The sequence below is a fragment of the Sphingomonas sp. PAMC 26605 genome, assembly GCF_000241485.1.
Taxonomy (GTDB): domain Bacteria; phylum Pseudomonadota; class Alphaproteobacteria; order Sphingomonadales; family Sphingomonadaceae; genus Sphingomonas.
Window position 1 is genome coordinate 3,472,413 of record NZ_JH584241.1, and the last position, 44,969, is coordinate 3,517,381.

Annotated in this window: 43 protein-coding genes and 1 tRNA gene; 26 read left to right on the forward strand and 18 right to left on the reverse strand. The window is 67.3% G+C overall.

The window, feature by feature from the left end; translation table 11 throughout:
* Positions 1-117: 117 nt before the first annotated feature.
* Both RH90_RS16105 and RH90_RS16110 read right to left on the reverse strand, forming a co-directional pair.
* The gene (locus RH90_RS16105; protein ID WP_010187039.1) at positions 118-432 is read right to left on the reverse strand and encodes a DUF2218 domain-containing protein; all 315 of its coding nucleotides are present in this window, start codon (positions 430-432) and stop codon (positions 118-120) included.
* 74 nt (positions 433-506) lie between these two features.
* A complete protein-coding gene (locus RH90_RS16110) occupies positions 507-1,085 on the reverse strand; it encodes a PadR family transcriptional regulator (protein WP_010187040.1) in 579 nt (192 codons plus the stop codon).
* 211 nt (positions 1,086-1,296) lie between these two features.
* On the opposite strand from RH90_RS16110, the gene RH90_RS16115 reads away from it, so the two are divergent.
* The 6 genes from RH90_RS16115 to htpG all read left to right on the forward strand — a co-directional run bounded on the left by RH90_RS16115 (position 1,297) and on the right by htpG (position 9,019).
* Positions 1,297-2,607 (forward strand): replication-associated recombination protein A, encoded by a 1,311-nt coding sequence (locus tag RH90_RS16115; RefSeq protein WP_010187042.1) that lies wholly within the window; start codon positions 1,297-1,299, stop codon positions 2,605-2,607.
* Complete coding sequence (locus RH90_RS16120; protein WP_010187044.1) at positions 2,604-2,948, forward strand: hypothetical protein; 345 nt, start codon at positions 2,604-2,606, stop codon at positions 2,946-2,948. Before RH90_RS16115 ends, RH90_RS16120 begins: the two co-directional genes overlap by 4 nt.
* On the forward strand, positions 2,945-3,805 hold the full coding sequence (locus RH90_RS16125) for a hypothetical protein (protein WP_010187046.1): 861 nt from the start codon (positions 2,945-2,947) through the stop codon (positions 3,803-3,805). Before RH90_RS16120 ends, RH90_RS16125 begins: the two co-directional genes overlap by 4 nt.
* 18 nt (positions 3,806-3,823) lie before the next feature.
* Positions 3,824-3,899: transfer RNA gene (locus tag RH90_RS16130), tRNA-Thr, on the forward strand.
* A gap of 193 nt (positions 3,900-4,092) precedes the next feature.
* Positions 4,093-7,050: a PAS domain-containing protein gene (locus tag RH90_RS16135; RefSeq protein WP_332306572.1), complete on the forward strand. Its 2,958-nt coding sequence runs from the start codon at positions 4,093-4,095 to the stop codon at positions 7,048-7,050.
* A 94-nt stretch (positions 7,051-7,144) separates the two neighbouring features.
* Positions 7,145-9,019: a molecular chaperone HtpG gene (htpG, locus tag RH90_RS16140; RefSeq protein WP_010187050.1), complete on the forward strand. Its 1,875-nt coding sequence runs from the start codon at positions 7,145-7,147 to the stop codon at positions 9,017-9,019.
* 13 nt (positions 9,020-9,032) lie between these two features.
* On the opposite strand, the gene RH90_RS16145 is transcribed toward htpG, so the two are convergent.
* Positions 9,033-9,563 (reverse strand): phosphoribosyltransferase, encoded by a 531-nt coding sequence (locus RH90_RS16145; RefSeq protein WP_010187051.1) that lies wholly within the window; start codon positions 9,561-9,563, stop codon positions 9,033-9,035.
* Between the two features lie 158 nt (positions 9,564-9,721).
* On the opposite strand from RH90_RS16145, the gene RH90_RS16150 reads away from it, so the two are divergent.
* The 7 genes from RH90_RS16150 (at position 9,722) to RH90_RS16180 (ending at position 16,922) form a co-directional block, all read left to right on the forward strand.
* Positions 9,722-10,699 (forward strand): alpha/beta hydrolase, encoded by a 978-nt coding sequence (locus RH90_RS16150; RefSeq protein ID WP_010187053.1) that lies wholly within the window; start codon positions 9,722-9,724, stop codon positions 10,697-10,699.
* A 126-nt stretch (positions 10,700-10,825) separates the two neighbouring features.
* Positions 10,826-11,626, forward strand: coding sequence for an SGNH/GDSL hydrolase family protein (locus tag RH90_RS16155; protein ID WP_010187054.1), 801 nt, complete (start codon positions 10,826-10,828; stop codon positions 11,624-11,626).
* Positions 11,623-13,251: an alpha-L-fucosidase gene (locus RH90_RS16160; RefSeq protein WP_010187056.1), complete on the forward strand. Its 1,629-nt coding sequence runs from the start codon at positions 11,623-11,625 to the stop codon at positions 13,249-13,251. Before RH90_RS16155 ends, RH90_RS16160 begins: the two co-directional genes overlap by 4 nt.
* Positions 13,248-14,471: an L-fucose:H+ symporter permease gene (gene fucP / locus RH90_RS16165; RefSeq protein ID WP_010187058.1), complete on the forward strand. Its 1,224-nt coding sequence runs from the start codon at positions 13,248-13,250 to the stop codon at positions 14,469-14,471. The genes RH90_RS16160 and fucP overlap by 4 nt, the downstream gene beginning before the upstream one ends.
* Positions 14,468-15,430 (forward strand): aldo/keto reductase, encoded by a 963-nt coding sequence (locus RH90_RS16170; protein WP_010187060.1) that lies wholly within the window; start codon positions 14,468-14,470, stop codon positions 15,428-15,430. Before fucP ends, RH90_RS16170 begins: the two co-directional genes overlap by 4 nt.
* A complete protein-coding gene (locus tag RH90_RS16175) occupies positions 15,427-15,723 on the forward strand; it encodes a UxaA family hydrolase (protein ID WP_010187061.1) in 297 nt (98 codons plus the stop codon). The genes RH90_RS16170 and RH90_RS16175 overlap by 4 nt, the downstream gene beginning before the upstream one ends.
* Positions 15,720-16,922, forward strand: a complete 1,203-nt coding sequence (locus RH90_RS16180; RefSeq protein WP_010187063.1) for a UxaA family hydrolase — start codon at positions 15,720-15,722, stop codon at positions 16,920-16,922. The genes RH90_RS16175 and RH90_RS16180 overlap by 4 nt, the downstream gene beginning before the upstream one ends.
* Before the next feature lie 84 nt (positions 16,923-17,006).
* Here RH90_RS16180 and dnaJ read toward each other — a convergent pair whose 3' ends face one another.
* Together dnaJ and dnaK are read right to left on the reverse strand one after the other, a co-directional pair.
* Positions 17,007-18,122, reverse strand: coding sequence for a molecular chaperone DnaJ (gene dnaJ / locus RH90_RS16185; RefSeq protein WP_010187064.1), 1,116 nt, complete (start codon positions 18,120-18,122; stop codon positions 17,007-17,009).
* Positions 18,123-18,253: 131 nt separating this feature from the next.
* The gene (dnaK, locus tag RH90_RS16190) at positions 18,254-20,152 is read right to left on the reverse strand and encodes a molecular chaperone DnaK (RefSeq protein ID WP_010187065.1); all 1,899 of its coding nucleotides are present in this window, start codon (positions 20,150-20,152) and stop codon (positions 18,254-18,256) included.
* Between the two features lie 163 nt (positions 20,153-20,315).
* On the opposite strand from dnaK, the gene RH90_RS16195 reads away from it, so the two are divergent.
* A complete protein-coding gene (locus tag RH90_RS16195) occupies positions 20,316-20,756 on the forward strand; it encodes a copper chaperone PCu(A)C (RefSeq protein ID WP_010187066.1) in 441 nt (146 codons plus the stop codon).
* Positions 20,757-20,763: 7 nt separating this feature from the next.
* Here the strand turns inward: RH90_RS16195 and RH90_RS16200 are convergent, their stop codons facing one another.
* The 7 genes from RH90_RS16200 to glmU form a co-directional block, all read right to left on the reverse strand.
* Positions 20,764-22,572, reverse strand: coding sequence for a CHASE4 domain-containing protein (locus RH90_RS16200; protein WP_010187067.1), 1,809 nt, complete (start codon positions 22,570-22,572; stop codon positions 20,764-20,766).
* Positions 22,573-22,613: 41 nt separating this feature from the next.
* Positions 22,614-24,515 carry a two-component system response regulator gene (locus RH90_RS16205; protein WP_010187071.1) on the reverse strand — a complete coding sequence of 634 codons (1,902 nt, stop codon included), beginning with the start codon at positions 24,513-24,515 and terminating at the stop codon, positions 22,614-22,616.
* 92 nt (positions 24,516-24,607) lie between these two features.
* On the reverse strand, positions 24,608-25,498 hold the full coding sequence (locus RH90_RS16210) for an ROK family protein (protein WP_010187074.1): 891 nt from the start codon (positions 25,496-25,498) through the stop codon (positions 24,608-24,610).
* Entirely contained in the window at positions 25,495-27,318 is a 1,824-nt protein-coding gene (glmS, locus tag RH90_RS16215) for a glutamine--fructose-6-phosphate transaminase (isomerizing) (RefSeq protein WP_010187076.1), read from the reverse strand. The genes RH90_RS16210 and glmS overlap by 4 nt, the downstream gene beginning before the upstream one ends.
* Positions 27,319-27,332: 14 nt before the next feature.
* Positions 27,333-27,698 carry a type II toxin-antitoxin system VapC family toxin gene (locus RH90_RS16220; protein ID WP_010187078.1) on the reverse strand — a complete coding sequence of 122 codons (366 nt, stop codon included), beginning with the start codon at positions 27,696-27,698 and terminating at the stop codon, positions 27,333-27,335.
* The gene (locus RH90_RS16225; protein WP_157134610.1) at positions 27,695-28,075 is read right to left on the reverse strand and encodes a ribbon-helix-helix protein, CopG family; all 381 of its coding nucleotides are present in this window, start codon (positions 28,073-28,075) and stop codon (positions 27,695-27,697) included. Before RH90_RS16225 ends, RH90_RS16220 begins: the two co-directional genes overlap by 4 nt.
* Positions 28,076-28,100: 25 nt before the next feature.
* Positions 28,101-29,462 (reverse strand): bifunctional UDP-N-acetylglucosamine diphosphorylase/glucosamine-1-phosphate N-acetyltransferase GlmU, encoded by a 1,362-nt coding sequence (gene glmU, locus RH90_RS16230; RefSeq protein ID WP_010187082.1) that lies wholly within the window; start codon positions 29,460-29,462, stop codon positions 28,101-28,103.
* A 61-nt stretch (positions 29,463-29,523) separates the two neighbouring features.
* On the opposite strand from glmU, the gene RH90_RS16235 reads away from it, so the two are divergent.
* Positions 29,524-30,198, forward strand: a complete 675-nt coding sequence (locus tag RH90_RS16235) for an HAD-IA family hydrolase (RefSeq protein WP_010187084.1) — start codon at positions 29,524-29,526, stop codon at positions 30,196-30,198.
* Here the strand turns inward: RH90_RS16235 and RH90_RS16240 are convergent.
* The 4 genes from RH90_RS16240 to RH90_RS16255 are packed head-to-tail and all read right to left on the reverse strand — an operon-like array spanning position 30,190 to position 32,792.
* Positions 30,190-31,266 (reverse strand): nucleotidyltransferase family protein, encoded by a 1,077-nt coding sequence (locus tag RH90_RS16240; RefSeq protein ID WP_010187086.1) that lies wholly within the window; start codon positions 31,264-31,266, stop codon positions 30,190-30,192. The genes RH90_RS16235 and RH90_RS16240 overlap by 9 nt on opposite strands.
* Positions 31,251-32,111, reverse strand: coding sequence for an HprK-related kinase A (locus RH90_RS16245; RefSeq protein ID WP_010187088.1), 861 nt, complete (start codon positions 32,109-32,111; stop codon positions 31,251-31,253). Before RH90_RS16245 ends, RH90_RS16240 begins: the two co-directional genes overlap by 16 nt.
* Positions 32,108-32,395, reverse strand: a complete 288-nt coding sequence (locus RH90_RS16250; protein WP_232280373.1) for an HPr-rel-A system PqqD family peptide chaperone — start codon at positions 32,393-32,395, stop codon at positions 32,108-32,110. The genes RH90_RS16245 and RH90_RS16250 overlap by 4 nt, the downstream gene beginning before the upstream one ends.
* 4 nt (positions 32,396-32,399) lie before the next feature.
* The gene (locus RH90_RS16255; RefSeq protein WP_010187092.1) at positions 32,400-32,792 is read right to left on the reverse strand and encodes a hypothetical protein; all 393 of its coding nucleotides are present in this window, start codon (positions 32,790-32,792) and stop codon (positions 32,400-32,402) included.
* A 79-nt stretch (positions 32,793-32,871) separates the two neighbouring features.
* Between RH90_RS16255 and RH90_RS16260 the strand changes: the two genes are divergently transcribed.
* From RH90_RS16260 to RH90_RS22155, 10 genes are all read left to right on the forward strand, one after another.
* Positions 32,872-34,107, forward strand: coding sequence for an ATP-binding protein (locus RH90_RS16260; protein WP_010187094.1), 1,236 nt, complete (start codon positions 32,872-32,874; stop codon positions 34,105-34,107).
* A gap of 74 nt (positions 34,108-34,181) precedes the next feature.
* A complete protein-coding gene (locus tag RH90_RS16265; RefSeq protein ID WP_010187095.1) occupies positions 34,182-35,246 on the forward strand; it encodes a substrate-binding domain-containing protein in 1,065 nt (354 codons plus the stop codon).
* A 42-nt stretch (positions 35,247-35,288) separates the two neighbouring features.
* Positions 35,289-36,665, forward strand: coding sequence for a phosphate ABC transporter permease subunit PstC (gene pstC, locus RH90_RS16270; protein ID WP_010187097.1), 1,377 nt, complete (start codon positions 35,289-35,291; stop codon positions 36,663-36,665).
* Positions 36,658-37,971, forward strand: a complete 1,314-nt coding sequence (pstA, locus tag RH90_RS16275; RefSeq protein ID WP_010187099.1) for a phosphate ABC transporter permease PstA — start codon at positions 36,658-36,660, stop codon at positions 37,969-37,971. The genes pstC and pstA overlap by 8 nt, the downstream gene beginning before the upstream one ends.
* The gene (pstB, locus tag RH90_RS16280; RefSeq protein WP_010187101.1) at positions 37,968-38,738 is read left to right on the forward strand and encodes a phosphate ABC transporter ATP-binding protein PstB; all 771 of its coding nucleotides are present in this window, start codon (positions 37,968-37,970) and stop codon (positions 38,736-38,738) included. The genes pstA and pstB overlap by 4 nt, the downstream gene beginning before the upstream one ends.
* A 7-nt stretch (positions 38,739-38,745) precedes the next feature.
* Positions 38,746-39,444 (forward strand): phosphate signaling complex protein PhoU, encoded by a 699-nt coding sequence (phoU, locus tag RH90_RS16285; protein WP_037492858.1) that lies wholly within the window; start codon positions 38,746-38,748, stop codon positions 39,442-39,444.
* A 5-nt stretch (positions 39,445-39,449) separates the two neighbouring features.
* Entirely contained in the window at positions 39,450-40,142 is a 693-nt protein-coding gene (gene phoB, locus RH90_RS16290; RefSeq protein WP_010187105.1) for a phosphate regulon transcriptional regulator PhoB, read from the forward strand.
* An 83-nt stretch (positions 40,143-40,225) separates the two neighbouring features.
* Entirely contained in the window at positions 40,226-40,588 is a 363-nt protein-coding gene (locus RH90_RS16295; protein WP_010187107.1) for a hypothetical protein, read from the forward strand.
* Between the two features lie 166 nt (positions 40,589-40,754).
* Positions 40,755-41,654, forward strand: coding sequence for an SDR family NAD(P)-dependent oxidoreductase (locus tag RH90_RS16300; RefSeq protein ID WP_010187109.1), 900 nt, complete (start codon positions 40,755-40,757; stop codon positions 41,652-41,654).
* 184 nt (positions 41,655-41,838) lie between these two features.
* Positions 41,839-42,969, forward strand: coding sequence for a sensor histidine kinase (locus RH90_RS22155; protein ID WP_010187110.1), 1,131 nt, complete (start codon positions 41,839-41,841; stop codon positions 42,967-42,969).
* A gap of 25 nt (positions 42,970-42,994) precedes the next feature.
* On the opposite strand, the gene RH90_RS16310 is transcribed toward RH90_RS22155, so the two are convergent.
* Together RH90_RS16310 and epsC are read right to left on the reverse strand one after the other, a co-directional pair.
* On the reverse strand, positions 42,995-43,336 hold the full coding sequence (locus RH90_RS16310; protein WP_010187111.1) for a DUF2794 domain-containing protein: 342 nt from the start codon (positions 43,334-43,336) through the stop codon (positions 42,995-42,997).
* The gene (gene epsC / locus RH90_RS16315; RefSeq protein WP_029625378.1) at positions 43,336-44,016 is read right to left on the reverse strand and encodes a serine O-acetyltransferase EpsC; all 681 of its coding nucleotides are present in this window, start codon (positions 44,014-44,016) and stop codon (positions 43,336-43,338) included. Before epsC ends, RH90_RS16310 begins: the two co-directional genes overlap by 1 nt.
* Positions 44,017-44,149: 133 nt before the next feature.
* Between epsC and RH90_RS16320 the strand changes: the two genes are divergently transcribed.
* Positions 44,150-44,932 (forward strand): sulfite exporter TauE/SafE family protein, encoded by a 783-nt coding sequence (locus RH90_RS16320; protein WP_029625379.1) that lies wholly within the window; start codon positions 44,150-44,152, stop codon positions 44,930-44,932.
* The last annotated feature ends 37 nt before the right edge of the window (positions 44,933-44,969 follow it).

The following is a 44,969-nucleotide window of genomic DNA, read 5'->3' on the forward strand; positions in this document are numbered from 1 at the left end:
TGACCGCTTTAAGAGTCTACGACCTGGCAGGGTCGCTCCCGGCTGCTCATCCCGAAATGAAAAGAGGGAGGCGATACATTCCTCCCTCCATCCCGCACCCGCTGGTGATCGCCGCAATCAGCACCAGTCGTAGACCAGCGGTGCCTCGCGAAACGCGAAGCGATCGACATGGCGCGCGACCGCGCCCTTCAGCCCCTCGAGTTGCGCCTCGGACGTGGCATCGATCCGCACCTCGAGCATATCGGGATGGGCATCGAAGGTGACCGTCGCATCGCCGGGATGATCGGCGCCGCGCGCGTCCTTGGGAAAGACGATCGTCCCGTGCTCCGGAGTGAACGTCACCGCCAGATTGTGCTCCGAATGCTTGCACGTCTGCTGGAGGTATTTGCTGGCGCTCGCGGTGGGGACGCGGGCGGTTGCACTATGGCTCATCGTAAGTCTCCCGATAGGGGCTCCGGCTTCGTCGGCGATCGCCAGGCGTCGGCGCAGAAGCTGGAGCCGTGTCATTACAGCCGCTCGATCTTCTGCGCGGCTTCGTCGATCAGCGCGACGAGCTGGTGGAGCGTTTCCTTTTCCACCTCCTCGGCGCGCAGCTTGTGCATCAGCACTTCCTTGAGGTTGCCCATCGCGCGACGAACCGACGCGCTGTCGGTCCGCGCGCGCTCGGCGCCGACTTCGGCCAGACGTGCGAACAGCGCCTCGACCAGCTCAGCATTCTCGGCGAGATGCGCAGTCCCTCCGGCGGTGATCGCGAAGCGCTTCTTGGCGCCCTCCGCTTCGCGGGCCTCGATCAGCTCCATTTCGTCGAGCAGCGTGAGCGTGGGATAGACCACCCCCGGGCTCGGCGCATAGGCGCCCCCCGTCAGCTCCTCGATCGAGCGGATCAGGTCGTAGCCGTGGCGCGGCTCGTCGGCGATCAGCTTGAGCAGGACGAGCCGCAGTTCGCCGCCGTCGAACATCCGCCGTCCGCGCGGGGACCCGCGGCCCTCGCCTTCGCCCCGGCCTTGGCCGCGCCCGCCGCCGAAACCGCCGTGCATGCCCATGTGATGATGCCCGCCCATGCGCTGGCCGGCGCGTTTATGCATTCCAAACATATCGTTCCTTTCTGAGACTCGATAGCGCTAAGATATATCTTCCATAGCGGAGTTCAAGATATATCTTGGAACAAACTTCGTGGCCCCGGCGCAGGCCGGGGCAGCTGCGTTTCGTGGCGCTGCCTGCGCAAAGGCATCAAGCGGCCCCGGCCTCCGCCGCGGCGACGCGTGACTTCCGCTCGCCGCACCCTATCTTCAGCGCATGCCCGATCTCTTTGCCGCCTTCGATCCGCCCGCCGCCGAGGCGGTGAGCGCGACCGCCCCGCTCGCCGATCGGCTCCGCCCGACCACGCTAGCCGAAGTCGTCGGCCAGGAGCATATCACCGGCCCCGAAGGCGCGATCGGGCGGATGGTCGCCGCCGGCCGGCTGTCCTCGATGATCCTGTGGGGGCCGCCCGGCACCGGCAAGACGACGATCGCGCGGCTGCTCGCCGATGCGGTCGGCTTGCGCTTCGTCGCGATCTCGGCGGTCTTCTCGGGCGTCGCCGATCTGAAGAAGGCGTTCGCCGAAGCGCGCGACCATGCCCGGATCGGCAAGCGCACCTTGCTGTTCGTCGACGAGATCCATCGCTTCAATCGCGCGCAGCAGGACGGCTTCCTGCCCTATGTCGAGGATGGCACCGTCACGCTGGTCGGCGCGACGACCGAGAACCCGTCGTTCGAGCTCAACGCCGCCGTGCTCAGCCGCGCGCAGGTGCTGATCCTCCACCGCCTCGACCACGCCGCGCTCGGCAAATTGCTCGACCGCGCCGAGCAGATCGAGGAGCAGCCGCTCACGCTCACGCCCGAAGCGCGCGATGCAATGATCGCCAGCGCCGATGGCGACGGCCGCTTCTTGCTCAACCAGGCCGAGACGCTGTTCGCGGTAAACCTGCCCGAGCCGCTCGACCCCGCCGGCCTCTCCGCCTTCCTCCAGCGGCGCGTCGCGGTCTATGACAAGGATCGCGAGGGGCATTACAACCTCATCTCCGCGCTCCACAAAGCGGTGCGCGGGTCGGACCCACAGGCAGCGCTTTACTATCTCGCGCGGATGCTCACCGCGGGCGAGGAACCGCTCTACCTGTTGCGGCGGATGGTGCGCATGGCGGTCGAGGATATCGGCCTCGCCGACCCGAACGCGCTGACGCAGTGCCTCGCCGCCAAGGACGCCTATGATTTCCTCGGCAGCCCGGAGGGCGAGCTCGCGATCGCACAGGCGTGCCTGTATCTCGCGACCGCCCCCAAATCGAACGCCGCATACAAGGCGCAGAAGGCCGCCTGGGCCTCGGCGCGCGAGACCGGGTCGCTGATGCCGCCCGAGAATATCCTCAACGCGCCGACCAAGCTGATGAAGGAGATCGGCTACGGCAAGGGCTATGCCTATGACCATGACAGCGCCGACGGCTTTTCGGGCGCGAACTATTGGCCCGCCGAAATGGCGCCGCAGACCTTCTACGTGCCGACCGACCGCGGGGTGGAAAAGCGCATCGCTGAGCGGATGGCATGGTGGGCGAGCTTGAAGGGGGAGAGATGAACGACTGGGACGCGCTCGCCGCCTTCGCGCTGACCCTGCCCGACACGATTGCTGCGCCTTATTATGGCGCCCCGGCGGTCAAGGTCGCATCGAACGGCCGCGCCTTCGTGTCGTTCGGCAAAGCGGCGGGTTCGTTCGTGCTTTCGATCGACGCGGATACGAAGGCGATGCTGCTCGAAACCGATCCCGCTACCTTCTGGCAAACGCCGCATTACGAAGGCTGGCCGGCGGTGCTCGTGCGCTACGCCAGCGCCGATCCGCCCCGCGTGCAGGCGATGATCGCGCGCGCGCGCGACCAGGCCGCCGCGCGCAAGCCCGGCAGACCACGCAAACGACCGTGACCCCCGCCCATTTCACCCGCTTCGCCGCGATCGACTGGTCGGGCGCGAAGGGCGCGCGCCATCCCGGAATCGCCGTCGCTGTGTGCGAGCGCGGGAGCGAAGCGCCGGCGCTCGTTGCGCCGCCGCGCGGCGCCTGGTCGCGGACCGACATTCTCCACTGGCTCCGAGCACAAGGCGATACGCCATTACTGGTCGGCTTCGACTTCAGCTTCGCCCCGCCATTCGTGCTGCGCGGCGCCTATCTTCCGGGCGAAGACGCCCCGACGACCGCGCGCGCCTTCTGGGGCCATGTCGATGCGCACGCCCCAGACGGCGATCTCGGGGCCGCGTCGTTTCTCGAATCGCGCCGCGGCACGCATTTCTATCTCGGCGCGGCCGACGGGACGAAGGCCGATTTCCTCCACTTCCGCCGCTGCGAGGCGCATCACAACGCCGCTGGATTCGGCAAGCCCTCGACCGTCTATGACGCGATCGGCGCGGCGCAGGTCGCCAAGGCGAGCTTCGCCGGAATGCGGCTGCTCCACCATCTCGGCCGCGCCCTCCCCGTCTGGCCGATCGACCCCGCACCGCAGCGCGGTGCGTGCGTCGTCGAGATCTACACGACGATCGCCGCGCGCGCCGCCGGGCTGCGCAAGGGCCTGAGCAAGCTGCGCGACGCCGCCGCGCTCGACGCGGGCCTCGCCGCGCTCGGCAGTTGCGCGCATACGCCGCTCGCGCGCTACACCGACCATGCCACCGATGCGATTCTCACCGCGGCCTGGCTCCGCGCGAACGCCACGCGCGACGATTTGTGGCACCCGCCCGCGCTGACCCGCGAAATTGCGCGCACCGAGGGCTGGACCTTCGGCATCAGCTGACGCATTGGGGGTTACCGTGCCGGCTTAGCTCAGTTGGTAGAGCGCCAGTTTTGTAAACTGGATGTCGCGGGTTCGATTCCTGCAGCCGGCACCACCGCACCGTCCTCGGCGAGCCCGCAGACGAGAGGCACGACGCACCCACCGGGCGAACGCCGCTTCACAGATGGCCGCATCTGTTTAAGAGATTGGCAACCGGCGCTCGGGCACCGGGAACGGCTAAGGATTTCGGCGTGCGGACTGCGGGTTCATTGGCGTTCCTCAATGGCGGCGGACACCTTGGCGAGTTGATGCGAGGCTTTGACTGGGCGCAGACCCCGCTCGGCCCCGCCGACGCCTGGCCGCACAGCCTGCGCACCGCGACCGCGCTGCTGCTGCGCTCCGCGGTGCCGATCGCGATGCTGTGGGGCCCCGACGGCATCATGCTCTACAACGACGCCTATTCGGTCATTGCCGGCACGCGGCATCCGCAGCTGCTCGGATCGAAGGTCCGCGAGGGCTGGGCCGAAGTCGCCGACTTCAACGACCATGTGATGCGGACCGTACTCGCGGGCGGGACGCTCGCCTATCGCGATCTGGAGCTGACGCTGCACCGTCATGGCCACCCCGAACAGGTGTTCATGAACCTCGATTATTCTCCGGTGATCGACGAAGCGGGCAACCCGGCCGGGGTGCTCGCGATCGTCATCGAGACGACCGAACGGGTCGCGGCGGAGCGGCGCCAGGCCGCTGCCGAAGCCGCGCTGCGCGCCGAACGCGACCGCGCGCAGGACGTGCTCGCCAATATGGGCGAGGCCTTCCTGCTGCTCGACCGCGACTTTCGCATCATCGACATCAACGACGAGGCGATGCGGCTCGAAACGCGTCCGCGTGCCGAGATCGTCGGGCGTACGCATTGGGAGGCGCATCCCGACGCGGCACCGGCACTGCAGGACCTCTACCGCAAGGCGATGACAGAGCGCGTCGCGGTCGCGCTCGAGCATCGCTACGTCTGGCCCGACGGACGCTCGGCCAGGCTCGACATGCGCGCCTATCCCGTGTCCGACGGGCTCGCGGTCTTCTATCGTGACGTCACCGAACAGCGCCGCGACGAAGCCGAGCGGATCGTCGAGGCCGCCGAACGCGGCGCGATCCTCGCGCAACTGACCGAGGGCGTGATCGTCACCGATGCGACCGGCGCGATCACCTTCGTCAACGACGCCGCCGAACGGCTCCACGGCACGCGCCAGCTCGGCGTCTCGCCCCACGGCTATGCCGCCGCGTACAGCCTGTGGACGGTCGCGGGCGATCCCTACCCCCCACTCGAGCTCCCGCTGGCGCGCGCCGCGTTGCATGGCGAGACCGTGCTCGACGCGAGCTGGCGGATCCGGCGCAGCGATGGCCGCGAACTCCTCGCGCGCGGCGCAGCGCGTCCGATCGTAATGTCCGACGGCCGCCGCGTCGGTGCCGTACTGACCTTCCGCGACGATACCGAGCGCGCCCGCGTCGAACAGTCGTTGCGCCAGGAGACGCAGGCGCTCGGCACGCTCAACCGCGCCGGCGCGGCGCTCGCCGCCGAGCTCGACCTCGAGCGGATCGTGCAGATGGTCAGCGAGGCCGGGGTCGAGCTGACCGGCGCGCGGTTCGGCGCCTATTTCCACAACGTGATGGATGCGAGCGGCGAACGGCTGCACCTCTACACCCTCGCCGGGGCCGACCGGGCCGACTTCGCCAAACTGGGATTGCCGCGCGCGACCGCGGTGTTCGGCCCGACCTTCCGCAACGACGGCGTGATCCGCTCGGACGATATCCTCGCCGATCCCCGCTACGGCCAGTCAGCGCCGCACTACGGAATGCCTCCTGGGCACCTGCCGGTGCGCAGCTATCTCGCGGTGTCGGTGGTGTCGCGCTCGGGCGACGTGCTTGGTGGCCTGCTGTTCGGCCATCCCGAGCCCGGGCGCTTCACCGAACGGCATGAGGGGCTGATCCAGGGGCTCGCCGGCCAGGCGTCGGTCGCGATCGACAATGCCCGGCTGTTCCAGCAGGTGCAGGATGCTAACGCCACGCTCGAACAGCGCGTGGCCGAGCGCACGGCGGAACTCGAGGACGCGCAGGAGGCGCTGCGCCAGGCACAGAAGATGGAAGCCGTAGGCCAGCTCACCGGCGGCATCGCGCACGATTTCAACAATCTGCTGACCGGCGTGATCGGGTCGCTCGACATGATCCAGCGGCAGATCGCGAAGGGCGAAACGAGCAAGATCGAGCGCTATGCGACGACCGCGATCACCTCGGCGAACCGCGCTGCGGCACTCACCCACCGCCTGCTCGCTTTCTCGCGCCGCCAGCCGCTCGATCCAAAGCCGGTCAACGCCAACCGCTTGGTCTCGGGGATGGAGGAGCTGATCTGCCGCACGATTGGCGAGACGATCGCGCTCGAGATCGTCACCGCGGGCGGGCTGTGGCAGACGCTGTGCGACCCGCACCAGCTCGAAAGCGCGATCCTCAATCTTGCGATCAACGCGCGCGACGCGATGCCCGACGGCGGCGTGCTGACGATCGAGACCGCCAACGCCCATCTCGACAGCGCGTATGCCGCCCGCCAGCGCGACGTGAAGCCCGGCCAATATGTCTGCATCTGCGTCACCGACACCGGCAGCGGGATGAGCAAGGCCACGATCGAGAAGGCGTTCGAGCCGTTCTTCACGACCAAGCCGATCGGCCAGGGCACCGGGCTCGGCCTGTCGATGATCTATGGCTTCGCCCGCCAGTCCGAAGGCTATGCGCGGATCTATTCCGAGCTCGACCAGGGGACGACGGTCAAGCTCTACCTCCCGCGCTATTATGGCGAGGCCAATGCCGACGAGCCGGATCAAGCTGCGCTAAGTGACGCGCACCGTGCCGAGGGCGAAACCGTACTGGTGATCGAGGACGAAACCGCGGTGCGCGATCTGGTCGTCGATGTGCTCGAGGAGCTCGGCTATCGCACGCTGCAGGCGTCGGACGGCCCTTCCGGACTGAAGCTGCTGCAGAGCGACGTCCCCCTCGACCTGCTCGTCACCGATATCGGCCTGCCCGGGCTCAACGGCCGCCAGCTGGTCGATGCCGCGCGCGTGACGCGCCCCGCGCTGAAGGTGCTGTTCATGACCGGCTATGCCGAGAATGCGACGATCGCCAACGGCTTTCTCGAACCCGGCATGGCGATGATTACCAAGCCCTTCGCGGTCGAGGCACTGGCGACCCGCATCCGCGACATTCTCGAGAAGCCCTGACGCCCCCTGCAGGCGCTGCGGCGCGACAAGCTTGAAACCAACCGATGCGACGTCCATGTCGCAGGTCCCATCAACCGGAGAGATCGTGGAAACCATGACGACGACCACCGCCGCCCCCCGCTCGTTCGAAGCCGATGTCGCCAAGCTGCTGCATCTGATGGTGCACTCGGTCTATTCGGACAAGGATGTGTTCCTGCGCGAGCTGATCTCGAACGCCGCCGATGCGTGCGAGAAATTGCGCTACGAAGGGCTCAGCAACGCAAGCTTGCTCGGCGACGACGGCCAGCCGCGCATCACCGTCACGCTCGACCCCGAGGCGCGTCGCCTGACGATCGAGGATAACGGCATCGGCATGAGCGAGGACGAACTGGGCGAAGCGCTCGGCACGATCGCGCGCTCGGGCACCAAGGCGTTCATGGACAAGATCGCGGGCGCCAAGGACGCCGAAGGCAGCCAGTTGATCGGACAGTTCGGCGTTGGTTTCTATTCCGCCTTCATGGTCGCCGATCAGGTGGAGGTGACGTCGCGCCGCGCCGGCGTCGACACTGCGGCGCTGTGGTCGTCGGACGGCCAGGGCACCTACACGATCGAACCAGTGGACGTTGCCGCCGCTCCCGCGCGTGGCACCCGCGTGCTGCTCCACCTAAAGGAAGACGCCACCGGCTATACCGACGCCTTCACGATCGAGCGGACGATCAAGGCGCAATCGGGCCATGTGCCCGTGCCGATCTTCCTCAGGGACACGCCCGACGCCGAGCCCAAGCAGATCGCCGACGGCGCTGCGCTGTGGACCAAGCCAAAGTCCGAGATCAGCGGGGAGGACTATACCGATTTCTACCGCAGCGTGGCGGGTCAGTTCGACGCGCCCGCGCTGACGCTGCATTACCGCGCCGAGGGCGTGCACGAATATACGGTGCTCGCCTTCATTCCCGAAACCAAGCCGTTCGACCTGTTCGATCCCGATCGCGCCGGGCGGATGAAGCTCTATGTCCGCCGCGTGTTCATCACCGACGAGGCCGAGATCCTGCCGCGCTATCTGCGCTTCGTGCGTGGCCTCGTCGATTCGAGCGACCTGCCGCTCAACGTCTCGCGCGAGATGATCCAGGACAGCCCGGTGCTCGCCGCGATCCAGAAGGGCGTGTCGAACCGCGTGCTGAGCGAACTCGACAAGCTGTCGAGCAACGACGCCGAGCGCTATCTCAAGCTGTGGGACACGTTCGGCGCGGTGCTCAAGGAGGGCCTGTACGAGGATTATGCGCGGCGCGACACGCTGCTCGGCCTCGCGCGCTTCAAGACCACCAATTCGGGCGGGGAATGGCGCTCGCTCAAGGAGTATGCCGCCGACCTCAAGGACAACCAGACCGCAGTCTATTACGCGCTCGGGCCCGATCTCGACCGGCTTGCCTCGTCGCCGCAGCTCGAGGGCTTCCGTGCGCGCGGGATCGAGGTGCTGCTGCTGAGCGACCATGTCGACAGCTTCTGGGCGGCGGCCGGCATGGATTTCGACGGCAAGCCGTTCAAGTCGGTGACGCAGGGTCTGGCCGATCTCAGCCTGATCCCGCTGCCCGAAGGCACCGAACCGACGCCCCCCGCGTCGGAGACGGTCAACGACTTCATCGCCTTCGTGAAGACGACGCTCGGCGATGCCGTGTCGGACGTGCGCGTGTCCGAACGCCTGACCGAAAGCGCGGTCTGCTTGGTCGCGCCCGACCACGGCATGGACCGTCAGCTCGAGAAGCTGCTCGCCGGCGCGGGCCGGCTCGACACGACCGCCAAGCCGGTGCTCGAGATCAACCCGCGTCACCCGCTGATCGAGAAGCTCGGTGCCGAGGGCTCCGATGCGGGGCTGCGCGAGGACGCGGCGCATTTGCTGTTCGACGAAGCGCGGATCGCCGATGGCGAACTGCCGGTCGACCCGCGCGCCTTCTCGGCGCGGCTGACGCGGGTGCTGGGCCGCGGGCTCGGCTGAGCCGCGCGGCGTCTCAGGCGAGGCGTTCGGGAACCGAAAGCGCCTCGGCGACGATCGTCGCCGGGGCGCCGACCGCTTCCCACGGGAAGACGAACCACCTTTTGTCGCTCGCCCGGTCGATCGTCCGCGCGCGATAGTCGACCCGATCCTGCGATCCCAGATTGTCGATCAACACCGCGAAGCGCACTGCAGCGCGCTCGCTTCCGGCCTCTGCCAGACGCCGTCGGATTTCCGCGATCGTCGCCCCGCTGTCGTTGATGTCGTCGACGAACAGCAGCCGCGCGCCCGCAGCGCTTTTCGCCGCGAGCTTAGCGAGCAGATCGCCCGCGAAATCGGGCAGTTGCGCCGAGACGTCGATCGACAGCATCGGCACGTCGAGCGCGTGCGAGAGGAAAACCGCCGGCACCAACCCGCCGCGCCCGATGCCGATCACGAAATCCGGGGTCCAGCCTTCGCGCAGCACGGCCTCGGCGACCGCCTGCGTGTCGGCGACGAAATCCTCGTGCGCGATCGGGTGGAGCTGCGGGGCGGCAGCGTTGCTCATGGCGGACCCTCCAGGGCGCGGCGCGACCGGCGCCGTCGCAGGCAGGCGCGGTTAGCCGAGTGCGAAGCGGAGCACAACCAGCGCAACGCGCGGGGTTTGCTGATGCCATCGCGCGATGATCGGTTATGTTGTGAGTCGAACGCTGTGAAGGACCAAGCATGCTCGACGAAATCACGACCCGCCGCACCCTGCTGCTCGGTGCGACGACGTTGGCGGCCCTCGCCCCAACGATGCTGCACGCGCAGACCAAGCCCGCCGACGAGATCGTCCCGTTATGGCCAGGCGCGATCCCCGGCGACCGCCACGCCGCGATCACGCGCAAGGTGGCGGACCAGTCGCACGACCCACAGCGTCCCGATCGCTGGATCACGGGGATCGCGCAGCCTGCGCTCGTCGTGCGGCGCGCGGCGCAGCCTAATGGCGCCGCGGTGCTGCTGATGCCGGGCGGCGGCTATGGTTTCCTGTCGTACGACAATGAAGGCGAGGAGCAGGCCGCGTGGCTCAACGCGCGCGGGATCACCGCCTTCATCCTGTTGTATCGGCTCCCCAGCGAAGGCTGGTCGAATCAGGCGCTCGTGCCGCTGCAGGATGCGCAGCGCGCGCTGCGGCTGATCCGTACCGAGGCGGCGCGCTTCAAGGTGGATCCGGGCAAAATCGCCGCGCTCGGCTTTTCGGCGGGCGGGCATCTCGCCGGGTCGCTCGCGACGCGCTTCGCCGAGCCGACCTATGCCCCGGTCGATCGCATCGACGCGGTATCGGCGCGACCCGATCTGGTCGGGCTGCTCTATCCCGTGGTGAGCCTCGAGGCGTCCTTCACGCATGGCGGATCGCGCGACAATCTGCTCGGGCGCGACGCACCCGCCGCGCTGCGCCATGCCGGATCGGTCGAAACGCGCGTCACCGCCGACACCCCGCCGGCCTTCCTCGTCCATGCCGCCGACGACGGGCTCGTTCCCGTCGCGAACAGTATCACCTTGTTCAGCGCGCTGATCGCAAAGAAGCGGCCAAGCGAACTTCACGTGTTCGACGCCGGCGGACACGGCTTCGGCGCGCGCTTGGCGTCGACCATGCCGGGATCGGCTTGGCCCGGCCTGTTCCACGCCTTCGGCGCGAGCAAGGGCATCTTCCCCCGCTGACCAAATACCAAAATTCGTTCATATGTGGAATTGAACTTTATCCATGAACACCATAAAGCGATGCGGCCCCGAGCCGGGCGCGCGGCAACGCGCCCGCCGCTTGGAAGGCATTGGAGAGGATTATCGATGCGTCACACCGTGTGGATGCTGCCGCTGCTCGCGGCGTTAGCGCCGGCCGCCCAGGCCCAGACCAATGTCCCGGGCGATGCCTATGCGAGCGACCCGGTCGGCATCGTCGCCGACCCCTGCCCGCAGCATTCCGACCCGAGCGACGACCCCGGCCGGGAACGTTGGAAGCTCCACATGCTGACGCGCGACTTCGGCCAATTGTGCCGCTATGCCGCCGCCAATCAGGTGCTGACCGAGAGCCGCACGCCGGTCCGTATCGTCTTCATGGGCGATTCGATCACCGACAATTGGATCCACGCCGACGCCGCGCTGTTTAGCAACGGCGTGGTCGATCGCGGGATCAGCGGCCAGACGACGCCGCAGATGCTCGCGCGTTTCCGCGCCGACGTGATCGCGCTCAAGCCGCAGGCGGTGCACATCATGGCGGGCACCAACGATGTCGCGGGCAATACCGGCGCGGCGACGATGGAGACGGTCGAGGGCAATATCGCGAGCATGGCCGAACTCGCCCGCGCGCACGGCATCAAGGTGATCCTCGCTTCGGTCCCGCCTGCCGCGGCCTTCCCGTGGAGCCCGTCGAAACAGCCCGTGCCGCAGATCGCAGCGCTCAACGCCTGGCTGCGCAGCTACGCCAAGGCGCAAGGCTTCGTGTACGTCGATTATTTCGCCGCCTTGGCGACGCCCGAGGGCGCGATGAAGCCCGGCCTTGCGAGCGACGGCGTCCATCCGACCGCGCAAGGCTATGCCGTGATGCGCCCGCTCGCGCTCGGCGCGATCGCGCGAACGCTCGGCAAGTGAGTCTCACCCGCCGCGCGATCCTCGCCGGCATGGCGGCGCTGCCGATGGCACGCGGCGCGCTCGCGCAGAGCCCGATGGGGCTGGCAAAGGGGCCGGTCGAGCCCAACTGGCCGTCGCTCGTCTCCAACTATCGCTACCCCGACTGGTTTCGCGATGCGAAGCTCGGCATCTGGTCGCACTGGGGGCCGCAATCGGTGCCCGAGCAGGGCGATTGGTACGGCCGCTTCATGTACATGCAGGGTCACCCGATGTACGCGCACCACCTCGAGACCTACGGCCATCCCTCTGTCGCGGGGATGAAGGACATCCAGAACCGCTGGACCGCCGATCGCTGGGACCCCGACGCGCTGATCGCGCGCTACAAGAAGGTCGGCGCGCGCTATTTCATGGCGCTCGCCAATCATCACGACAATCTCGACTGCTTCGACAGCCGCTATCACGCGTGGGATTCGCTGCGTGTCGGCCCGAAGCGCGACGTCGTCGGCACGTGGGAGAAAGCCGCGCGCAAGGCCGGGCTCAAGTTCGGCGTGTCGAACCATTCGGCGCACAGCTGGCACTGGTATCAAACCGCTTATGGCTATGACCCGACCGGTCCCAGAAAGGGCGAGCGCTACGATGCCTTCCGCCTGCGCAAGGCGGACGGCGCCGGACAATGGTGGGACGGGCTCGACCCGCAGGAGTTATATACCGGCGGCCATGCCGTCATGCCGAACGGGATCGACACGATCCCCGGCATGGAAGCCTGGCACGACAAGCACGACGGCCAGTGGATCGAGACCGGCCCGACCGACAACCCAGCCTACGTCACCAAATGGCTGTTGCGGCAGACCGACCTGGTCGAGAAATACAAGCCCGACTTGGTCTATTTCGACGATTACGGGCTGCCGTTCGGGTCGATCGGGCTCGAGGCGGCGGCGGATTATTACAACCGTTCGATCGGCTGGTCGGGCAAGATCGACGTCGCGCTGTTCGCAAAACAGTTGAAGCCGAACGAGCGTTTCGGCGTGGTGCAGGATGTCGAGCGCGGCTTTACCGATCACCTGTGGGACGAGCCGTGGCAGACCGACACCTGCATCGGCGACTGGTTCTACAACGTCGCGCGGCTGAACGACAAAAGCTACAAGACCGCCGAGCAGGTCGTGCAACGCCTGGCCGACGTCGTCTCGAAGAACGGCAATCTGCTGCTCTCGATCCCGCAACCGGGGCATGGCGCGATCGACAGCGAGGAGGAGAAGATTCTCGACCGCCTCGGCGGCTGGACCGCGATCAACGACGAAGCGATCTTCGGCTCGCGGCCATGGCGCCTGTATGGCGAGGGGCCGACCCGACTGACGCCGGGGATGCAGAACGAAGCCGGCGCGGGAAGCTTCACGGCGCGCGACGTGCGCTTCACGACCAACAAGGGCGCGCTCTACGTGCTGTTCCTCGGTTGGCCGGTCGGCACCGCGACGGTCGGGTCGCTTGCGCATGGGCGGCTTACGGGGGTGATCGAACGCGCGACGCTGCTCGGCGGCGGGCCCGTCGCGCACCGTCAGGATGCGACCGGGTTGCATTTCGAGATGCCGCGCAAACCTGCGGGTGGCTTCGTGCCCGTAATCCGCCTCGATGGAAAAGGGTTGATATGACGCCGAGCCAATCGCCTGCGACACGCATCGTGCCGATCGTTCTGATCGTCGCGCTCTTCTTCCTGTGGGGCGCTGCCAACAATCTCAACGACGTGCTGATCGCGCACTTCAAAGGGCTGTTCAGCCTCGGCGATTTCGGCGCGGGGCTGGTGCAATCGGCTTTCTATCTCGGCTATTTCTGCCTCGCCATCCCGGCCGCTCTGTTCATGCGCGCGTATGGCTATCGCGCCGCGGTGCTGCTCGGGCTCGGCCTTTACGGCGCGGGCGCGCTGCTGTTCTGGCCCGCTGCGGCGGCGCTGAGCTATCCCTTCTTCCTGATCGCTTTGTTCGTCATCGCCAGCGGCCTGGCGTTCCTCGAAACCTCCGCCAATCCGCTGATCGCGCGGCTCGGCAGCCCCGAGACGGCGTCGCGGCGACTCAACTTCGCGCAGGCGTTCAATCCGCTCGGCTCGATCACCGGCGTGCTGATCGGGCGCGCCTTCATCCTGTCGGACGCGCCGCATACGCTCGACCGCGCGACGCAGGCGGCGGCGGTGCAAATCCCCTATCTCGTGATCGGGCTCGGCGTATTGGTCTGGGCGGTGCTGATCCGGCTCGCCCCCTTCCCGGCGATCGCGACCCAGCCCGAGCCCGACGAAGGCGTCGGCGCCGCCGCCGATTTCGCCGCGCTCGCGCGCGCGCCGCGCTTCTTGTTCGGGGTGCTCGCGCAATTCTTCTATGTCGGCGCGCAGGTCGGGGTGTGGAGCTTCATGATCCGCTACAGCGAAGTCGCGGTGCCGGGCACGCGCGCGACCGAGGCGGCGGGCTATCTCACCGCGTCGCTCGTGGTGTTCATGGTCGGCCGCTTCATCGGCGCCGCGCTGATGGGGCGGATCCGGCCGCTGCCGCTGCTCGCGGGGTTCGCCGCCGCTGCGGCGGCGTGCTGCGCCTTCGCGGGGCTGGTCGGCGGCATGCCGGGGGTGCTGGCGCTCGTTGCGAGCAGCTTCTTCATGTCGATCCTGTATCCGACGATCTTCGCCGAGACGGTCGACGGGCTGGGGACGCGCACCAAGGCGGGGTCGGCGCTGCTCGTCATGGCGATCATCGGCGGGGCGATCTTTCCCGCGGTGATGGGGCTGGTCTCGGATGCGAGCGGATCGATCGTGCCCGCGATGCTGGTGCCCGCCGGATGCTTCCTGGTGGTCTTGCTGTTCGGCCTGACCGCGCGGGGGGCACGATGATCGCGCTGCCACAGCTCGGCATGGGCTGCGCCGGGATCGGCAACCTCTATCGCGCGGTCGACGACCAAGTCGCGAGCGATACCGTCGCCGCCGCGCTCGCCGCGGGGATCGGCTATTTCGACGTCGCGCCGCATTACGGCTTCGGGCTCGCCGAGACGCGCCTCGGCGCGGCGCTCGCCGAGCATGACCCGGGCGCGACCGCGATCGTCTCGACCAAGGTCGGCCGCTTGCTCGAGCCGACCGACTCGGCCGCCGCCGAACGCCACGGCTTCGTCGATGCGCCTGCGCTCGAGCCGGTGTTCGATTATTCGTACGACGCGGTGCTGCGCAGCGTCGCGGAGAGCCGCACGCGGCTGCGGCGCGAGCGGATCGACTTACTGTTCGCGCATGATCTCGGTGCGATGACGCATGGCGAGGACGCGCCGCGCCATATGGCCGATTTCCTCGACGGCGGCTATCGCGCGCTGCGCAGCTTGCGCGATGGCGGCGAGGTCGGCGCGATCGGCGTCGGCGTCAACGAAGTCGCGGTGTGCCTCGAGCTGCTCGAGCGCGTCGAGCTCGACGTCATCCTGCTCGCCGGGCGCTATACTTTGCTCGAACAGGCCGATGCGCTGCCGCTGATCGACCGGTGCCGCGCGAGCGGTACGCGGCTCGTCGTCGGCGGCCCGTACAATAGCGGCATCCTCGTCGAGGGTAGCCGCAGCGCCAGCCACTTCAACTACGCGGCCCCGCCCCCGGAAATCGTCGCGCGGGTCGCCGAACTCGAACGGATTTGCGCGGCGTTCGATGTTCCGCTGCCGGCTGCGGCGCTGCAATTTCCGACGCGCGAGCCGGCCGTCGCTGGGGTCATCCCCGGGCTGGTCGGCAGGGAACAGGTCGAAGCGACGTTGCGCTACGCCGATTGGCCGATCCCAGCGACGTTGTGGGACGCGGTACGCTCCATCGAGGCGACGCGATGAGCGCGATCCTGCTGCACCCGGACGACACGATTCTCGTCGTCACCGCGCCGCTCGCCATTGGCGACACCGTGCTGATCGACGGCGCACCGAGCGTGGTGCACTCCGAGATCGGCGTCGGCCACAAGATCGCCCGCCACGTGCTCGCCGCGGGCGAGACGGTGATCAAATACGGCGCGCCGATCGGATCGATGACCGCGTCGGCCGGCCGCGCGGAGCATGTCCACCTGCACAATATGAAGAGCGACTATATCGCCTCGCACCTGCGCGATACGCTCGAACGGAGCCCGTCATGATTTCCGCTTGGTTGCGCAACGATGGCCGCAAGGGCATCCGTAACGTCATCGCCGTCGCTTATCTCGTCGAATGCGCGCACCATGTCGCGCGCCGAATCGTCGACAAGAGCGACGACCCCGACGTGCATCTGATCGGTTTTCCCGGCTGCTACCCCAACAGCTATGCCGACAAGGTGATGAAGGCGGTCGCGACACATCCCAATGTCGGCGGCGTGGTGATCGTCTCGCTCGGCTGCGAGAGCTTCAATCGCGAAGGCCTCGCCGCCGTGGTCGCGGCGAGCGGTCGACCAGTCGAGACGCTGGTGATCCAGCAGAATGGCGGAACCGCCGCGACGATCGCTGCCGGACTCGCTGCCGTCGCGCGGATCAAGGCGATCGCGGATGCGGGCCCGCGCGCTGCGATGGCGCCGAGCGAGCTCGTCATCGGCACGATCTGCGGCGGGTCGGACGGGACCAGCGGGATCACCGCCAACCCCGCGGTCGGCCGCGCGTTCGATCGCTTCGTCGCCGAGGGCGCGACCTGCATCTTCGAGGAAACCGGCGAGCTGGTCGGCTGCGAGAACATCATGGCCGATCGCGCGCTGACCCCCGCACTGGGGGAGGCGCTAGTCGCGAGCGTCGCCAAGGCCGAGCGGTATTACACCGTGCTCGGCTTCGGCAGCTTCGCGCCGGGCAATGCCGAGGGCGGCCTCACCACGCAGGAAGAGAAATCGATGGGCGCCTATTCCAAGTCGGGCAGCTCGCTGATCTCGGGGATCGTCAAACCCGGCGACATCCCGCCTTCCCCCGGCCTGTATCTGCTCGACGTCGTTCCGGATGGCGAACCGCGCTTCGGCTTCCCCAACATCTCGGACAATGCCGAGATCGTCGAATTGATCGCGTGCGGCGCGCATGTCACGCTGTTCACCACCGGCCGCGGTTCGGTCGTCGGGTCGGCGATCTCGCCCGTCATCAAGATCTGCGCCAATCCCGAAACCGCGCGCAAGCTTGCCGGCGACATGGATATAAACGCCGGCCGCATTCTCGAAGGGGCCACGACGATCGAGGAGGTCGGCACGGAAATTTACGACCGTACGCTCGCGGTCGCGCAGGGGGCGCGGACGCTGTCCGAAGAGCTCGGCCACCGCGAATTCATCCTGACCTACAAGAGCTTCGAACCGGTCGGCCCGGCCTGCCTTCCGCGTCGGGCAGGAGCGTAACCGGCAAGCGCGCCTGCGAGACCGGCCAGCCCCGCTGACCGCGGCACGATGGCAACCATCGTACCTCGGTCAGCGTCTGGGGGATCAGCCCCAGGCGCTCTTCATCTTGGCGAAGAACCCCGAGGTCTGCGGGCATTCCTTGCCCGTTTCGGTCGCGCGAAATTCCTCGAGCAATTCGCGCTGGCGCGCGCTCAGATGGGTCGGCGTCTCGACCTCGATCTGGATGACGAGATCGCCGCGGCCGCGCCCCTGGAGCACGGGCATGCCCGCACCGCGCTGGCGCAGCTCGCGCCCGCTCTGGGTGCCCGCTGGAATCTTGATCTGATGGTCGACGCCATCGGGCCCGGCGATATGCACCTCGCCGCCGAGCGCCGCGGTGGTGAAGCTGATCGGCGTGCGCGCGAACAGCGTCGTGCCCTCGCGCTCGAACAGCGGATGCCGCGCGACGTGGAGGAAGATGTAGAGATCCCCCGCCGGCGCGCCGCGCAAGCCCGCCTCGCCCTCGCCGGTCAGGCGAACGCGCGTGCCCTCGTCGACGCCCGGCGGGATGTTGACGGTGCGCGTCTTGGTCTTCTCGACCCGGCCCTCGCCGTGGCAGTTGCCGCACGGGTCGGCGATCGTCTGGCCGGCACCGTGGCAAGTCGGGCAGGTCCGCTCGACGACGAAGAAGCCCTGCTGCGCGCGGACCTTGCCATGGCCCTTGCACATCTGGCAGGTCTTGGCGGCGGTGCCCTTGGTCGCGCCCGAGCCGTCGCACACGTCGCACACGCCCGAGACATCGATCGTGATGTCGCTCGCCTTGCCGTGGAAGGCTTCCTCAAGCGTGATTTCCATGTCGTAGCGCAGGTCTGCGCCGCGCTGGGGCCCACGCGATCCGCCGCGCTGTCCGCCCATGAATTCGCCGAAGATGTTTTCGAAGATATCGGAGAAGCCGCTGAAATCCTGCGCGCCGCCGCCACCAGAACCCTGCTGCTTGAACGCGGCATGACCGTAGCGGTCATACGCCGCGCGCTTCTGCGGGTCCTTGAGGCAGTCATACGCCTCGCTGATCGCCTTGAAGCGTTCCTCCGAATCGCCGCAGCCCGGATTCTTGTCGGGGTGATAGCGCATCGCGAGGCGGCGATAGGCGGATTTGAGCGTGCCGTCGTCGGCAGTGCGCTCGCATTCCAGCAGTTCGTAGAAATCGATGTCGGTGGTCACGTTTCAGCCCCCGCCTCACCGCCGTCACCCCCGCGAAGGCGGGGGTCCCGCTTCTCCCCCGAACCGCACAGGCCGGCCGAAGAAGCGGGATTCCCGCGTGCGCGGGAATGACGGGCTGGGCTCATTCCAGTTTACGCCTTGTGGTCGTCGACCTCGGAGAATTCCGCGTCGACCACGTCTTCCTTGGGCGCTTCGCCCTCGGCGGCAGGAGAAGCGTCGGCCTGCGCCTGCTTCTCGTAGATCGCCTGGCCGAGCTTCATCGCGACCTGCGCGAGCGCCTCCGACTTGGTCTTCATCGCCTCGGGATCGCCACCTTCGACCGCGGTCTTGGTCTCGGCAATCGCGGCTTCGATCTCGCCCTTGAGCGATGCATCGACCTTGTCGGCATTGTCGGCAAGCTGGCGCTCGGTCGTGTGGATCAGCGATTCGGCGTTGTTCTTCGCCTCGGCCGCTGCACGGCGCGCCTTGTCGTCCTCGGCGAACTGCTCGGCGTCGCGCACCATCTGCTCGATGTCGCGATCCGACAGGCCACCCGAGGCCTGGATGCGGATCTGCTGCTCCTTGCCGGTGCCCTTGTCCTTGGCCGACACGTTGACCAGGCCGTTGGCGTCGATGTCGAAGGTGACCTCGATCTGCGGCACGCCACGCGGTGCCGACGGAATGCCGACCAGGTCGAACTGGCCAAGCATCTTGTTGTCCGCCGCCATTTCGCGCTCGCCCTGGAAGACGCGGATGGTGACGGCCTGCTGGTTGTCGTCCGCGGTCGAATAGGTCTGCGACTTCTTGGTCGGGATCGTGGTGTTGCGATCGATCATCCGGGTGAACACGCCACCCAGCGTCTCGATGCCGAGCGACAGCGGGGTCACGTCGAGCAGCAGCACGTCCTTGACGTCGCCCTGGAGCACGCCGGCCTGGATCGCCGCACCCATCGCGACGACTTCATCGGGGTTGACGCCCGAATGCGGCTCCTTGCCGAAGAAGTCCTTCACGACCTGACGGACCTTGGGCATCCGCGTCATGCCGCCGACGAGGACGACTTCGCTGATGTCGCTCGCCTGGACGCCGGCGTCCTTCATCGCCTTCTTGCACGGCTCGAGCGTGCGCTGGATGAGATCCTCGACCAGACGCTCGAGATCGGCGCGCGAGATCGCCTTGACGAGATGCTTCGGACCCGTCGCATCGGCCGTGATGAACGGCAAATTGACTTCGGTCGTGGCAGCCGACGACAGCTCGATCTTCGCCTTCTCGGCCGCTTCCTTCAGACGCTGGAGCGCCAGCTTGTCCTTGGTGAGGTCGATGCCCTCGGCCTTCTTGAAGTCGTCCGACAGGAAGTTGAGCAGCTTGTTGTCGAAATCTTCGCCGCCGAGGAAGGTGTCGCCGTTGGTCGCCTTCACCTCGAACACGCCGTCGCCGATCTCGAGGATCGAGATGTCGAAGGTGCCGCCGCCGAGGTCATAGACCGCGATCGTCTTGTTGGTGTCCTTGTCGAGGCCATACGCAAGCGCAGCAGCCGTCGGCTCGTTGATGATGCGGAGCACTTCGAGACCGGCGATCTGCCCGGCGTCCTTGGTCGCCTGGCGCTGCGCGTCGTTGAAGTATGCGGGAACGGTGATGACCGCCTGCGTGACCGTCTCGCCGAGATAGGCCTCGGCGGTTTCCTTCATCTTCTGGAGCGTAAAGGCGCTGATCTGCGACGGGCTGTATTCCTTGCCGCCGGCGCCGACCCAGGCGTCGCCATTGTTGCCGCGCACGATCTGGTACGGGACCAGCTCGGTGTCCTTCTTGGTGATCGGATCGTCGAAACGACGGCCGATCAGGCGCTTCACCGCGAAGATCGTGTTCTCGGGGTTGGTCACCGCCTGGCGCTTGGCCGGCTGGCCGACGAGACGCTCGCCATCCTTGGCGAACGCGACGATCGACGGCGTGGTGCGCGCGCCCTCGGCATTCTCGATGACCTTGGGCTTGCCGCCCTCCATCACCGAGACGCAGCTGTTGGTCGTGCCGAGATCGATTCCGATTACTTTTGCCATTGGTCCTCTGGGGCCCCCATCGCTAAAAAATTGCCATTCCGCCGCGCCCTTAGAATAAGCAGCGCGACACTTCACTCCGGCGATATAGGGGGGCTTTCGCTTGTCGCAAGATTGCTCCGCACGTATGGCGCCACAAGTTGTTCCCGAAGCGGGAGAGTTTCGCATGCGCACGTCTTTGGTTCTGGTTGCCGCGCTTGCGCTGGGCGCTTGCGGCAGCGGTCCGCCGACGCTTTCGGTCGACAAGGGGTATATCCGGCTCGCCGCGGTGCCGAGTCGGCCTGCGGTCGCCTATTTCACGATTCATGGCGGCACCGCCGACACGACGCTGATCGCGGTGAGCAGTGAGGTCTCGATCAAGAACGAGTTGCATCAGTCGATGCAGTCGGGCGGGATGGAAGCGATGAAGCCGCTCGGCGACGTGCCGATCCCCGCGGGCTCGACCGTCACGTTCGCGCCCGGCGGCAAGCATCTGATGATGTTCGACATGAACCCGGGGATAAAGCCGGGCCGCGCCGTCACGCTGACCTTCACCTTCGCCAACAATCAGCGAATCCTGTTCGACGCGCCGACGATCGCCGCGGGAGCGCCGCCGCCCGCGCCGTGATCGCCGCTCACGCCGCCAGCGTCTGCTCGACCTTGGGCGCGAGTTCGAGCGTGAGCAGCGCATAGGCGCCCTTCCCCGGCCCCTCGCTTTCGAGCCGCAGCGAACCGTGCATCGCCGCCATCGAATTGGCGCACCAGTGCAACCCCAGACCGCCCGACTTGTGCTTGCGCGTCGAGAAACCGCGCTGGAACAGCGTCGGGGCATTCTCGGCGGCGAAACCCTCGCCATCGTCGCGGATCGCGATCACCGAGCGGCCGTCGGTCTCGGTGATCGTCACCGTGATCGATCCGCTGTCGGTGCCGGTCGCGGCGATCGCGTCGGCGGCGTTCGAGAAGAGATTGCCGATCACCTGGCTCAGGATGATCCGGCTCGCCATCACGTAACACGCGTGCGCGGGGAAGCTGAAGGCGATCGACACGCTGCCTGAATAGCGCGCGATCGTCGCATTCTTGGCGAGGATCTCGGTCACGTCGCACGGCGCGACTTCTGGCCGCTCGTGCGCCGCGCTCTGCTGCGCGCCGATGATCTCGAGCACATGGCTCATCGCCTCGCGCCCGATCTGCAGCTCGCGGTGCCGGTCGGCGCGGTCCTTCGCCTCGGCCTCGACCGCCGCCGCGACGAAGGCGAGCAGTTTCGCGCGCCGCGCGACGGGCAGATCGTCCTTGCCGAGCTCGGCGATCGCACGGTCGAGCACGCTGCGCTCGACCGGGGCTCCTTGCGCGATCCCCTTGCTCAGGATCGTGCTGATCGGGTTGAGCGCGTTGCGGACATTGTGCATCACCGCGACCGCGCTCTCGCTCTTGCCGAGCGCGAAGCTCTGCACTTCGACCTGTTCGCGCAAATCCTTCAATTGCTCGAGCATCGCGTTGAAACTGTTGCGCAAGGAACCGATTTCGTCCTTGCGCGGCTCGTCCGGCAAGAGGCCGAGCGACCCAGAAGTGCGCACCATCTGCATATGGCTCTCGACGCGCGCCAGCGGGCGCAGCACGAGCATCGCGATCATCCGCCGCAGCGTCGCCAGCACGAGCAGCAACAGCAGTGTCGATCCGACCACCGCGAGCAACAGCATGCGCTGCCCGAGCAACGACAGATCACGCGTCACGCTGAACGCGGCGCTGGCGACGGCATGGCCGTCGGCGCCGCGGATCGGGACCGCGATCCGCAGCGTCGAGCGCGCCGAGACGATCGCATCGGTATCGGGACGGTTGCTGAAATCGATCGCGGCGGGCAATTGAAGCACATCCGACAGCGTCTTGGAGGTGATCCGCCGCGCCATCAGCACATAGCCGCGCGGATCGCCGGTGCCGTCGCTGCGCCGCACTTCGGCGACGCCAACCGCAACGAGCTCGTTGCCGAGCCGCAGATAATAATGCCCCGAGCTCTGGCGGCCGAGCACGTGGCTGAAATCGGTCTGGCCGAGCGAGGCAACGAACTCGGTCCGCCCCGGTGGATTGCGCCAGCGAGCGATGACGATGCGACCGTCCTTGCCGACATAGGCCATGCCGTCGACGTTGAGATTGACCATCGCGAGCGTCGAGAAGCTCTCCTTCTCGAACTCGGGCGTCGGATGCTCCATGTAATCGTAGCTCGCGGTCCAGTCGCCATAGTCGCGCACCGCGCCCTCGACCTTGGCGGCGAAATCACCGAGCGCGGCGCGCGTCCGCTCGATATGCGCGGCGACCGATTTGTCCTCGAGCTGGTTGAAGCTCGGCACGATCAGCGCGGCGAGCAGGGCGGTCAGCGCGACCGAGCCGATCAAGCCGATCCCCATCAGGATCAGGACGAGCTTGGCGCCGAGCGAACTCGGTTCGCGCAACGCCTCGATCCGGCCCCGTGCGGAGCGTCGGGACCCAGGCATCAGCCGTGCGTCCCGTTACCCGGTTCGATCGCTTCGTCCATCACGGGCTCGACCACGGGATCGAGCATGTAGCGCCTTTGGGCGATCTCACGGGCATGATCCTGCGCGACCGGCCGCGAGAAGAAATAGCCCTGCATGTGGCTGCAACCGGCGACGCGCAGCGCCTGCAACTGCGCGTCGGTCTCGACCCCTTCGGCGATCACGCCGAGCCCGAGCGCGTGGCCAAGATGGATGATCGAATGGACGATCGCCGCGCTCTCGCGTTCGCGGCCCATGCCGTCGATGAAGCTGCGGTCGATCTTGAGGCAATCGAGCGCGAACTTGCGGATATTGTAGAGCGAGGAATAGCCCGTGCCGAAATCGTCGAGCGCGATGCGGAAGCCCATCTGGCGGAGTTTGTAGAGCGTGTCGGCGGCGCGATCGGCATCGTCGAAGATCGCGGTCTCGGTGATCTCGATCTGGACGCGGCGCGGGTCGATCCCGGCGCGCTGGACGGTCTCGACCAGCCGCGCGACGAAATTGTGGCGGCGGAACTGGCGCGGCGAGAAATTGACCGACACGTACTGCCCCGGCCATTCGCCGAGCACCTTCAGCGACTCAGCGAGCACCCAGTCGCCGAGTTCGTGGATCAGGTTGGTCTCCTCGGCGATCGGGATGAACACCGCCGGGCTGATCGGCCCATGCTCGTTGGTGTTCCAGCGCAGCAGCGCCTCGAAGCCAACGACTTCCAGTTCCTCGCGCGCCACGATCGGCTGATAGACGAGGCTGAGCTCGCCCTTGGCGATCGCCTGCGACAGGCCACCCTCGATCGCGCGGCGCAGCCGGATATTCTCATCCATGCCTTCGTCGAACAGCCGCACGACGCCGCGGCCCTCGCGCTTAGCGTCGTTGAGCGCGAGATCGGCGCGGCGCATCAGGTCGGTCGGGTCGCGCGATTCGCCCGGCTCGGTCACGATGAGACCGAACGACGCGCCCCCCTGGACCGAATTGCCGAGCACCTTGAAAGTGCCGGTGCAGGCCTTGAGGATCCGCTGGCATTCCATTTCGGCGGCTTCGGCGCCCGGCGTGTCGAACAGGAGCCCGAACTCGTCGCCGCCCAGCCGCGCGACGAGACCGCCGGCGGGGATCGAGGTCTGCAGGATGTCGCAGATCGTGCGGATCAGTTCGTCGCCGGCGAGATGGCCGAGCGTGTCGTTGACCAGCTTGAAACGATCGAGATCGACCATCGCCACCGCGAACTGCCCCGGATGCTGTGCACGCTCGGTCAGCGCGCGGCGGAAGGCGAGCCGGTTGGGCGCCTCGGTCAGCGAATCGTGGTTCGCCATGTGGATCGCGCGGCTTTCGTTCGCGGCGAGTTCGTGGCCCTGTTCCTGGAGCTGGACGACCTGCGCGGCGAGCGTCTCGCGTGCTTCCGCCAGTTCGCGGTCGCCGCGCCAGCGATGCGCGAGCGCGGTCGCCATCTGCGTCACCTCGGCGACTTCGAACGGCTTTGCGATGTAGAAGATCTTGTCGGCGGGACCCGCCGCCTTGGCGATCTCGATCGGCGAGAAATCCGAATAGCCGGTAACGATGACGAGGTTGATATTGGGATCGAGCTTGCGGATCCGCGTCGCGGTCTCCTTGCCGTCGATGCCGGGCGGCATCCGCACGTCGATGAAGGCGACGGCATAGGGGTCGCCGGCCTTCAACGCGGCTTCGACCGCCGCCACGCCATCGAGCCCCTGCAGCGCATGGGTGAGATCGAAGGCGATCGTGTCGTCGGCGGTCGCTTCGGTGGTATCGTCGCCGAACAATTCGGCTGCCATCGCGCCGAGCGCGCCGCCATCGCCTGCCGCCGGCGCGAAGCTGCGCCGATAGCTGTCGTGCATGGCCGGTTCGTCGTCGACGATAAGAATTCGCATAGCCACCCCGCCTGCAAGAGAGTGGGCATTAAAGCCCGTTACCGACTGGTATGCCAAGGCGGTTAACGCGTCGTAAACGACGATCGCGAAACTCAGCCGCGGTCGAGCGCGAGCACCCCCAATTGCACTGCGCCGAGCGGCCCCGCCATGTCGCCGAGCGCAGCGGGGACGACGAAGCGGTCGATCGGCAACAGCCCGGGCGCGGCGACATAGCCGCCGAGGCTCGCCACCAGACGCGTGCGAATTTGCGGCAACAGATGCGGTACGCCGACCATCACGCCACCGCCCATCACGATCCGACGCGGAATGCCCGTCAGCACCACCGTATGGCAAAGTTGCGCAAGGGTATGCGCAACGGTGTCCCAAGCCGGATCGGTCGCGGCCAGATCCTGCGCGGCCGTTCCGGTGCGCGCCCGGATCGCGGTCCCGGACACCAGCCCTTCGACGCAGTCGCCATGAAAGGCGCAGCTGCCACCCCAGGCGTCGCCCGCCATCCGCAGCGGGCGGACATGGCCCAGCTCGGCGTGCGTCATCCCTGCGACCGGGGCACCGTGGAGGACAAGCCCGACGCCGACCCCCGTCCCCACGGTGATATAGGCATGATCATTGACATCGTGCGACGCGCCCCAGCGGCCTTCGCCGAGCGCGGCACCGTTGACGTCGCTGTCGAAGCCGAACGGCACCCCCGCGACCTTCGCCAGCCGCAGCCCGACATCGGTGTCGGACCAACCCGGCTTGGTGGTGGCGGTGATGTAGCCGTACGTCGCAGCGCTGCGGTCGAGCGACACCGGACCGAAGCTGGCGATGCCTAGCGCGGCATAGCCCGACCAGCGCCGCAACACCTCCTCGACCGCAGTCAGCGTTTCGTCAGGCGTGGTCGTCGGGATCTGAACGCGCTCGCGCACGTCGTCGGGGCCGCTCGCCAGGACGCAGATCACCTTGGTCCCGCCGAGCTCGACGCCCGCGATCAGCGGTGCGCTCACTCGACCGTCACCGACTTGGCAAGGTTGCGCGGCTGATCGACATCGGTGCCCTTGATCACCGCGACATGATACGCCAGCAGCTGGACGGGCACGGCATAGACGAGCGGTGCGATCAGCGGATGGACCTTGGGCATGGTGATCGTCGCCATGCAGCCGTCGCCCGCCGCCTGGATGCCGTCATAATCCGAGATCAAAACGACCTTGCCGCCGCGCGCCTGGACTTCCTGCATGTTGCTGACGGTCTTGTCGAACAGTGGCCCCGACGGCGCGATGACGATGACGGGGACGTTCTCGTCGATCAGCGCGATCGGCCCGTGCTTCATCTCGCCCGCGGCATAGCCCTCGGCGTGGATGTAGCTGATTTCCTTGAGCTTCAGCGCGCCTTCGAGCGCCAGCGGATAGTCGGTACCGCGACCGAGATAGAGCACGTCGCGCGCGATTGCGATGTGATGCGCCATCGCCTCGATCGCCTCGTCATAGGCAAGCGCGCCGTTGATCGCGGCGGGGGCTTCGGCGAGATGCTTGACGATCATCTTCTCCTCTGCCGGGCTGAGCTTGCCCTTGGCGCGCGCGAGGTTCGCGGCGAGCGCCGCCAGCACCGCGAGCTGGCAGGTGAAGGCCTTGGTCGAGGCGACGCCGATCTCCGGCCCGGCGTGCGTCGGCAGCAGAATGTCGGCTTCGCGCGCCATCGAGCTGGTCGGCACGTTGACGACGACCGCGATCGTCTGCCCCTCGCTGCGCGCGTGGCGAAGGGCCGCGAGCGTGTCGGCGGTTTCGCCCGACTGGCTGATGAAGAGCGCGAGCCCCCCCTCCTCCATCACCGGCGCGCGGTAACGGAATTCGGAGGCGACATCGAGATCGACCGGCACGCGCGCGAACTGCTCGAACCAGTATTTGGCGACCATGCCGGCGTAGAAGCTGGTGCCGCAGGCGACGATCGTGACGCGCTTGATCGTCGAGAGGTCGAACTCGGGGATCGGCAGCGTGACACGTTCCTCCATGCGCTGGAGGTACGAGCGCAGCGTCTGCGCGACGACGATCGGCTGCTCGTAGATCTCCTTGAGCATGTAATGCTTGTGGTTGCCCTTCGACACCACGTCGCCGGTGACGCCCGACAGCGTGACCGCGCGTTCTACGGCCGTGTTGTCGCGGTCATAGACCTGTGCGCCCTCGCGCGTCAGCACGACCCAGTCGCCTTCGTCGAGATAGGCGATGCGCTGCGTCAGCGGCGCGAGCGCGAGCGCGTCGGAGCCGAGATACATCTCGCCCTCGCCGTATCCGACGACCAGCGGCGAGCCGAGCCGCGCGCCGATCAGCAGATCGGGATGCTGGCGGAATAGAATGGCGAGCGCGAACGCGCCGTGGAGCCGCGGCAGGACCTCGCGGACCGCATCCTCGGGGGCGAGGCCGGCCTCGACCTTCTCGCTGATGAGATGCGCGACGACTTCGGTGTCGGTCTCGCTGGTGAAGGTGCGGCCGCGGGCGATGAGTTCGTCGCGCAGCGGCTTGAAATTCTCGATGATGCCGTTGTGGACGACCGCGACCTCGCCGGTCGCATGGGGGTGCGCGTTATTGGTGGTCGGGCCGCCATGCGTTGCCCAGCGCGTGTGGGCGATGCCGGTCTTGCCGGGGAGCGGATGCGCCGCGAGTTCGCGCGCGAGGTTGATCAGCTTGCCCGGCGCGCGCCGCCGCTCGATCGCGCCGTCGAAATCGGTGGCGATGCCGGCCGAATCATAGCCGCGATATTCGAGCCGCTTGAGGCCGTCGAGCAGACGATCGGCGACGTTTTCGGTGCTCAGGATGCCAACGATGCCACACATGGAATGTCTCGAAACTAGAGGGTGTAGGGGATGCGGATGCCCGGCAAGCTCGCCGGGAAGTCCTTGGTGTTGCGGGTCACTAGAATGCGTCCGTGAACCTGTGCTGACGCGAGGATGACCGAGTCGGCAAGCTTCAGCCGGCGTTCGTTGCGCAGTTCCGCCGCGCGCGTCGCGATCGGAATATCGAGCTCATCGATCAGGAACCCCTCCAACAGCGATTTCGTCCGCGGTATCGTGATCTGGTCAACGCGGGACATGACCTCGATCCACGTCACCCGACTGATCCAGCGATCGTCGACCGACTCGAGCTCGAGCTGCGCTGACACGTTGCCGTTAAGGGCATCGATCAGGATATTGCCGTCGAACGACGCGGCGCTCACGACTTCGGCGACGGCTGCACGCCCCGCAGCAGATCAAGATAGATTGCGCGCTGACGATCATCCTCCGCGTCGAAGAGATCGGGAAACTCGGCTTTGACGTCTTCGTAATCGTCGTCCCAGGGACGGGTCCAGCTCGCGCGTTCGCGCCGCTGCCATTCGACGGCGTCGCCAATGTCGGTGCGATCCTTCCAGGCCCCGAAGCCGGCGCGCAAAGCCGCCAGTCGCCGTTGCCGATCCCCCTCTTCCGCGTCGCTCGCGATCAGCCGATCGACCGCGTCACGAATCACGGCCGCGCGCGACTGGCCGTGCTCGGCCGCGATCTGATCGAGCCGCGCAATGCGATCGTCGCCGAGCGAAACCAGGGTCCTGCTAGCCATCATCGATAGATATCATCGCATGATATCACTTGCCAGCTTTCTTCGCCGTCATCGCATCGCGAAAGCGCTTGGCCCATCCGGGCTTGGAGACTTGCTGCGGGCGCACCAGTACGAGCGCATCGGCTTCGACGTCGGCGGTGATCACCGACCCCGCACCGACGATCGCGCCCGCGCCGATCGTCACCGGGGCGACCAGCGCCGAGTTCGATCCGATGAACGCGCCTTCGCCGATGATCGTCTTGGCCTTGAAGAAGCCATCGTAATTGCAGGTGATCGTGCCCGCGCCGATGTTGGCCCCCGCCCCCACTTCGGCGTCGCCGAGATAGGTCAGGTGGCTCGCCTTGGCGCCCGCGCCGAGCACGGCCTTCTTCATCTCGACGAAATTGCCGACCTTCGACTTCTCGCCCATCACCGCGCCGGGGCGCAGGCGAGCGAACGGGCCGACCTCGGCCTTGGCGCCGATTTGCGCGCCCTCGATATGGCTGAAGGCGTGGAGCACTGCGCCGTCACCGACGCTGACGCCGGGGCCGAACACGACGTTGGGCTCGATCACGACGTCGCGGCCGATCACCGTGTCGTGCGCGAACCAGACGGTTTCGGGGGCGATCAGCGTTGCGCCGTCGGCCATCGCCTGCGCGCGGCGTTGTGCCTGCCACGATGCCTCGACCGCGGCGAGCTCGCCGCGGCTGTTGACCCCGGCGACTTCGGTCGCGCCCGTCTCGATCACCGCCGAGCGCCGACCGTCGGCGGCGGCGAGCATGACGATGTCGGGCAGGTAATATTCGCCCGCCGCATTGTCGTTGCCGACGCGGGCGAGCAGCGCGAACAGATCGGCGCTGCGCACCGCCATCAGCCCGGAGTTGCACAAATCGACCGCGCGCTCGGCGGGTGTAGCGTCCTTGAACTCGATCATCTTGGCGATCACGCCGTTCTCGGCAATGATCCGGCCATAGGCACCGGCATCGGCGGGGCGGAAGCCAAGCACCACCGCCACCGGCGCGTCGTCCGCGTTGAGCCGGTCGAGCATCGCCTGCATCGTCGCCGATGAGACGAGCGGGACGTCGCCGTAGAGGATCAGCACATCGCCAACGAACCCTTCGAGCGCCGCTTGCGCCTGCGCCACCGCATGCCCGGTACCGAGCTGTTCGGCCTGCAGCGCGGTCGCGATCCCGAGCGGCGAGACCGCCGCCTCGACCTGTTCGCGCCCCGCGCCCGTCACGACCACGGTCCGCGCCGGATCGAGCGCCGCGACGCTCGCCGCGAGGTGCAGCAGCATCGGTCGCCCGGCGATCGGGTGGAGCACCTTGTGCAGGTCGGACTTCATTCGGGTGCCCTTGCCGGCGGCAAGGATGATGGCGGCGATGGGCGGGCGAGTGAGGCTATCCATGGCGCCAGCCCTGCCACGCCGGACTTGCCAATTCCATAGCAACCCTGCCAGGCGGGGTCGCATGACGACGAATTCATTCCAGATCGTGGGGTTCGACCTCGACGGCACCTTGGTCGACAGCAGCGGCGATCTCACCGCCGCGGTCAACGACGCCCTCGCCTCCGCCGGGCGTCCGCTGCTCACCGTCGCGCAGGTCAGGACGATGGTCGGAGGCGGCGCGAAGCATATGCTGGCGCAAGGGCTCGAGGCGACCGGCGGCTGCACGCCCGAGGAATTTCGTCCGATCTACAAGCGGATGCTGGCCTATTATGCCGCGCACATTTCGGTCCATACGCGCCCCTTCCCCGGCGTGATCGCGGCGCTCGACCAACTCGACGCGCGCGGCATCAAGAGCGCGGTCGTCACCAACAAGTTCGAGAGCCTGGCGCTGACGCTGCTCGCCGATCTCGGGCTGACCGAGCGTTTCGCGTGCATCATCGGCGGCGACACGATGGGGCCCGGCCTGTCCAAGCCCGACCGCGCGCCGATCGACGAGATGATCCGGCGCTGCGGCGGCGGAAAGGCGGCGTTCGTCGGCGATTCAATCTACGACATCATGGCGGCGAAGAACGCCGAGATCCCCGGAATCGCGGTCAGCTTCGGCTTCCTGCTCGAGCCGGTCGAGGAGATGGGCGCCGACGCCATCATCGATTCGTTCGACGAACTGCTCCCGACGCTCGACCGCCTGTCAGCCTGAGGCGGGCCCGGCGCCACCCTTGCGCCATTTGGTCCAGAGATGCCGCGCGAGCATCGCGGGCGGCATCCGCAACCAGTGCGAGCGGATGTAGAACGCCATCCGCGTCACCGGGCGCGTCGCCCGCCCCCAACCGTCGCGCGCGGTGACGCGGCGGAGATAGAGGCGGTCGGACCAGCGCGGGTTCAGGTCGATCGTGATCGGTCCGGTGTAGCCGACCGCGGGCGTGTCATAGAGCTGCCAGCAAAGGCGTAACGCGCGCTGGACCTGATCGGACAACCCCTCCTCCCCGGCCCGCTCGTAGAGGCTCAGGTAAAAGTCGGACTGGGTCGCCGCGAACTGACGGCAAAGCCGATCGATGTCCCACAGGTTGCGCATCCCGCCCGCGAGATCACCGTCGGCGAACAGATGCGCGGCGGCGTGGATGACCATGTCCTCGGGCGCCAGCGCCCACAGCCCCGGCGCAACCTCGACCGCATTGGCGAGCAACGCCGCCGCATTCGGCGTGATACGCGCGGTCAACGGAAGGATCGTGTGATGCACGTCGATCATCCGATCGCGATCGCGGTGGATCAGCGGCGGGAGCTCGTGCATCCACTGGCGGTAATAGGCGTCGTCATACGGATCGGGCTTGACCCACTCCCACCCCGCGTCGAGCAACGCAGCTTCGACCATATCGAGCGATGTGCGCGGTACGAGGATGTCGAGATCGCCGATCGATCGCCCCTGCCCGGCCTGCAACCCCGCCGCGACGAACGCGGTGCCCTTGAGCAGGACGACCCTTTCGCCGAGCGGCGCCAGCGCGCGGCGTGCGGCCTCGGCCTCCCACAAGGCGACGACCCGCCCCTGTTCGGTCGACCGCCAGGCATCTTCGAGAATGCGTCCGACCGCAGCCGGCACCGCCAAACCATCGAGCCGCCACGCCAGCGTGCCGAGCATCTGCTCGGCGCGCGCGATCGCGAGCAGGGCGGTCCACCCCCCCGCGTCGAGCTCGAGCGTGCTTTCCGGCAAGCGCAGCGCGCGCGCCAGCAGCCAGCCATCGGGCGCGCGGCGCATCACCGCGCCGCCCATGCCGCCTCCACTTGCGCGATCGCGCTGGCGGTGTCGGGATAGTCGATCGCGCGTGCCGGGATCGAGGTCACGAGCGTCGTGAGGGCGTCGAAGCCACGCTCGCCGAGCGCGACATAGTTGGTCGAGGCCTGGGTCAGCCGGACGAACACCTCGCTCGCCGACACGTCGCGCGCGGCGGGTTCGAAGCCGAAGCTCGGGAACAGGATCATCGCCGGGCGCGCCGGCTGCGGCATCGTCGCGACCGCGTGCGCATCGGGGACGAAATGGCGGATCGTCCCCTTGGGCGTTCCCTCGAGCAGCGGCCCGAAGCGATCCGCCGGCGCCTCCGCCGCGACCGTCGCGATGCTCGCATTCTTGAGGCTGACGAGCCGTGGAAAGGCATGCATCTGTCCCGTTTCGGGATCGAGCAACGCAAATTCATCGCCCATCAGTCGCCATCCGCGAAGCGACAACAGCGCGGCGAGCGTCGACTTGCCCGCGCCCGACACGCCCGTCATCACCAGCGCCTCGCCATCGCGTTCGACGACCGAGGCGTGGAGCAGCAGATAGCGGCGCTGGCCGAGCGCCATCTGCAGGTTCATCCCCATCTCGGCGGCGAGCAGCCCTTGCGCGAGCGGCAGCGGCGCCGCCTCGGGCAGCACGAAATCGCCGCCGATCATCACCGCCGGCCGCAGCACGCGCCGCCACGGCCGCGCCGCGAACAGGCGCACGGTGAAATCGGGAACGCCACCGTCCGGCTTGGGATAGGCGCGGTACAAAGCCTCGAGCTGCGCGATCGGCGCGCGCCAGTCCGAGCCGATGCGGAACCCCACCGGCCCGATCGCGACGCTGAAGACGTGGTTCATGCGCGCGACACCAGCCCGGTCGCGACGAGTTCGTCGAGCCGCTCGCGCAGCACGTCCGTATCGGCATCGCCCAGCGCATAGTCGCGCGCGAGGCGTTCGAGCAGCGCCGCGCGCGTCATCCCCGCCTCGCCCAGCGTCGCCAAAATCTCGGGCGCAGGCGCGGTGATCAGATGCGTAATGCCCGAATCGCGATGATATACCGCGGAAAAACTGTCGAGATGGACAATGCTCAGGCTTTCGGCCCGCGCCATGCGGTAGAGGACGGCGTCGTCCGCCGGGGCCACCGCCTCAGCCGCGCGGCATCTGCAACGACGCGAAGCAGGTGAAGCCGCTCGTCCCCGATTGCAGCCGCCGGATGTAATTGGTGTAGGCGCGGCTCTGCTGATAGCTCGTCCCCGGCAGCTGTCCGCCGGCCAGCGCGGTCTTGACCTCCTCGCCCTTGAACGGTCGCCCCGGCGGCGCGAACGCACCGCGCGTTCCGCGCGGCACGGTGGTGCCGTCGGCGGCGATATAGCTGCCCGCCCGCCCCGGATCGGGCACCGGAATCTCGCAGGTCGAGATCGATGCGGTGGTCGCGGCGAGCGCCGGGCGGATCGAGACGACCGCGGCGGCGCCGGCCGCGCCGAGCATCAGCGCCCGGCGGCGCGTTGCGTTGGGGGTCTCGGGCGGAAGGTCAGTCATACTGACAGCCATTTCACATTCGCAAATCGCTGGCAAGCAAGGCTATCGAGCTTAAGCATCTTTGCGCTAAGGCGGCGGAATGCTCCAGGGTTTCGGGTCTCGGACGATCACGGCGATCGGTCTCATCGTCGTCGCGGCGATTGCGGTGTTCCTGCTGGCGGGGGATCTGCAGCCCGCGCTCGTCACGCTGGTCGGCGGGATTGCCGCCGCGCTCGTCGCGACGGGTACGGGCGACGGGCCGATCGAGACACCGCGCCAGCTCCCCGCCACCCCCGCGCTCAGCCCACCCGCGACGCAGGAGGTGATCGAGGCGATCGTCGAACCCGTACTCATCGTCGCGGAGGGCCGCGTGACGCATGCCAATGCCGTCGCCCTCGGGCTGCTCGGCAAGCATATCGTCGGCGAGGACGTCCGCGTCGCGATCCGCCATCCCGGCGCCGCCGAGCGGCTCGCCGGCCCGCCGGCCGCCAGCCCGCAAGGGCCGACCAATCTCGTCGGGCTCGGCACGCTCGATCAACATTGGGAAATGCACGTGAGCCGCGCCGAGGGTGGCCAGCGCATCGTCCAGCTGGTCGATCGCACCGGTAATTACGCCGCCGAGCGGATGCGCGTCGATTTCGTCGCCAATGCCAGCCACGAACTGCGCACCCCGCTGGCTTCGATCCTCGGCTATATCGAGACGCTCGGCGACGACAAAGCGGGCGAAGACGCGCAGGTTCGCGGGCGTTTCCTCAAGATCATGTTCGACGAGGCGCGGCGGATGCAGCGGTTGGTCGAGGACCTCATCTCGCTCAGCCGGATCGAGGCGGAGAAATACCGCCTGCCCGATCGCGCGGTCGATATCGGCGGGCTGATCGGCGAAGTGCGCTCAGAGCTGCTCGACGCGCAGGACAAGCGCAGCGCCGACATCGTCGCCGACATCGATCTGAGCGTACCGCCCGTTGCCGGCGACCGCGCGCAGTTGAGCCAAGTGCTCCACAACCTCATCGGCAATGCGATGAAATACGGCCGCGCCGGAACGCCGGTGACCGTGAAGCTGTGGCGCGACCCGGCGGGAATGGTGCGGATCAGCGTGACCGACGAAGGCGAAGGGATCGCGCCCGAACATATCCCCCGCCTGACCGAGCGCTTCTATCGCGTCGACCCGGGCCGCAGCCGCGCGGCCGGCGGCACCGGGCTCGGGCTCGCGATCGTCAAACATATCATCGAACGCCATCGCGGGCGATTCGACGTGGCCAGCGTCGTCGGCAAGGGCACGACGGTCACGATCCTGCTCCCCGCACATGGCCAATCGGGCGCCGTCATAAAACGGTAACGACAGTGTCACACAGGCGGTTTGTCGCGATGCTATCGTGGTACTACGGACCCATCTGTCCGAGGGGAGAATCCATGAACCGGAAACGCGCGATCTTCGCTTTTGCCGCCAGTAGTGCGGCAGCGTTGGCACTCAGTGCCTGTCAGGACCAGGCCAATGGCGGCGGCGCGGGCTCGCGCGACCACATCACCGTCGTCGGCTCGTCGACCGTCTTCCCCTTCACCACCATCGTCGCCGAGCAATTGATCAACAAGACCCCGGGGATGAAATCGCCCGCGATCGAATCGACCGGCACCGGCGGCGGGATGAAGCTGTTCTGCGCCGGCGTCGGCGCGGCGCATCCCGACATCGAGGACGCCTCGCGCCGGATGAAGGCGAGCGAATATCGCACCTGCAAGGACAATGGCGTCGACAGCATCATCGAGGTGCAGATCGGGCTCGACGGCGTCGCCTTCGCCGAATCGATGAGCGGTCCCAAACTCCAGCTCACAGCGGTCGATCTCTACAAGGCGCTCGCGGCGACCCCGATGGGCCAGCCCAACACCGCCAAGACGTGGAAGGACGTCAATCCCGCGCTGCCGGCAGTGCCGATCCAGGTCTACGGCCCGCCCTCGACCAGCGGCACGCGCGATGCGCTCGCCGAATTGATTCTCGCCAAGGGCTGTGACGCGATCAACCCGTCGCTCGCCGACAAGAAGGAGAAGGATCCGGCCGGCTATGCCAAGGGCTGCACTGCGATCCGCGAAGACGGCGCCTATGTTGATGCCGGCGAGAACGACAATCTGATCGTCCAGAAGCTCCAGTCGAACCCCAATGCGATCGGCATCTTCGGTTATTCGTATCTCGAGGAAAACAAGGACAAGCTCAACGGCGTGCCGATCAACGGCGTCGAGCCGACCTATGAGACGATCGCGCGCGGCGCCTATCCGGGATCGCGGCCGCTCTATCTGTACGTCAAGAAGGCGCATCTCACCGCGATCAAGGGCCTGCGCGAATTCCTCGCGCTCTATGCGCAATCGTGGGATCCCAAGGGCCCGCTCGTCGCCAAGGGGCTGATCGCGGCGCCCGACGACGTGCGCAAGCGCAGCGCGCAGATCATCAAGGACGAAACGCCGCTCAATCCCTCGAAGCTGCTCTGATCGCCCTTCGTTACCCTCGAACCTGAAGTCGAAAACCCCGCTTTGTCGATCCTTACTCTCTCCCTCGTCATCGCGGGGCTCGGCCTGATCGGCTGGCTGACGGCGCGAATGCGCGCCGTTGGCTTTCGCCGCGGCAGCACTGCGCGGTTCAGCTCGCTGCCGTCGCATTTCGGCGGCTTCGTCGCTTTGTGGACGGTGCTGCCTGCCGCCCTGTTCCTGTGCATCTGGGTCTCGACCTCGCCCGCATTGGTGACCGACCGCGTGTTGCACGATCCCGCCGCGGCGCAATTGCCCCCGCCCGGGTTCGACCGGGCGGCGATCCTGTCCGAAGCGCGCAGTCTCGCTTCGGGCAACAGCTTCGGCGCGTTCAACCCGCTGTCGCAGAAGCTGGCGCCGGCTTATGCCGCCGCGCAGAACCGCAACGACTGGATCGGCTCTGCGGTCGCGCTGCTGCTCGCCTTCGCTGCGGGCGGCGTCGCCTATACCCGCGTCCGCCCCGATTTCCGCGCGCGCAGCAAGATCGAGCGCGTCGTGATGGCATGCCTGCTCGCCGCCTCGCTGATCGCGATCGTGACGACGATGGGGATCGTCGCCTCTTTGCTGTTCGAATCGTGGCGCTTCTTCAGCGTCGTGCCGATCGGCGATTTCCTGTTCGGGACGCACTGGAGCCCGCAAGTCATCGACCCCGCCGACCCGGGCAAGACGCTCGGCGCGGTGCCGTTGTTCTGGGGGACGTTCTTCATCGGCGCGGTGATCGCGATGCTCGTCGCGATCCCGTTCGGGCTGATGAGCGCGGTGTATCTCACGCAATATGCGACGCCGCGCGCACGGCGCTGGATGAAGCCGATCCTCGAAGTGCTCGCGGGCGTACCGACCGTCGTTTACGGCTATTTCGCCGCGCTGACGGTGGCGCCGGCGGTGCGTGATCTGGCCGTGTCGATCGGCATCACCTGGGCGAGTTCGGAAAGCGCGCTGGCAGCTGGGCTGGTGATGGGGGTGATGATCATCCCGTTCGTCTCCTCGATGGCCGATGATTCGCTCGCCGCCGTCCCCGGCGCGATGCGCGACGGCAGCCTCGCGATGGGCGCGACCTCCTCCGAGACGATCCGCCGCGTACTACTTCCCGCGGCGCTGCCCGGCGTCGTCGGCGGCGTCTTGCTGGCGGTCAGCCGCGCCATCGGCGAGACGATGATCGTCGTGATGGCGGCGAGCGGCGTCGCGACGCTGACGCTCAACCCGTTCGCGAGCGCGACCACCGTCACCAAGCAGATCGTCGATCTGCTCACCGGCGAGGCCGAGTTCGACAGCCCGAAGACGCTCGCCGCCTTCGCGCTGGGGCTCACGCTGTTCGTCATCACCCTGCTCCTCAACATCGTCGCGCTGACGGTCGTGAAACGGTATCGCGAAGCCTATGAGTGACGCCCCCATCCTGAGCGGGCTCGTCCCCGGTGTCGCGACGACCGAGGCGGGGCCTGCGGACCGCGCGCCGACCGACTGGCGCACGCAGTCGATGCAGCGCCGCATCCGCCGCCGCTACGCGTCCGAGCGCCGCTTCCGCTGGCTCGGGCTCGGCGCGGTGGTGCTGTCGGCGGGGTTCCTCGCGGTGTTGCTCGTGACGATGGTGTATAACGGCGCGAGCGGCTTCCTGCAGACGCGGATCGCGGTGCCGATCGACTTCGCGCATGCCGGCCTGCTGCTGACCCCCGCCGAATTGCGCGGGCCGGGCGCGGACCTTGCGCTGTCGACCGCCAATATCGAGGGGCTGACCGACGCCTCGGCCAAGACCGCGTTCGGGCCCGGCGGCGATCGCTGGCTTTCCGACGGCGGCTGGCTGCGCGTGCGCGAGGCGTTGAAGCGCGACCCCTCGCTGCTCGGCGCGCGCACAACGATCTGGGTGCCCGCGGCCGATGCGATCGACGTCGCCGCCAAGCGCCAGGGCGACCCGGCCTCGGAAGCGATCGTAGCACAGCTTGAGAAGCGCCACGCGATCTCGACCGGCTTCAACCTCCCCTTCCTCACCGCGTCGGATTCGAACGATCCGACGCGCGCGGGCATCTGGGGGGCGTTCAAGGGCTCGCTGTTCACGATGCTGGTGACGCTGCTGATTGCCTTTCCGGTCGGCGTGCTGTCGGCGCTCTATCTCGAGGAATATGCGCCGCGAAACCGCTGGACCGACCTGATCGAGGTCTCGATCAACAATCTCGCGGCGGTACCCTCGATCATCTTCGGCCTGCTCGGGCTCGCGGTGTTCCTCGGTACCTTCGGCCTGCCGCGCTCGGCCTCGATCGTCGGGGGCCTCACGCTTGCGCTGATGACGATGCCGGTGATCGTCATCGCGGGGCGCAACGCGATCAAGGCGGTGCCCCCCTCGATCCGCGACGCGGCTTTGGGTGTCGGCGCGAGCCCGATCCAGGTCGTCTTTCACCACGTCCTGCCGCTCGCGCTTCCCGGCATTCTGACGGGCACGATCATCGGCATGGCGCGCGCGCTCGGCGAGACCGCGCCGCTGCTGATGATCGGGATGCGCGCGTTCATCGCGTCGCCGCCCGCGCGGCTGACCGATCCGGCAACCGTCCTGCCCGTCCAGATCTTCCTGTGGTCGGATCAGATCGATCGCGGCTTCGTCGAAAAGACCAGCGCGGCGATCATAGTCCTGCTCGTCTTCCTGCTCGCGATGAACGGCTTCGCGATCTACCTCCGCAACAAATTCGAGACCCGCTGGTGAGCATTCCCAACCAACACAAGATTTCCGCGCAGCATGTGAACGTCTGGTACGGCGCCAAGAAAGCGATCGACGACGTGTCGCTCGATTTCGGATCGGATCACGTCACCTCGCTGATCGGCCCGTCGGGCTGTGGCAAATCGACCTTCCTGCGCACGCTCAACCGGATGAACGACACGATCCCCGCGGCGAAGGTCGAGGGCGAGATCACGCTCGACGGCGAGGACATCTACGCGCCCGAGATGGACGTGGTGCAGCTCCGCGCCCGCGTCGGCATGGTGTTTCAGAAGCCCAATCCCTTTCCCAAGTCGATCTTCGAGAACGTCGCCTACGGCCCGCGCATCCACGGCCTTGCCGGCAACAAGACCCAGCTCGGCGAGATCGTCGAGCGCTCGCTGCGCCGCGCCGGCCTGTGGGACGAAGTCAAGGACCGGCTCACCGACAGCGGCACCGCGCTGTCGGGCGGTCAGCAGCAGCGGCTGTGCATCGCGCGCGCGATCGCGGTCGACCCCGAGGTGATCCTGATGGACGAGCCCTGCTCGGCGCTCGACCCGATCGCCACCGCCAAGATCGAGGAACTGATCCACGAATTGAAGGGCCGCTACGCGATCGTGATCGTCACGCACAACATGCAACAGGCCGCGCGCGTCTCGCAGCGCACCGCTTTCTTCCACCTGGGCACGCTGATCGAATATGGCGCGACCTCGGACATCTTCACCAATCCTCGGCAGGAACGCACCAAGGATTACATCACCGGCCGGTACGGTTGAACGGGACATGCCATTGAACGATCATACGGTTAAGGCCTTCGATGCCGATATCGGCCAGCTTCGCGGGCTCATCGCGCAGATGGGCGGAATGGCGGAGCATGCCATTGCGGGCGCGATGGAAGCGCTGCGCCGCCACGACCTCGAAGGCGCGCAGCTCATCATCGCGGGCGACAAGAAGATCGACGCGCTCGAGCTCGAGGTCGAACAGCTCGCGGTGCGCATCATCGCGCTGCGCGCCCCGCTCGCCGACGATCTGCGCGAGGTCATCGCGGCACTGAAGATCGCCGGCGTGATCGAGCGGATCGGCGATTACGCCAAGAACATCGCCAAGCGCGTCCCCTCGATCGAGAGCCATGGCGAGATCGAGCCGCTCTCGGTGCTGCCCGCCATGTCGGCGCTCGCGGTGCGAATGGTGCACGACGCGCTCGATGCGTTTGCCGCACGCGACGCCGATGCCGCGGTCGAAGTGTGCCAGCGCGACCGTGAGGTCGATGATTTCTACAACAGCCTGTTCCGCGTGCTCGTCACCCACATGATGGAGAATCCGCGCACGATCGGGCAGGTCACGCAGCTCCTCTTCATCGCCAAGAATCTCGAACGCGTGGGCGACCATGCGACCAACATTGCCGAGATGATCTACTACGCCGCAACCGGCACGCACATGGTCGAACGTGACCGCGGCGCCCTTCCCAGCCTGACGGAGTAAACGATATGGCCCGCGCCAAAATGCTGCTGGTGGAAGACGATGCCGCGCTCGCCGAGCTGCTGATCTGGCACTTCAAGCGCGAGGATTTCGAGATCGCGCAGACGCCCGATGGCGAGGAAGCGCTGCTGCTCGCGAAGGAGAATACCCCCGACATCGTGCTGCTCGACTGGATGGTCGAGGGGCTGTCGGGGATCGAAGTGTGCCGCCGCCTGCGCCGCATGCCCGAGACGGCGAACGTCCCGATCATCATGCTGACCGCGCGTGGCGAAGAAGAGGATCGCGTCCGCGGGCTCGAGACCGGCGCCGACGATTACGTCACCAAGCCCTTCTCCCCGCGCGAACTCGTCGCGCGCGTCGGCGCTGTGCTGCGCCGCGTGCGTCCGGCGCTGGCGGGCGAGCAGCTGACCTATTCCGACATCGAGATGGATACCGTCGGCCACAAGGTCCGCCGCTCGGGCGAAGTGATCCCGCTCGGGCCGACCGAGTTCCGCCTGCTGAAACACTTTCTCGAACATCCCGGCTGGGTGTTTTCGCGCGAGCGGCTGCTCGACGCGGTGTGGGGGCATGACAGCGACATCGAAAGCCGCACGGTCGATGTCCATATTCGCCGGCTGCGCAAGGCGATCAACCGCGGCGACCGGCCCGACATCATCCGCACGGTGCGATCGGCGGGCTACGCACTCGATTCGGGAGCGTAAAGAAAAACGGGACCCATGCGGCACAATGTGCGTTGGACCGGACGAGCAGCACACCATGCTGCCCGTTCGCAGGAGACTGTTTTATGAAGATCATGATGTTCGCGGCGCTCGCCGCTATCGTCGCCATGCCCGCTCTGGCGCAGACCACGCCCGCGCCGGCGACCCCCGACACTTCGATGAGCCAGCCGCAGCAGCAGCCGGCTCCCGGCCAGCCCGCCCCGGCCGCCGACCCGGCAATGGCGCAGCCCGCCGCCCCGGCCGCCGATCCGGCAATGGCACAGCCCGCTCCTGCGCAGGCCGCGCCGGCTGCCGCCCCCGCAGCCGCAGCACCGATGGCAGCGACCGGCGACTATCCGGCCTGCTCGCGCACGGTGAAGGATGGCTGCACCGAGCGTTCGAACGCCGCCGGTGCCCGCGTCCACGGGAAGCGCATGCACAAGCGCTGAGCCGGCGCCGGAATTTTCCGGCGAGGGCGTGCAAGAGTTGCCGTTACGGCCGGCGTGCAGAAGCTCTGCACGCCGGCCTTTTCGTATCTGCAGTATGCCGATCGCGGCTTGCACGCGGCGCGCAATTGCCTAGGACGCGCCTCAAACCACCTAGAGGAGTCCATCCATGTCCATCCGTTTCGATGATAAGGTCGCCATCGTCACCGGCGCCGGCGGCGGTCTCGGTCGCGCTTATGCGCTGGAACTTGCCAAGCGCGGCGCGAAGGTCGTGGTCAACGATCTCGGCGGCTCGCGCGATGGCACCGGCCATAGCGACGCGGCGCTGAAGGTCGTCGAAGAGATCAAGGCGGCCGGCGGCGAGGCGATCTCGAACGGCGGCAGCGTCACCGAGTACGAGCAGATGGTCGAGATGGTCGCCAAGGCCAAGGAGACCTGGGGCGGCGTTCACATCCTGATCAACAACGCCGGTGTGCTGCGCGACAAGAGCTTCGCCAAGATGGAACCGGCCGATTTCAAGTTCGTCATCGACGTCCATCTCAACGGCTCGGCCAACGTCACCAAGGCGGTGTGGGAAACGATGCGCGGCCAGAATTACGGCCGCATCCTGATGACCGCGTCGTCGACCGGGCTCTACGGCAATTTCGGCCAGGCCAATTACGGCGCGGCCAAGCTCGGCCTCGCTGGGCTCACCAAGACGCTCGCGATCGAGGGTGCGAAGAACAACATCAAGGTCAACACGATCGCGCCGACCGCGGGCACGCGGATGACCGAGGACCTCTTCCCGGCAGAAGCGTTCGCCGCCTTCGCGCCCGAGAAGGTCGCGCCTGCCGCGCTCTACCTCGTGTCGGAGGAATCGCCGACCAACATGATCATCGGCGCGGGCGCCGGCGTGTTCCAGGCGGCGTACGTCACGCTGACGCAGGGCAAGCTGCTCAGCGGCGACGATCTCTCGCCCGAGGGCATCGCGGCGCATTGGGCCGAGATCACCGATCGCGCGGGCGAGATGACCCCGCAGAACGGTGCGGAACAGTCGATGAGCATCCTCAAGAAGCTGCAGGGCGGCTGACCCCGCCGCGCGGTCGGTGCGTCGTCCGGTCCAGGCCGGAACGGCGCGCTGACCCCGCCTCGCCGGATTCGTCCGCCGCAGTCCGGCCACCCTTCTTGTGCGACGCGAAAATTCGCGTACCTTATCAAGCGCACCGTGGGATTCGCGCGCGCCCGCGCCCGCTCACGCAGCGACGGGGGCCTGGGTGACCTCAATTCTGATCGTCGATCATGACACGGTTGCCCGCACTGCGCTGAAGCAAGCGTTCGAACGCTTCGACGGCGTGCGTTGTGCAACGATCCAGCCGTCGGCGGCACCCGACGCGGCCAGTCTCACGGACGGGCGCCACGGGATCATCCTCGCGATCGACAGCGATGGGTCGGCGGACCGCTGGGAGCAGGCGCGCCGCGCGCGCGCCGACGATCCGGCGATAGCGATCGGCTATCTCTCGGGAAACGACGATCATGCCTGGAGCGCGGCCGGCGTGCCGCACAGCGTCGTCTTCGATGCCACGGCCGATCCCGCCACGATCGCCACCGTCTTCCTGCGACTCTGCCGCTTGGCGCAGCAGGGCGTGGGCTTCGCGGTGGATCGCGGCGCGCGCGCCGACCTCCCCGATTTGAGCACCGCACGCGCGCGGCTCGCCTCGCTCGGCAACGATCTGATCCATCTGTCGCGCCTCAACGCGATGGGAATGATGGCGACGACGCTGGCGGACGAACTTTCGCAGCCGCTGACGACGATCAGCAACCATCTGGCGGTGGCACGGATGCTCGTCGATCGCGCGGGCGACCCCGTGCTCATCGCCCAGTCGCTGCAGGCCGCGACCGAGGGGAGCCGTTCGGCGGGCGAGATCATCCGGACACTGCAATCGCTCGCGACCCCGCGCGAGACGCACCAGGATTCGGTCGTGCTCGATGACATGCTCCGCGATGCCGCGGATATCGTCACGCTCGGCCGCCCCGGCGCGCGGATCACGCTGGATCTTCCGGCGTCGCTCATCGTCTCGTGCGACCGCATCCTGATCCAGCAGACGCTGCTCAACCTGCTGCAGAACGCGGTCGATGCTGCCGACGGCACGCCGGTCGATATCGTCATCAGCGCGTCCGACAAGGGGCAGGTCGTCGAAATCTGCGTGGCGGATTCGGGGCCCGGAATCGACCGGACGCTGCTGCCCGACGTGTTCGAACCCTTTGTCACGACCAAGAGCGACGGACTGGGGATCGGCCTGCCGATCTGCAAGGCGATCGTCGAGGCGCAGGGCGGGGTCATCACGCTCCGCAATCAAGCCGAACGCGGCGCGATCGCCTGCTTCACAGTGCCGCGGATCGCGTAGCGATCCCCGCGCGCGGCACGTCTGGTCAGTCGACAACCTTCATCAAGCGCCGCTCGACCGGCGCGAGCACCGCGCCGAGCTCGGGCCCGCGCTTGAGCACCATGCCATGTTCGCCGATCAACGCCCACATGCCCTGCTTGTGACGCAGCGCGGGGCGTTTCTCGACGCGGAACTCGGGGCGCTCGGCGGCACGGCGGAAGGCCGCGAAGACCGCCGCCTCATGGCCGAGATCGATTGCATAGTCGCGCCATAGCCCTGCGGTGACCATCCGACCGTACAGATCGAGGATCCGGTTGAGTTCGAGGCGGTCGAAGCCGATCTGCAGCGGGGCGCCACGCGCGCCGGGAAAAGGGGTGACCGTTCCCATCAAGCCCGATCGCGTATATCGGTATTTTCGAGCAGCAAAGCGTCGAGCCGCTTGCGCATCGTCTCGAGCTCGCAGCGCAGCAGTTCGACCTTCTGCGTCGCCGGATCGAACATGTCGCGGCACGGCGTGCCGTAGGCAAGGAATTCGACCGGCTTCTGCCCGCCCTCGACCATCGTCGCGCGCGCCGGAATGCCGACCATCACCGCACCCTCGACGACATCCTTGGTGACCACGGCATTCGCGCCGACGCGCGACCCCTTGTTGAGCGTGATCGGACCGAGCACCTGCGCGCCCGAGCCGATGATGACGTTGTCGCACAAGGTCGGGTGGCGCTTGCCGGCCACGCCGTTGTCGGGGCTGGTGCCGCCGAGCGTCACGCACTGATAAATCGTGACATTGTCGCCGATATGCGCAGTCTCGCCGATCACGACGAAGCCGTGGTCGATGAAGAAATTGCGCCCGATCGTCGCACCCGGATGAATGTCGATCGCGGTCATGAAGCGCGAGAAATGGTTGACCGCGCGCGCGAGGAAGAACAGCCGCGCCTTGAACAGGCGATGCGCGATACGGTGGTAGCCGAGCGCCCACACGCCCGGATAGGTCAGGATCTCGAGCCGCGACCGCGGGGCCGGATCGCGCGCCTTGATCGAATCGAGATAGGCGATCAATCGTCCCATCATTGCGGTTTCCCCTTCATCAGCGCGCTATCTAACGCTTCGACCCGTCGAATTAAAGGCGCAGCCGGTCGCTAAGTTTGCAGAAGTAAAGCCTATCTTTCTTGTAGGATTTGAAAAAGGCGGTGATCTGTTGACGATGCCCGATCTTGCGACTGTCGATTTCGCTGCCGTTTTCGCGAGCGTGCTGCCCTTCATCCTGATCGGCTTTGCCGCGCAGATCGTCGATGGCGCGCTCGGCATGGCGTTCGGGGTGATCAACAACACATTGCTCGTCGTGCTGCTCGGCATGCCGCCGGCGGTCGCTTCGGCGAGCGTCCATGCGGTCGAGACCTTCACCACCGCGGCGTCGGGCGTCAGCCATATCGTTCACCGCAATGTCGACTGGCGGCTGTTTCGGCGCCTCGTCATTCCGGGGATGATCGGCGGCGCGCTCGGCGCCTATGTGCTGAGTCATATCGACGGCGCGGTCGCGCGGCCGTTCGTGATGGCGTATCTGTCGCTGATGGGGCTGTATCTGCTCTACCGCGCCTATCGCGGACCGGTCGCGCCCAAGCAGCCCAAGGTGATCGAGCCGCTCGGGCTCATCGGCGGCTTTCTCGATGCCGCGGGTGGCGGTGGTTGGGGCCCGGTGGTAACCTCCAACCTGCTCGTCCAGGGCGCCGCACCGCGGACGACGATCGGCACGGTCAACACCTCGGAATTCTTCCTCACCGCGACGATCTCGGCGACCTTCATCGCGACGCTCGGGCTCAAGGCCTTCACGCTGCAGACGCTCGGCATCCTCATCGGCGGATTGATCGCCGCGCCGATCGGCGCGGTGATCGCCAAACGCGTGCCGGCGCGCCGACTGATGGGAATGGTCGGCGGCCTGCTGACCGTGACGAGCGCCTATTCGGTGTGGGCCGCGCTCGCAAATTGAGCAGGAAGCCCCTCCCCTTCAGGGGAGGGGTTGGGGT

Coding starts and splice junctions, on each gene's coding strand:
- RH90_RS16105 (WP_010187039.1), bottom strand. CDS start 432: ATGAGCCATAGTGCAACCGCCCGCGTCCCCACCGCGAGCGCCAGCAAA.
- RH90_RS16110 (WP_010187040.1), bottom strand. CDS start 1,085: ATGCATAAACGCGCCGGCCAGCGCATGGGCGGGCATCATCACATGGGC.
- RH90_RS16115 (WP_010187042.1), top strand. CDS start 1,297: ATGCCCGATCTCTTTGCCGCCTTCGATCCGCCCGCCGCCGAGGCGGTG.
- RH90_RS16120 (WP_010187044.1), top strand. CDS start 2,604: ATGAACGACTGGGACGCGCTCGCCGCCTTCGCGCTGACCCTGCCCGAC.
- RH90_RS16135 (WP_332306572.1), top strand. CDS start 4,093: ATGCGAGGCTTTGACTGGGCGCAGACCCCGCTCGGCCCCGCCGACGCC.
- htpG (WP_010187050.1), top strand. CDS start 7,145: ATGACGACGACCACCGCCGCCCCCCGCTCGTTCGAAGCCGATGTCGCC.
- RH90_RS16145 (WP_010187051.1), bottom strand. CDS start 9,563: ATGAGCAACGCTGCCGCCCCGCAGCTCCACCCGATCGCGCACGAGGAT.
- RH90_RS16150 (WP_010187053.1), top strand. CDS start 9,722: ATGCTCGACGAAATCACGACCCGCCGCACCCTGCTGCTCGGTGCGACG.
- RH90_RS16155 (WP_010187054.1), top strand. CDS start 10,826: ATGCGTCACACCGTGTGGATGCTGCCGCTGCTCGCGGCGTTAGCGCCG.
- fucP (WP_010187058.1), top strand. CDS start 13,248: ATGACGCCGAGCCAATCGCCTGCGACACGCATCGTGCCGATCGTTCTG.
- RH90_RS16170 (WP_010187060.1), top strand. CDS start 14,468: ATGATCGCGCTGCCACAGCTCGGCATGGGCTGCGCCGGGATCGGCAAC.
- RH90_RS16175 (WP_010187061.1), top strand. CDS start 15,427: ATGAGCGCGATCCTGCTGCACCCGGACGACACGATTCTCGTCGTCACC.
- RH90_RS16180 (WP_010187063.1), top strand. CDS start 15,720: ATGATTTCCGCTTGGTTGCGCAACGATGGCCGCAAGGGCATCCGTAAC.
- dnaK (WP_010187065.1), bottom strand. CDS start 20,152: ATGGCAAAAGTAATCGGAATCGATCTCGGCACGACCAACAGCTGCGTC.
- RH90_RS16195 (WP_010187066.1), top strand. CDS start 20,316: ATGCGCACGTCTTTGGTTCTGGTTGCCGCGCTTGCGCTGGGCGCTTGC.
- RH90_RS16205 (WP_010187071.1), bottom strand. CDS start 24,515: ATGCGAATTCTTATCGTCGACGACGAACCGGCCATGCACGACAGCTAT.
- glmS (WP_010187076.1), bottom strand. CDS start 27,318: ATGTGTGGCATCGTTGGCATCCTGAGCACCGAAAACGTCGCCGATCGT.
- RH90_RS16225 (WP_157134610.1), bottom strand. CDS start 28,075: ATGGCTAGCAGGACCCTGGTTTCGCTCGGCGACGATCGCATTGCGCGG.
- glmU (WP_010187082.1), bottom strand. CDS start 29,462: ATGGATAGCCTCACTCGCCCGCCCATCGCCGCCATCATCCTTGCCGCC.
- RH90_RS16235 (WP_010187084.1), top strand. CDS start 29,524: ATGACGACGAATTCATTCCAGATCGTGGGGTTCGACCTCGACGGCACC.
- RH90_RS16240 (WP_010187086.1), bottom strand. CDS start 31,266: ATGGGCGGCGCGGTGATGCGCCGCGCGCCCGATGGCTGGCTGCTGGCG.
- RH90_RS16245 (WP_010187088.1), bottom strand. CDS start 32,111: ATGAACCACGTCTTCAGCGTCGCGATCGGGCCGGTGGGGTTCCGCATC.
- RH90_RS16255 (WP_010187092.1), bottom strand. CDS start 32,792: ATGACTGACCTTCCGCCCGAGACCCCCAACGCAACGCGCCGCCGGGCG.
- RH90_RS16260 (WP_010187094.1), top strand. CDS start 32,872: ATGCTCCAGGGTTTCGGGTCTCGGACGATCACGGCGATCGGTCTCATC.
- RH90_RS16265 (WP_010187095.1), top strand. CDS start 34,182: ATGAACCGGAAACGCGCGATCTTCGCTTTTGCCGCCAGTAGTGCGGCA.
- pstA (WP_010187099.1), top strand. CDS start 36,658: ATGAGTGACGCCCCCATCCTGAGCGGGCTCGTCCCCGGTGTCGCGACG.
- phoU (WP_037492858.1), top strand. CDS start 38,746: ATGCCATTGAACGATCATACGGTTAAGGCCTTCGATGCCGATATCGGC.
- phoB (WP_010187105.1), top strand. CDS start 39,450: ATGGCCCGCGCCAAAATGCTGCTGGTGGAAGACGATGCCGCGCTCGCC.
- RH90_RS16295 (WP_010187107.1), top strand. CDS start 40,226: ATGAAGATCATGATGTTCGCGGCGCTCGCCGCTATCGTCGCCATGCCC.
- RH90_RS16300 (WP_010187109.1), top strand. CDS start 40,755: ATGTCCATCCGTTTCGATGATAAGGTCGCCATCGTCACCGGCGCCGGC.
- RH90_RS16310 (WP_010187111.1), bottom strand. CDS start 43,336: ATGGGAACGGTCACCCCTTTTCCCGGCGCGCGTGGCGCCCCGCTGCAG.
- epsC (WP_029625378.1), bottom strand. CDS start 44,016: ATGATGGGACGATTGATCGCCTATCTCGATTCGATCAAGGCGCGCGAT.
- RH90_RS16320 (WP_029625379.1), top strand. CDS start 44,150: ATGCCCGATCTTGCGACTGTCGATTTCGCTGCCGTTTTCGCGAGCGTG.